At 69.3% G+C, this 55,868-nt stretch carries 52 protein-coding genes, 3 tRNA genes and 1 pseudogene (1 of these 56 running past the window's edge); 33 read left to right on the top strand and 23 right to left on the bottom strand.

Annotation, left to right across the window (positions count from 1 at the left end):
• From tuf to VFE82_RS14555, 18 genes and pseudogenes are all read left to right on the top strand, one after another.
• Positions 1 to 184: pseudogene (gene tuf / locus VFE82_RS14470) on the top strand (elongation factor Tu); the annotation flags it as partial.
• Between the two features lie 16 nt (positions 185 to 200).
• Positions 201 to 276 (top strand) — tRNA-Trp (locus VFE82_RS14475).
• 92 nt (positions 277 to 368) lie between these two features.
• Positions 369 to 752, top strand: coding sequence for a preprotein translocase subunit SecE (secE, locus tag VFE82_RS14480; RefSeq protein WP_325001026.1), 384 nt, complete (start codon positions 369 to 371; stop codon positions 750 to 752).
• On the top strand, positions 753 to 1,352 hold the full coding sequence (gene nusG / locus VFE82_RS14485) for a transcription termination/antitermination protein NusG (RefSeq protein WP_325001027.1): 600 nt from the start codon (positions 753 to 755) through the stop codon (positions 1,350 to 1,352).
• Between the two features lie 134 nt (positions 1,353 to 1,486).
• Complete coding sequence (gene rplK, locus VFE82_RS14490) at positions 1,487 to 1,918, top strand: 50S ribosomal protein L11 (protein WP_135262682.1); 432 nt, start codon at positions 1,487 to 1,489, stop codon at positions 1,916 to 1,918.
• A complete protein-coding gene (gene rplA / locus VFE82_RS14495) occupies positions 1,919 to 2,623 on the top strand; it encodes a 50S ribosomal protein L1 (RefSeq protein WP_325001028.1) in 705 nt (234 codons plus the stop codon).
• A gap of 253 nt (positions 2,624 to 2,876) precedes the next feature.
• Positions 2,877 to 3,386 carry a 50S ribosomal protein L10 gene (gene rplJ, locus VFE82_RS14500; protein ID WP_325001029.1) on the top strand — a complete coding sequence of 170 codons (510 nt, stop codon included), beginning with the start codon at positions 2,877 to 2,879 and terminating at the stop codon, positions 3,384 to 3,386.
• Between the two features lie 36 nt (positions 3,387 to 3,422).
• On the top strand, positions 3,423 to 3,803 hold the full coding sequence (gene rplL / locus VFE82_RS14505) for a 50S ribosomal protein L7/L12 (protein ID WP_325001030.1): 381 nt from the start codon (positions 3,423 to 3,425) through the stop codon (positions 3,801 to 3,803).
• A 282-nt stretch (positions 3,804 to 4,085) separates the two neighbouring features.
• On the top strand, positions 4,086 to 8,198 hold the full coding sequence (gene rpoB, locus VFE82_RS14510) for a DNA-directed RNA polymerase subunit beta (protein WP_325001031.1): 4,113 nt from the start codon (positions 4,086 to 4,088) through the stop codon (positions 8,196 to 8,198).
• Positions 8,199 to 8,216: 18 nt separating this feature from the next.
• Entirely contained in the window at positions 8,217 to 12,440 is a 4,224-nt protein-coding gene (gene rpoC / locus VFE82_RS14515; RefSeq protein WP_325001032.1) for a DNA-directed RNA polymerase subunit beta', read from the top strand.
• Between the two features lie 71 nt (positions 12,441 to 12,511).
• Positions 12,512 to 13,093: a LemA family protein gene (locus VFE82_RS14520; protein ID WP_325001033.1), complete on the top strand. Its 582-nt coding sequence runs from the start codon at positions 12,512 to 12,514 to the stop codon at positions 13,091 to 13,093.
• Between the two features lie 62 nt (positions 13,094 to 13,155).
• Entirely contained in the window at positions 13,156 to 13,812 is a 657-nt protein-coding gene (locus VFE82_RS14525; RefSeq protein ID WP_325001034.1) for a peroxiredoxin, read from the top strand.
• Positions 13,813 to 13,880: 68 nt separating this feature from the next.
• Positions 13,881 to 15,206 carry a 16S rRNA (cytosine(967)-C(5))-methyltransferase RsmB gene (gene rsmB / locus VFE82_RS14530; protein WP_325001492.1) on the top strand — a complete coding sequence of 442 codons (1,326 nt, stop codon included), beginning with the start codon at positions 13,881 to 13,883 and terminating at the stop codon, positions 15,204 to 15,206.
• Positions 15,154 to 15,789, top strand: coding sequence for a DUF4390 domain-containing protein (locus VFE82_RS14535; protein ID WP_325001035.1), 636 nt, complete (start codon positions 15,154 to 15,156; stop codon positions 15,787 to 15,789). The genes rsmB and VFE82_RS14535 overlap by 53 nt, the downstream gene beginning before the upstream one ends.
• Complete coding sequence (locus VFE82_RS14540) at positions 15,786 to 18,074, top strand: sensor histidine kinase (protein WP_325001036.1); 2,289 nt, start codon at positions 15,786 to 15,788, stop codon at positions 18,072 to 18,074. The genes VFE82_RS14535 and VFE82_RS14540 overlap by 4 nt, the downstream gene beginning before the upstream one ends.
• 42 nt (positions 18,075 to 18,116) lie before the next feature.
• A complete protein-coding gene (locus tag VFE82_RS14545; RefSeq protein WP_325001037.1) occupies positions 18,117 to 18,839 on the top strand; it encodes a response regulator in 723 nt (240 codons plus the stop codon).
• 19 nt (positions 18,840 to 18,858) lie between these two features.
• A tRNA-Phe gene (locus VFE82_RS14550) sits at positions 18,859 to 18,934 on the top strand.
• A 44-nt stretch (positions 18,935 to 18,978) separates the two neighbouring features.
• Positions 18,979 to 19,054 (top strand) — tRNA-Gly (locus VFE82_RS14555).
• Between the two features lie 428 nt (positions 19,055 to 19,482).
• Here VFE82_RS14555 and VFE82_RS14560 read toward each other — a convergent pair.
• The 6 genes from VFE82_RS14560 to VFE82_RS14585 all read right to left on the bottom strand — a co-directional run bounded on the left by VFE82_RS14560 (position 19,483) and on the right by VFE82_RS14585 (position 24,983).
• Positions 19,483 to 20,019, bottom strand: a complete 537-nt coding sequence (locus VFE82_RS14560) for a hypothetical protein (RefSeq protein ID WP_325001038.1) — start codon at positions 20,017 to 20,019, stop codon at positions 19,483 to 19,485.
• Between the two features lie 119 nt (positions 20,020 to 20,138).
• Positions 20,139 to 21,299, bottom strand: a complete 1,161-nt coding sequence (locus VFE82_RS14565) for an MFS transporter (RefSeq protein WP_325001039.1) — start codon at positions 21,297 to 21,299, stop codon at positions 20,139 to 20,141.
• A gap of 258 nt (positions 21,300 to 21,557) precedes the next feature.
• Positions 21,558 to 22,160 (bottom strand): porin family protein, encoded by a 603-nt coding sequence (locus tag VFE82_RS14570; protein ID WP_325001040.1) that lies wholly within the window; start codon positions 22,158 to 22,160, stop codon positions 21,558 to 21,560.
• Between the two features lie 318 nt (positions 22,161 to 22,478).
• Positions 22,479 to 23,087, bottom strand: a complete 609-nt coding sequence (locus VFE82_RS14575) for a DJ-1/PfpI family protein (protein WP_325001041.1) — start codon at positions 23,085 to 23,087, stop codon at positions 22,479 to 22,481.
• A 249-nt stretch (positions 23,088 to 23,336) separates the two neighbouring features.
• Positions 23,337 to 23,924, bottom strand: coding sequence for an outer membrane beta-barrel protein (locus VFE82_RS14580; RefSeq protein WP_325001042.1), 588 nt, complete (start codon positions 23,922 to 23,924; stop codon positions 23,337 to 23,339).
• Positions 23,925 to 24,101: 177 nt separating this feature from the next.
• Positions 24,102 to 24,983, bottom strand: a complete 882-nt coding sequence (locus tag VFE82_RS14585) for an EamA family transporter (RefSeq protein ID WP_325001493.1) — start codon at positions 24,981 to 24,983, stop codon at positions 24,102 to 24,104.
• Positions 24,984 to 25,179: 196 nt separating this feature from the next.
• On the opposite strand from VFE82_RS14585, the gene VFE82_RS14590 reads away from it, so the two are divergent.
• Together VFE82_RS14590 and VFE82_RS14595 are read left to right on the top strand one after the other, a co-directional pair.
• Complete coding sequence (locus VFE82_RS14590; RefSeq protein ID WP_325001043.1) at positions 25,180 to 25,428, top strand: hypothetical protein; 249 nt, start codon at positions 25,180 to 25,182, stop codon at positions 25,426 to 25,428.
• Entirely contained in the window at positions 25,425 to 25,604 is a 180-nt protein-coding gene (locus tag VFE82_RS14595) for a hypothetical protein (RefSeq protein WP_325001044.1), read from the top strand. The genes VFE82_RS14590 and VFE82_RS14595 overlap by 4 nt, the downstream gene beginning before the upstream one ends.
• Here the strand turns inward: VFE82_RS14595 and VFE82_RS14600 are convergent.
• From VFE82_RS14600 to gspG, 10 genes are read right to left on the bottom strand one after another with little or no spacing between them, the layout of a single operon-like run.
• Positions 25,601 to 26,989 (bottom strand): GspE/PulE family protein, encoded by a 1,389-nt coding sequence (locus VFE82_RS14600; protein ID WP_325001045.1) that lies wholly within the window; start codon positions 26,987 to 26,989, stop codon positions 25,601 to 25,603. The genes VFE82_RS14595 and VFE82_RS14600 overlap by 4 nt on opposite strands.
• 13 nt (positions 26,990 to 27,002) lie before the next feature.
• Positions 27,003 to 29,198: a type II secretion system secretin GspD gene (gene gspD / locus VFE82_RS14605; RefSeq protein WP_325001046.1), complete on the bottom strand. Its 2,196-nt coding sequence runs from the start codon at positions 29,196 to 29,198 to the stop codon at positions 27,003 to 27,005.
• A 5-nt stretch (positions 29,199 to 29,203) separates the two neighbouring features.
• Positions 29,204 to 29,998, bottom strand: coding sequence for a type II secretion system protein N (gspN, locus tag VFE82_RS14610; protein WP_325001047.1), 795 nt, complete (start codon positions 29,996 to 29,998; stop codon positions 29,204 to 29,206).
• A gap of 15 nt (positions 29,999 to 30,013) precedes the next feature.
• Positions 30,014 to 30,496 carry a type II secretion system protein GspM gene (gene gspM / locus VFE82_RS14615; RefSeq protein ID WP_325001048.1) on the bottom strand — a complete coding sequence of 161 codons (483 nt, stop codon included), beginning with the start codon at positions 30,494 to 30,496 and terminating at the stop codon, positions 30,014 to 30,016.
• Positions 30,493 to 31,695, bottom strand: coding sequence for a type II secretion system protein GspL (gene gspL / locus VFE82_RS14620; protein ID WP_325001049.1), 1,203 nt, complete (start codon positions 31,693 to 31,695; stop codon positions 30,493 to 30,495). Before gspL ends, gspM begins: the two co-directional genes overlap by 4 nt.
• A gap of 50 nt (positions 31,696 to 31,745) precedes the next feature.
• A complete protein-coding gene (gene gspK, locus VFE82_RS14625; RefSeq protein ID WP_325001050.1) occupies positions 31,746 to 32,720 on the bottom strand; it encodes a type II secretion system minor pseudopilin GspK in 975 nt (324 codons plus the stop codon).
• Positions 32,717 to 33,481: a PulJ/GspJ family protein gene (locus VFE82_RS14630; protein WP_325001051.1), complete on the bottom strand. Its 765-nt coding sequence runs from the start codon at positions 33,479 to 33,481 to the stop codon at positions 32,717 to 32,719. Before VFE82_RS14630 ends, gspK begins: the two co-directional genes overlap by 4 nt.
• Before the next feature lie 2 nt (positions 33,482 to 33,483).
• Positions 33,484 to 33,846 carry a type II secretion system minor pseudopilin GspI gene (gene gspI, locus VFE82_RS14635; protein ID WP_325001052.1) on the bottom strand — a complete coding sequence of 121 codons (363 nt, stop codon included), beginning with the start codon at positions 33,844 to 33,846 and terminating at the stop codon, positions 33,484 to 33,486.
• Complete coding sequence (locus tag VFE82_RS14640; RefSeq protein WP_325001053.1) at positions 33,843 to 34,325, bottom strand: prepilin-type N-terminal cleavage/methylation domain-containing protein; 483 nt, start codon at positions 34,323 to 34,325, stop codon at positions 33,843 to 33,845. Before VFE82_RS14640 ends, gspI begins: the two co-directional genes overlap by 4 nt.
• Positions 34,300 to 34,740 (bottom strand): type II secretion system major pseudopilin GspG, encoded by a 441-nt coding sequence (gene gspG / locus VFE82_RS14645; protein WP_325001054.1) that lies wholly within the window; start codon positions 34,738 to 34,740, stop codon positions 34,300 to 34,302. The genes VFE82_RS14640 and gspG overlap by 26 nt, the downstream gene beginning before the upstream one ends.
• A gap of 38 nt (positions 34,741 to 34,778) precedes the next feature.
• On the opposite strand from gspG, the gene VFE82_RS14650 reads away from it, so the two are divergent.
• Positions 34,779 to 35,234: a type II secretion system protein N gene (locus VFE82_RS14650; protein ID WP_325001055.1), complete on the top strand. Its 456-nt coding sequence runs from the start codon at positions 34,779 to 34,781 to the stop codon at positions 35,232 to 35,234.
• On the opposite strand, the gene VFE82_RS14655 is transcribed toward VFE82_RS14650, so the two are convergent.
• The 3 genes from VFE82_RS14655 to ilvA are packed head-to-tail and all read right to left on the bottom strand — an operon-like array spanning position 35,231 to position 38,144.
• Complete coding sequence (locus tag VFE82_RS14655) at positions 35,231 to 35,761, bottom strand: histidine phosphatase family protein (protein ID WP_325001056.1); 531 nt, start codon at positions 35,759 to 35,761, stop codon at positions 35,231 to 35,233. The genes VFE82_RS14650 and VFE82_RS14655 overlap by 4 nt on opposite strands.
• A gap of 11 nt (positions 35,762 to 35,772) precedes the next feature.
• Complete coding sequence (locus tag VFE82_RS14660) at positions 35,773 to 36,600, bottom strand: adenosylcobinamide-GDP ribazoletransferase (RefSeq protein WP_325001057.1); 828 nt, start codon at positions 36,598 to 36,600, stop codon at positions 35,773 to 35,775.
• Complete coding sequence (gene ilvA, locus VFE82_RS14665; protein ID WP_325001058.1) at positions 36,600 to 38,144, bottom strand: threonine ammonia-lyase, biosynthetic; 1,545 nt, start codon at positions 38,142 to 38,144, stop codon at positions 36,600 to 36,602. The genes VFE82_RS14660 and ilvA overlap by 1 nt, the downstream gene beginning before the upstream one ends.
• A gap of 250 nt (positions 38,145 to 38,394) precedes the next feature.
• On the opposite strand from ilvA, the gene VFE82_RS14670 reads away from it, so the two are divergent.
• Positions 38,395 to 38,844, top strand: a complete 450-nt coding sequence (locus VFE82_RS14670; RefSeq protein ID WP_325001059.1) for an OsmC family protein — start codon at positions 38,395 to 38,397, stop codon at positions 38,842 to 38,844.
• Between the two features lie 10 nt (positions 38,845 to 38,854).
• On the opposite strand, the gene coq7 is transcribed toward VFE82_RS14670, so the two are convergent.
• Positions 38,855 to 39,472 (bottom strand): 2-polyprenyl-3-methyl-6-methoxy-1,4-benzoquinone monooxygenase, encoded by a 618-nt coding sequence (gene coq7, locus VFE82_RS14675; protein ID WP_325001060.1) that lies wholly within the window; start codon positions 39,470 to 39,472, stop codon positions 38,855 to 38,857.
• A gap of 299 nt (positions 39,473 to 39,771) precedes the next feature.
• Here coq7 and VFE82_RS14680 point away from each other — a divergent pair, with 299 nt between their 5' ends.
• The 8 genes from VFE82_RS14680 to VFE82_RS14715 all read left to right on the top strand — a co-directional run bounded on the left by VFE82_RS14680 (position 39,772) and on the right by VFE82_RS14715 (position 48,839).
• On the top strand, positions 39,772 to 40,962 hold the full coding sequence (locus VFE82_RS14680; protein ID WP_325001061.1) for a porin: 1,191 nt from the start codon (positions 39,772 to 39,774) through the stop codon (positions 40,960 to 40,962).
• A 126-nt stretch (positions 40,963 to 41,088) separates the two neighbouring features.
• Positions 41,089 to 41,832, top strand: a complete 744-nt coding sequence (locus tag VFE82_RS14685; RefSeq protein ID WP_325001062.1) for a DUF3047 domain-containing protein — start codon at positions 41,089 to 41,091, stop codon at positions 41,830 to 41,832.
• A gap of 171 nt (positions 41,833 to 42,003) precedes the next feature.
• On the top strand, positions 42,004 to 42,984 hold the full coding sequence (locus tag VFE82_RS14690; RefSeq protein WP_325001063.1) for an ABC transporter permease: 981 nt from the start codon (positions 42,004 to 42,006) through the stop codon (positions 42,982 to 42,984).
• Positions 42,984 to 44,231 (top strand): M20 aminoacylase family protein, encoded by a 1,248-nt coding sequence (locus VFE82_RS14695; protein ID WP_325001064.1) that lies wholly within the window; start codon positions 42,984 to 42,986, stop codon positions 44,229 to 44,231. The genes VFE82_RS14690 and VFE82_RS14695 overlap by 1 nt, the downstream gene beginning before the upstream one ends.
• A gap of 10 nt (positions 44,232 to 44,241) precedes the next feature.
• Positions 44,242 to 45,816 (top strand): ABC transporter substrate-binding protein, encoded by a 1,575-nt coding sequence (locus VFE82_RS14700; RefSeq protein ID WP_325001065.1) that lies wholly within the window; start codon positions 44,242 to 44,244, stop codon positions 45,814 to 45,816.
• Between the two features lie 59 nt (positions 45,817 to 45,875).
• Positions 45,876 to 46,787 carry an ABC transporter permease gene (locus VFE82_RS14705; RefSeq protein WP_325001066.1) on the top strand — a complete coding sequence of 304 codons (912 nt, stop codon included), beginning with the start codon at positions 45,876 to 45,878 and terminating at the stop codon, positions 46,785 to 46,787.
• 13 nt (positions 46,788 to 46,800) lie between these two features.
• Positions 46,801 to 47,778 (top strand): ABC transporter ATP-binding protein, encoded by a 978-nt coding sequence (locus VFE82_RS14710; RefSeq protein ID WP_325001067.1) that lies wholly within the window; start codon positions 46,801 to 46,803, stop codon positions 47,776 to 47,778.
• The gene (locus VFE82_RS14715) at positions 47,775 to 48,839 is read left to right on the top strand and encodes a dipeptide ABC transporter ATP-binding protein (RefSeq protein WP_325001068.1); all 1,065 of its coding nucleotides are present in this window, start codon (positions 47,775 to 47,777) and stop codon (positions 48,837 to 48,839) included. Before VFE82_RS14710 ends, VFE82_RS14715 begins: the two co-directional genes overlap by 4 nt.
• A 156-nt stretch (positions 48,840 to 48,995) precedes the next feature.
• Here the strand turns inward: VFE82_RS14715 and VFE82_RS14720 are convergent, their stop codons facing one another.
• Together VFE82_RS14720 and zwf are read right to left on the bottom strand one after the other, a co-directional pair.
• A complete protein-coding gene (locus VFE82_RS14720) occupies positions 48,996 to 49,844 on the bottom strand; it encodes a MurR/RpiR family transcriptional regulator (RefSeq protein ID WP_325001494.1) in 849 nt (282 codons plus the stop codon).
• Between the two features lie 64 nt (positions 49,845 to 49,908).
• The gene (zwf, locus tag VFE82_RS14725; protein ID WP_325001069.1) at positions 49,909 to 51,363 is read right to left on the bottom strand and encodes a glucose-6-phosphate dehydrogenase; all 1,455 of its coding nucleotides are present in this window, start codon (positions 51,361 to 51,363) and stop codon (positions 49,909 to 49,911) included.
• A gap of 185 nt (positions 51,364 to 51,548) precedes the next feature.
• On the opposite strand from zwf, the gene tal reads away from it, so the two are divergent.
• The 3 genes from tal (at position 51,549) to VFE82_RS14740 (ending at position 54,611) form a co-directional block, all read left to right on the top strand.
• Positions 51,549 to 52,496, top strand: coding sequence for a transaldolase (gene tal, locus VFE82_RS14730; protein ID WP_325001070.1), 948 nt, complete (start codon positions 51,549 to 51,551; stop codon positions 52,494 to 52,496).
• A 3-nt stretch (positions 52,497 to 52,499) separates the two neighbouring features.
• Positions 52,500 to 54,056 (top strand): glucose-6-phosphate isomerase, encoded by a 1,557-nt coding sequence (gene pgi / locus VFE82_RS14735; protein ID WP_325001071.1) that lies wholly within the window; start codon positions 52,500 to 52,502, stop codon positions 54,054 to 54,056.
• 189 nt (positions 54,057 to 54,245) lie between these two features.
• Entirely contained in the window at positions 54,246 to 54,611 is a 366-nt protein-coding gene (locus VFE82_RS14740) for a DUF805 domain-containing protein (RefSeq protein ID WP_325001072.1), read from the top strand.
• 85 nt (positions 54,612 to 54,696) lie between these two features.
• On the opposite strand, the gene groL is transcribed toward VFE82_RS14740, so the two are convergent.
• On the bottom strand, positions 54,697 to 55,868 hold the 3' portion of the coding sequence (gene groL, locus VFE82_RS14745) for a chaperonin GroEL (RefSeq protein WP_325001073.1). 475 nt of this gene lie beyond the right edge of the window; 1,172 of the gene's 1,647 nt are visible here — the last part of the coding sequence; its start codon lies beyond the right edge, outside the window — the gene reads right to left on this strand; its stop codon occupies positions 54,697 to 54,699.

A 55,868-nucleotide genomic window follows, 5' to 3' on the forward strand; every position in this document is an offset into this window, starting at 1 on the left:
CACCACGGACGTGACCGGCGCGATCGAGCTGCCCAAGGACAAGGAAATGGTCATGCCCGGCGACAACGTGTCGATCACCGTCAAGCTGATCGCCCCGATCGCCATGGAAGAAGGCCTGCGCTTCGCCATCCGCGAAGGCGGCAAGACCGTCGGCTCGGGCGTCGTCGCCAAGATCATGGAATAAGGCCGCGGGGCCTCGGAGGGGTATAGCTCAATTGGCAGAGCGTCGGTCTCCAAAACCGAAGGTTGTAGGTTCGATTCCTACTGCCCCTGCCACCTGAGTGGCGCCCGTGAAAACCAAGCCCGTCCCAGTGACGGGCTTCACTGTCTTGTAGAGACAGGCAGCAAGCAAGCAGGAACACGCCTTCATGGCCACTTCGCAAGTTGAAACCGTCAGCACCGGCGCCGACAAGGCCAAGCTCGGTGGCGCGATCGCCCTGGTGATCGCGGCCATCGTGGGCTTCTACCTGCTCGGCCGCCAGGGGCCGGTGGCCCAGTGGGGCGCGTTGATCCTCGGATTGGCGGCGGCGTTCGTGGTGTTCATGACCTCCGAGTCCGGCAAGGAGCTTGCGGCCTTCGGTCGCGACGCCTGGAAGGAAGTCAAGAAGGTCGTCTGGCCCACGCGCAAGGAGGCCATCCAGATGACGGCCTACGTGTTCGCGTTCGTGGTCGTCATGGCCATCTTCCTGTTCCTGACCGACAAGACCCTCGAGTGGGTCTTCTACGACCTGATCCTGGGCTGGAAGCACTAAATGAGCGAAACCGAAACCTCGCAGACCGGCTCGCCCGAGCAGGCCACGCCCGCCAAGCCGGTCAACCCGGACCTGCGCTGGTACGTGGTGCATGCCTACTCGGGCATGGAGAAGGCCGTGGAGCGCAACATCCGCGAGCGCATCAACCGCGCCGGCATGCAGGACATGTTCGGCGAGATCCTGGTGCCCACCGAGGAGGTCGTCGAGATCAAGAACGGCCAGAAGCGCACGTCCGAGCGTCGCTTCTATCCGGGCTACGTGCTGGTCCAGATGATCATGAACGACGACACCTGGCACCTGGTCAAGCACACCAACAAGGTGACCGGTTTCGTCGGCGGCGCCAAGAACCGCCCCGCTCCGATCTCGGAAGACGAAGTCGCCAAGATCCTCGGCCAGATGGAAGAGGGCGTGGAGAAGCCGCGCCACAAGGTCGAATTCGTGGTGGGCGAGTACGTGCGCGTCAAGGAAGGCCCGTTCACCGACTTCAACGGCACGGTCGAGGAAGTCAACTACGAGAAGAGCAAGGTCCGGGTGTCCGTCACCATCTTCGGTCGCGCGACGCCGGTCGAGCTCGAATTCAGCCAGGTCGAGAAGACCTGATCCCCTTCCCGGCTCCGGCCGGCACGGCTTTCGCGCTCACCGGCTCGGCGCGCAAGTGACTCTCCAGAGCTGCCAACCCCGGGGAGCCAAGGCCGCATGGCCGAGGCGTTATCACCCGCAAGGAGTCTAGAACCATGGCGAAGAAAATCGTCGGTTTTGTCAAGCTGCAAGTGCCGGCTGGCAAGGCCAATCCGTCGCCCCCGATCGGCCCCGCGCTGGGCCAGCGCGGCCTGAACATCATGGAGTTCTGCAAGGCGTTCAACGCGCAGACCCAGGGTGTCGAGCCGGGCCTGCCGCTACCGGTGGTGATCACCGCCTACGCGGACAAGAGCTTCACCTTCATCATCAAGACGCCGCCGGCGACCACCTTGATCAAGAAGGCGATCAAGCTCGACAAGGGTTCGTCCAAGCCGCACAGCGACAAGGTCGGCAAGATCACCCGAGCCCAGCTCGAGGAGATCGCCAAGACCAAGCTGAAGGACATGAACGCGGCCAGCATCGATGCGGCCGTCAAGACCCTGGCGGGCTCGGCCCGTTCGATGGGCGTCACCGTGGAGGGCGTGTAAATGGCCAAGCTCACCAAGAAGCAGAAAGCCCTTGAGGGCAAGGTCGACAGCAACAAGCTGTACCCCCTGACCGAGGCGATCTCGATCGTCAAGGAAGCCGCCACCGCCAAGTTCGATGAATCGATCGACGTGGCCGTTCAGCTGGGCATCGACGCCAAGAAGTCCGACCAGGTCGTGCGCGGCGCGGTCGTGATGCCCAACGGCACCGGCAAGACCAAGCGCGTCGCCGTGTTCGCCCAGGGTGCCAAGGCCGAGGAAGCCAAGGCCGCTGGCGCCGACGTGGTCGGCATGGACGACCTGGCTGCGCGCGTGAAGGCCGGCGACATGCCGTTCGACGTGGTGATCGCTGCGCCCGACGCCATGCGCGTGGTCGGCACGCTGGGCCAGATCCTGGGCCCGCGCGGCCTGATGCCGAACCCGAAGGTCGGCACCGTCACGCCCGACGTGGCCACCGCGGTGAAGAACGCCAAGGCCGGCCAGGTGCAGTTCCGCGTCGACAAGGCCGGCATCGTGCACGGCACCATCGGCCGCCGCTCGTTCGACGCCGACAAGCTGCAGGGCAACCTGGCGGCGCTGATCGACGCGCTGAACAAGGCCAAGCCGGCGTCGAGCAAGGGCGTCTACCTGCGGAAGGTGGCGGTCTCGTCGACCATGGGCGTGGGTGTCCGCGTGGACATCCAGAGCCTGACGGCATCGGCATCGTGAATTCCGGCTCGCCGCAAGGCGGGCTGGTGTGGTGGGCTGCCGGAAGTGCTGCAGAGCAGGCCGGCAGGCCATCCAAGACCGCTGGCGCGCAGCAATGCGCTTAATCGAAGGACGACGGCAGCCGCTGCCGTCCTGGCCAGCGCAGATGGCGATCCCGCCGAGATGGAATCGTGATGTTTCCTCGAGGTTTGGTCGCTGCAACGTAGGCGTGCCGGAAGGTGAAAACCCGACGGCACATTGGAAGGAGTAGACCTTGAGTCTGAATCGCAGTGAGAAGCAAGCGGTCATTGAAGAAGTGACCGGCCTCGCCGCTAAAGCTCAAACGCTGGTGATGGCGGAATACCGCGGCATCACGGTCGCCGACATGACGAAACTGCGCAACGAGGCGCGCAGCAAGGGTGTGAGCCTGAGTGTTCTGAAGAACACGCTGGCCCGCCGTGCTGTGGCCGGCAGCCAGTTCGAGGTCGTGGGCGACCAGATGACCGGTCCGCTGATCTACGGCTTCTCCGTGGACGCTGTGGCCGCCGCCAAGGTGGTGGCCGACTTCGCGAAGACCAACGACAAGCTGGTCATTCGCGGTGGCGCGTTCGCGGGCAAGGCCCTGGACGTCAACGGCGTGAAGCAGCTGGCCAACATTCCGAGCAAGGAAGTGTTGCTGGCCCAGCTGTGTGGGCTGCTGAAGTCGCCGATCTCCCGCACCGCGGTGGTGCTGGGTGCCCTGGCGGCCAAAAAAGGCGAACCGACCGAAGCCGCCGCTGCTTGAGCGCCGGCCTTTCATCCCAACCTTAGGAAACACAAAATGGCATTCGACAAAGACGCATTCCTGACCGCGCTGGACAGCATGACGGTCATGGAACTCAACGACCTGGTCAAGGCGATCGAAGAGAAGTTCGGCGTGTCCGCCGCTGCGATGGCCGCCCCGGCCGCCGGCGGTGGCGGTGGCGGCGCCGCTCCGGCCGCCGAAGAGAAGACCGAATTCACCGTCGTGCTGCAGGAAGCCGGCGCGAACAAGGTGTCGGTCATCAAGGCCGTGCGCGAGATCACCGGCCTGGGCCTCAAGGAAGCCAAGGACCTGGTGGACGGCGCGCCGAAGCCCGTCAAGGAAGGCATCGCCAAGGCCGACGCCGACGCTGCCAAGAAGAAGCTGGAAGAAGCCGGCGCCAAGGTCGAACTCAAGTAATTCGCCCTCCGCACCGAGGCTGGAGCTGCCCGAAAGGGCCTCCAGCCTTTGGTGCTTCTAAAGGTGTGGACTGAACGCACCCGAAAAAACTGGCCCAATCGAGGGTTCACCAGTTTTTTCGAGTGTCTTCTGACCCCGACTGCAGGAGATACCTTGGTTCGGGCCGTGTGCAATGCACGGCCGTCCGCCATGGTTGGTAGTGGCCAACCCGCCAAGCAACGCCGAGCCCCGCCGAGGGCAAGGCGCGTCAGTTGCGCAAGAGCTCAATAGCCCGGAGATCTCATGGCCTACTCTTATACCGAACGCAAGCGCATCCGCAAAAGCTTCGGCAAACGCGACAGCGTGCTCGAAGTACCGTACCTGCTGCAGATGCAGAAGGACGCGTACACCGCCTTCCTGCAGGCGGACCGCGCACCCCAGAAACGCACCGTCGAAGGTCTCCAGGCTGCCTTCGATGCCGCCTTCCCGATCGTCTCGCACAACGGTTTTGTCGAGATGAAGTTCATCGAATACAACCTGGCCAAGCCGGCCTTCGACGTGCGCGAGTGCCAGACCCGTGGTCTGACCTTCGCCTCGGCCGTGCGGGCCAAGGTCCAGCTGATCATCTACGACCGCGAGTCCTCCACGCCGCAGTCCAAGGTGGTCAAGGAAGTGAAGGAGCAGGAGGTCTACATGGGCGAGGTGCCCCTGATGACCGACAAGGGCTCCTTCATCATCAACGGCACCGAGCGCGTGATCGTGTCGCAGCTGCACCGCTCCCCGGGCGTGTTCTTCGAGCACGACAAGGGCAAGACCCACAGCTCGGGCAAGCTGCTGTTCAGCGCCCGCATCATCCCGTACCGCGGCTCCTGGCTCGACTTCGAGTTCGATCCGAAGGACGTGCTGTACTTCCGCGTCGACCGTCGCCGCAAGATGCCGGTCACGATCCTGCTCAAGGCCATCGGCCTGACGCCCGAGTCGATCCTGGCGAACTTCTTCGTCAACGACAACTTCCGTCTGATGGACAGCGGCGCACAGATGGAGTTCGTGCCCGAACGCCTGCGCGGCGAGGTGGCCCGCTTCGACATCACCGACAAGTCCGGCAAGGTCGTGGTGGCCAAGGACAAGCGCGTCACCGCACGCCACACCCGTGAGCTCGAGCAGAGCGGCACCACCCACATCAGCGTCCCCGAGGACTACCTGATCGGGCGAGTGGTCGCGCGCAGCATCGTCGACCAGGACACCGGCGAGATCATCGCCAAGGCCAACGACGAGCTGACCGAAGCCCTGCTGAAGAAGCTGCGCGCCGCGGGCGTGCAGGACCTGCAGGTCATCTACACCAACGAGCTCGACCAGGGCCCGTACATCAGCCAGACCCTGCGCATCGACGAGACCGTCGACGAGTTCGCCGCGCGTGTGGCCATCTACCGCATGATGCGCCCCGGCGAGCCGCCGACCGAGGACGCGGTACAGGCCCTGTTCCAGCGCCTGTTCTACAACCCGGACACCTACGACCTGTCGCGCGTGGGCCGCATGAAGTTCAACGCCAAGGTCGGCCGCGACGAGAGCACCGGCCCGATGGTCCTGACCAACGAGGACATCCTCGCCGTGGTCAAGATCCTGGTGGACCTGCGCAACGGCCGCGGCGAAGTCGACGACATCGACCACCTGGGCAACCGCCGCGTGCGCTGCGTCGGCGAACTGGCCGAGAACCAGTACCGCACCGGCCTGGCCCGCATCGAGAAGGCCGTCAAGGAGCGCCTCGGTCAGGCCGAGCAGGAGCCCCTGATGCCGCACGACCTGATCAACTCCAAGCCCATCTCCGCGGCCCTCAAGGAGTTCTTCGGTGCGTCGCAGCTCTCGCAGTTCATGGACCAGACCAACCCGCTGTCCGAGATCACGCACAAGCGCCGCGTCTCGGCCCTCGGTCCGGGCGGCCTGACGCGCGAGCGCGCCGGTTTCGAAGTGCGTGACGTGCACGTCACGCACTACGGCCGGGTGTGCCCGATCGAGACGCCGGAAGGCCCGAACATCGGCCTGATCAACTCGCTGGCCCTGTACGCGCGCCTGAACGAGTACGGCTTCATCGAGACCCCGTACCGCCGCGTGCGCGACGGCAAGGTGACGATGGAGATCGACTACCTGTCGGCCATCGAGGAAGGCAAGTACGTGATCGCCCAGGCCAACGCGGCCCTGGATGACGAAGGCCGCCTCACCGGCGAGCTGGTGTCCGCCCGCGAGCGCGGCGAGTCGATCCTCGTGTCGGCCGACCGCATCCAGTACATGGACGTGTCGCCGGCGCAGATCGTGTCCGTGGCCGCCTCGCTGGTGCCGTTCCTGGAGCACGACGACGCGAACCGCGCGCTGATGGGCGCCAACATGCAGCGCCAGGCCGTGCCCGTGCTGCGTCCCGAGAAGGCCTTCGTCGGCACCGGCATCGAGCGCGTCTCCGCGGTCGACTCCGGCACCGTCGTCACCGCCAACCGCGGCGGCGTGGTCGACTACGTGGATGCGACCCGCATCGTGGTGCGTGTCAACGACGACGAGGCGCAAGCCGGCGAAGTCGGCGTCGACATCTACAACCTGATCAAGTACCAGCGTTCCAACCAGAACACCAACATCCACCAGCGTCCGATCGTCAAGCGCGGCGACAAGATCGCCAAGGGCGACGTGGTGGCCGACGGTGCGTCGACCGACCTGGGCGAACTCGCGCTCGGCCAGAACATGCTGGTCGCGTTCATGCCGTGGAACGGCTACAACTTCGAGGACTCGATCCTGATCAGCGAGCGGGTCGTCGCCGACGACCGCTACACCTCGATCCACATCGAGGAACTGGTCGTGATGGCCCGCGACACCAAGCTGGGCGCCGAGGAAATCACCCGCGACATCCCGAACCTGTCCGAGCAGCAGCTGAACCGCCTGGACGAGTCCGGCATCATCTACGTGGGCGCCGAAGTCATGCCCGGCGACACGCTGGTGGGCAAGGTCACGCCCAAGGGCGAGACCACGCTGACGCCGGAAGAGAAGCTGCTGCGCGCGATCTTCGGCGAGAAGGCTTCCGACGTGAAGGACACCTCGCTGCGTGTCGACCAGGGCTCGCAGGGCACCGTCATCGACGTGCAGGTCTTCACCCGCGAAGGCATCCAGCGCGACAAGCGTGCCCAGCAGATCATCGACGACGAGCTCAAGCGCTTCCGCCTGGACCTGAACGACCAGCTGCGCATCGTCGAGGCCGACGCGTTCGACCGGATCGAGAAGCTGCTGACCGGGCGCGTGGCCAACGGCGGCCCGCAGAAGCTGGCCAAGGGCACCAAGATCGACAAGGCCTACCTGCAGTCGATCGAGAAGTACCACTGGTTCGACGTCCGCCCTGCCGAGGACGATGTCGCGTCGCAGCTCGAGTCGATCAAGAACTCGATCGAGCAGCAGCGCCACAACTTCGACCTCGCGTTCGAGGAGAAGCGCAAGAAGCTGACGCAGGGTGACGAGCTGCCCGCCGGCGTGCTCAAGATGGTCAAGGTCTACCTGGCCGTCAAGCGCCGCCTGCAGCCCGGCGACAAGATGGCCGGCCGCCACGGCAACAAGGGCGTCGTGTCCAAGATCGTTCCGGTCGAGGACATGCCCTACATGGCCGACGGCACGCCGTGCGACATCGTGCTCAACCCGCTGGGCGTGCCCTCGCGCATGAACGTGGGCCAGGTGCTGGAAGTGCACCTGGGCTGGGCTGCCAAGGGCATCGGCCAGCGCATCGGCGACATGCTGCAGCAGCAGGCCCGCGCGGCCGACCTGCGCAAGTTCATGGACGAGCTGTACAACCGGTCCGGCCGCAAGGAAGAACTGGCGAACCTGTCCGACGAGGACGTGCTGGAGATGGCCGGCGAGCTCGCCAAGGGCGTGCCGTTCGCCACCCCGGTGTTCGACGGCGCCTCCGAGCAGGAGATCCGCAACATGCTGCAGCTGGCGTTCCCCGACGAGATCGCGCAGCGCAAGGGCCTGACCGCCACGCGGACCCAGGCGCACCTGTACGACGGCCGCACGGGCGACCAGTTCGAGCGCCCGGTGACCGTGGGCTACATGCACGTGCTGAAGCTGCACCACCTGGTCGACGACAAGATGCACGCCCGTTCCACCGGCCCGTACAGCCTGGTCACCCAGCAGCCGCTGGGCGGCAAGGCGCAGTTCGGCGGCCAGCGCTTCGGCGAGATGGAAGTGTGGGCGCTGGAAGCCTATGGCGCGGCCTACACGCTGCAGGAGATGCTGACCGTCAAGTCCGACGACGTGCAGGGCCGCACCAAGGTGTACGAGTCCATCGTCAAGGGCGAGCACGCCATCGACGCCGGCATGCCGGAGTCGTTCAACGTCCTGGTCAAGGAGATCCGCTCGCTTGGCCTCGACATGGAACTCGAGCGTTCGTAATCAGGAAGGATTGAGTCAATGAAATCGCTACTCGACCTGTTCAAGCAATTCACGCCGGACGAGCATTTCGATGCCATCCGCATCGGCATGGCCTCGCCGGAGAAGATCCGCTCGTGGTCCTTCGGTGAGGTGAAGAAGCCCGAGACGATCAACTACCGCACCTTCAAGCCGGAGCGCGATGGCCTGTTCTGCGCCAAGATCTTCGGCCCGATCAAGGACTACGAGTGCCTGTGCGGCAAGTACAAGCGCCTGAAGCACCGCGGCGTGATCTGCGAGAAGTGCGGCGTCGAAGTGACCCAGACCAAGGTGCGCCGCGAGCGCATGGGCCACATCGACCTGGCCGCGCCCTGCGCGCACATCTGGTTCCTGAAGTCGCTGCCGTCGCGCCTGGGCCTGGTGCTCGACATGACGCTGCGCGACATCGAGCGCGTGCTGTACTTCGAGGCCTACGTCGTCACCGACCCCGGCATGACCCCGCTGAAGAAGTTCAGCATCATGTCCGAGGACGACTACGACGCCAAGCGCAAGGAGTACGGTGACGAGTACACCGCCAAGATGGGCGCCGAGGGCATCAAGGACCTGCTCGAAGGCATCGACCTCGACATCGAGATCGAGAAGCTGCGCGGCGACCTGACCGGCTCGGAAGTGAAGGTCAAGAAGAACGCCAAGCGCCTGAAGGTGCTCGAGGCGTTCAAGAAGTCCGGCATCAAGCCCGAGTGGATGGTGATGGACGTGCTGCCCGTGCTGCCGCCGGACCTGCGTCCGCTGGTGCCGCTGGACGGCGGCCGCTTCGCGACCTCCGACCTGAACGACCTGTACCGCCGCGTCATCAACCGCAACTCGCGCCTGCGCCGCCTGCTGGAGCTGAAGGCTCCGGAGATCATCGCGCGCAACGAGAAGCGCATGCTGCAGGAAGCCGTCGACTCGCTGCTCGACAACGGCCGCCGCGGCAAGGCCATGACCGGCGCCAACAAGCGCGCGCTCAAGTCCCTGGCCGACATGATCAAGGGCAAGAGCGGCCGCTTCCGCCAGAACCTGCTGGGCAAGCGCGTCGACTACTCGGGCCGTTCGGTCATCACCGTGGGCCCGACCCTGAAGCTGCACCAGTGCGGCCTGCCCAAGCTGATGGCGCTGGAGCTGTTCAAGCCGTTCATCTTCTCGCGCCTGGAGGCGATGGGCATCGCCACCACGATCAAGGCGGCCAAGAAGGAAGTCGAATCCGGCACGCCGGTGGTGTGGGACATCCTGGAAGAGGTGATCAAGGAGCACCCGGTCCTGCTGAACCGCGCCCCGACGCTGCACCGCCTGGGCATCCAGGCGTTCGAGCCGATCCTGATCGAAGGCAAGGCGATCCAGCTGCACCCGCTGGTCTGCGCGGCCTTCAACGCCGACTTCGACGGCGACCAGATGGCCGTCCACGTGCCGCTGTCGGTGGAAGCCCAGATGGAAGCCCGCACCCTGATGCTGGCCTCCAACAACGTGCTGTTCCCGGCCAACGGCGAACCGTCCATCGTGCCGTCGCAGGACGTCGTGCTGGGCCTGTACTACACGACCCGCGAGCGCATCAACGCCAAGGGCGAGGGCATGGTCTTCGCCGACGTGGGCGAGGTGCTGCGTGCGCTGGACGCGGGCGAGGTCGAACTCACCGCGAAGATCAGCGTGCGCCTGACCGAGTGGAACAAGGATCGGGCCTCGGGCGAGTTCGTGCCGTCCACCAGCCTGGTCCAGACCACCGTGGGCCGCGCCCTGCTGTCCGAGATCCTGCCCAAGGGCCTGGCCTTCTCGAACATCAACAAGGCACTGAAGAAGAAGGAGATCAGCAAGCTGATCAACGTCTCGTTCCGCAAGTGCGGCCTGAAGGAGACCGTGGTCTTCGCCGACAAGCTGCTGCAGAACGGCTTCCGCCTCGCGACCAAGGCGGGCATCTCCATCGGCATCGACGACATGCTCGTGCCGCAGGAGAAGCACCGCATCATCGAGGACGCCGAGAAGGAAGTGAAGGACATCGAGCAGCAGTACGTCTCGGGCCTGGTCACCGCCGGCGAGCGCTACAACAAGGTCGTCGACATCTGGGGCAAGGCGGGTGATGCCGTGTCCAAGGTGATGATGGACCAGCTGCGCAAGGAAAAGACCACCGACCGTAACGGCAAGGAAGTGGAGCAGGAGTCGTTCAACTCCATCTACATGATGGCCGACTCCGGCGCCCGCGGCTCGGCCGCCCAGATCCGCCAGTTGGCGGGCATGCGCGGCCTGATGGCCAAGCCGGACGGCTCGATCATCGAGACCCCGATCACGGCCAACTTCCGCGAAGGCCTGAACGTGCTGCAGTACTTCATCTCCACCCACGGCGCCCGCAAGGGCCTGGCGGACACGGCGCTGAAGACCGCGAACTCGGGCTACCTGACGCGTCGCCTGGTCGACGTGACCCAGGACCTGGTCGTCACCGAGGACGACTGCGGCACCGCCGAGGGCTCGCTGATGCGCGCCATCGTCGAGGGCGGCGAGGTCATCGAATCGCTGCGCGACCGGATCCTGGGCCGCACCGCGGCCGAGGACGTCGTGCACCCGGAGACCCGCGCCACCATCGTGCCCGCCGGCAACATGCTGGACGAGGATGCGATCGAGGAGCTGGAAGGCGCCGGCGTCGACGAGGTGAAGGTTCGCACCGCACTGACCTGCGCCACGCGCTTCGGCCTGTGCGCGCGCTGCTACGGCCGTGACCTCGGCCGCGGCGGGCTGGTCAACGTCGGCGAGGCTGTCGGCGTCATTGCCGCCCAGTCGATCGGCGAGCCCGGCACGCAGCTGACGATGCGCACGTTCCACATCGGTGGCGCCGCCTCGCGCGCTGCCATCGCCTCGAGCGTGGAAGCCAAGTCCAACGGCGTGATCGGCTTCAACAGCACGATGCGCTACGTGACCAACGGCAAGGGCGAGCTGGTGGTGATCGCCCGCTCCGGCGAAGTCGTGATCCACGACGAGCACGGCCGCGAGCGCGAGCGCCACAAGGTGCCGTATGGCGCCACGCTGACTGTGAAGGCCGACCAGCAGGTCAAGGCCGGCACGATCCTGGCGAACTGGGACCCGCTGACCCGACCCATCATCACGGAGTTCGCCGGCACGGTGAAGTTCGAGAACGTGGAAGAGGGCCTGACGGTCGCCAAGCAGGTCGACGAGGTCACCGGCCTGTCGACGCTGGTCGTGATCGACCCGAAGCGCCGCGGCTCCGCCAAGGTGGTGCGTCCGCAGGTCAAGCTGATCGATGCCAGCGGCGCCGAGGTGAAGATCCCCGGCACCGACCACTCGGTGACGATCGGCTTCCAGGTCGGCGCGCTGATCCAGGTGCGCGACGGCCAGGACGTGGCGCCCGGCGAAGTGCTGGCCCGCATCCCGATCGAAGGCCAGAAGACCCGTGACATCACGGGCGGTCTGCCGCGCGTGGCCGAGCTGTTCGAAGCCCGTTCGCCCAAGGACAAGGGCGTGCTGGCCGAGATGACCGGCACCGTGTCGTTCGGCAAGGAGACCAAGGGCAAGATCCGCCTGCAGATCACCGATCCGGAAGGCGGCGTGCACGAGGAGCTGGTGCCCAAGGAGAAGAACATCCTGGTGCACGAAGGCCAGGTGGTCAACAAGGGCGAGTCGGTGGTCGACGGCCCGGCGGATCCGCAGGACATCCTGCGCCTGCTGGGCATGGAGGAGCTGGCCCGCTACATCGTCGACGAGGTGCAGGACGTCTACCGCCTCCAGGGCGTGAAGATCAACGACAAGCACATCGAGGTGATCGTTCGCCAGATGCTGCGCCGTGTCGTGGTCGAGAACCCGGGCGATTCCGGCTACATCGCCGGCGAGCAGGTCGAGCGTTCGGAGATGCTGGACACCAACGACGCGCTGCGTGCCGACGGCAAGATCCCCGCGACGTACAGCAACCTGCTGCTGGGCATCACGAAGGCCTCGCTGTCGACCGATTCGTTCATCTCCGCGGCCTCCTTCCAGGAGACCACCCGCGTGCTGACCGAAGCGGCGATCATGGGCAAGCGTGACGAGCTGCGCGGCCTCAAGGAGAACGTCATCGTCGGCCGCCTCATCCCCGCAGGCACCGGCATGGCGTACCACCAGGCCCGCAAGGCCAAGGATGCGATGGACGAGGCCGAGCGCCGCGCCATCGCCGAGTCCGAGGCCGCCGAGCTCGCGGGTGTGGCAGAAGAAGCCGCGCCGCAGGCCAGCGAAGGCGCCGCCGCCGAGTAAGCCTCAGCGGTTCATTACACTGGACGCCCCATCCCGGTTCGCCGGGGTGGGGCGTTCTGCCATCTGCACCCATGACTTCCTCCGTCGCCACCTGGATCGCCGCTGCCGTGCTCCTGTTCTGGGCCGTGGGCGCCTACAACCGCCTCGTGCGCCTGCGCGGCGACGCCAACGCGGCGTTTGCGGCGCTCGACATCGAGCTGGGCCGGCAGGTCGAGCTGGTGGACACGCTCGTGGGCGCCGACGAGCCGCCCGAATCGCTGTTCGACGGCACCCAACCCTCCTTCTGGGGTGGACTGCAGGGCGCCGCGTCGCAGTTGCGCGCCTCCCTGGCGGCCGCCCGCCACCGGCCGCTGGATCCCGAGCGCATCGAGGCCCTGGGCTCCGCCCAGGCTGTGCTGGCGGTGGCCTGGGACCGCGCCGAGCGCGACGACGCCCATGACCTGGCCGGTCCGCGCCTGCCCGAGACCTTGATGGCCCAGCGGGCACAGCTCGCGTTGCAGGGCGCCGCCACGGCCGAACGGTTCAGCCGGGCCGTCGAGCAGTACAACGCGGCCATCGCGCAGTTCCCGGCCCTGCTGCTCGCCTGGCTGTTCGGCTTCAAGCGCGGCGCCACGCTGCCGCCGCCGCCCGTTCCCAAAGCCCCCGCCGTTTGACAGTCGCGGCCGCGCGGCCGCATCATCACGCCCCCTCGTGCATCCCCGACAGGAGCGTGACCATGCTGCGCATCAATGACACGGCCCCCAACTTCACCGCCGAGACGACGCAAGGCCGGATCGACTTCCACCAGTGGATCGGCGACAGCTGGGCGATCCTCTTCTCGCATCCGAAGGACTTCACCCCCGTCTGCACCACCGAGCTCGGCTACATGGCCCGCATCGAGCCCGAGTTCACCCGCCGCGGCGCCAAGCTCATCGGCCTGTCGGTGGACCCGGTCGAGAGCCACGGCCGCTGGCTGGGCGACATCGAGGAGACGCAGGGCGCCAAGGTCAACTACCCGATCATCGCGGACGGCGACCTCACCGTGTCCAAGCTCTACAACATGCTGCCCGCCGAGGAAGCTGCCGCCGACGGGCGCACCGCCGCGACCAACCAGACCGTGCGCTCGGTGTTCATCGTTGGGCCGGACAAGAAGATCAAGCTGATGCTCACCTACCCGATGACGACGGGCCGCAACTTCGACGAGATCCTGCGCGTGCTGGACTCGATGCAGCTGACGTCGAAGTTCAAGGTGGCCACGCCGGCCAACTGGCAGCAGGGCGACGACGTCATCATCGCGGGCTCGGTGTCCGACGAGGACGCGCGCCAGCTGTTCCCCGACGGCTGGAAGGCCGTCAAGCCCTACCTGCGGGTCGTCAAGCAACCGGGCACCTGACCCGCACGGCCGTCCTGCCAGAATGGCGCGCGGTGCACCGTGCGCCGTTCCGAGAACCTCGTTTGTCCCTGCAACTCCCCCTCTGGCGGCAGCTTCAGGCTGCCGCTTCCGTTTTGGCGGCGGTGCGCACCGGCCAGTCGGCGACGGCTGCCATCGCGCAGGTGCCGGGCGACCTGCGCGCCGCGACCCAGGCGCTGGCCTACCAGGCGCTGCGCGAGCTGGGCCGCGCCGAGGCGCTGCGCAGGCAGCTGGCGCGGCGCCCGCCGCCACCCGAGGCCGACGCGCTGCTGTGCACGGCGCTGGCGCTGTGCTGGCGCGAGGCCGACGCGCCCTACACGCCGTTCACGCTGGTCGACCAGGCGGTGGAAGCAGCCAAGCGGCAGCCGGCCACGAAGGCACAGTCCGCGTTCGTCAACGCCTGCCTGCGACGCTTCCTGCGCGAGCGCGATGCCCTGGTCGCCGCCACCGACGGCGACCCGGTGGCGCAATGGAACCATCCGCGCTGGTGGATCGACCGGCTGCGGCAGGACCATCCGCAGCATTGGCAGGCCGTGCTGGACGCCAACAACACCGCTGCCCCGATGACGTTGCGGGTGAACGCGCGTCGCATCGATCGCGACCAGATGCTCGGGCGCCTGCGCGACGTGGGGATCGCGGGCGTTGCCAGCGGCGAGCACGGCATCGTGCTCGACCAGCCCCGCGCGGTGCACGACATCCCGGGCTTTGCCGGAGGTCTTGTCTCGGTGCAGGACGCCGCGGCGCAGCTGGCCGCCCCGCTGCTGCTGCAGGGGTTGCAGCGCACCACCGACGCGCCGCTGCGCATCCTCGATGCGTGCGCAGCGCCCGGGGGCAAGACCGCCCACCTGCTGGAGCTGTGCGATGCGCAGGTGACCGCGCTGGACATCGACCCGGCGCGTGGCCGGCGCATCCACGAGACCCTCGGGCGGCTCGGCCTGCAGGCCCAGGTGCTCGCCGCCGACGCCGGATCACCCGACGCCTGGTGGGATGGGCGTGCCTTCGACGCGGTGCTGCTCGACGCACCGTGCACCGCGTCCGGCATCGTGCGACGGCACCCCGACGTGCGCTGGCTGCGGCGGCCACAGGACATCGGGCAACTCGCGGCGCAGCAGGCCCGACTGCTGACGGCGCTGTGGCCGCTGGTGCGGCCCGGCGGCCAGCTGCTGTATTGCACCTGCTCGGTGTTCCGGGACGAGGGCATCCGCCGCGTCGAAGCGTTTGTTGCGCACAACAAAGGGGCGGTTTTGCGGCCCGGGCCCGGGCATTTGCTTCCGCAAACGGGCGGAAACGGCAACCCCGTCCGGGACAATCTCGCGGGTGACCATGACGGCTTTTTCTACGCGCTGCTGGAGAAGCGCGCGCCTGACCCTGCTTGAGCGACTGCGCCGGCCGCTGGCCGCGCTGCTGTTGCTCGTGGCCGGGGGCGCGGCGCTGGGCGCCGACCTGGCCGAGGTCACGCAGCTGCGGCTCGAGCGCACCGACGACGGCGTGCTGCTGAGCGCGACCGTGCGGTTCGACCTCCCGCCGGCGGTCGACGACGCGCTCCTGAAGGGGCTGCCGATGTTCTTCGTCGCCGAAGCCGTGCTGCTGCGCGACCGCTGGTACTGGTATGACAAGCAGGTGGCCGGCGAGCAGCGGCACATGCGCCTGTCGTACCAGCCGCTCACCCGGCGCTGGCGGCTCCAGGTCTCGCCCACGCCGATCGGCGGCGCGGGGCTGGCGCTGGGACAGAGCTTCGACACGCGCGAGGAGGCCCTGGCCGCAGTACGCCACATCGCCCGCTGGAAGATCGCCGAGCTCAGCGACCTGGAACCCGATGCGCGCTACAGCGTCGACTTCCGGTTCCGCCTCGACGTGTCGCAGCTGCCGCGCCCGTTCCAGATCGGCGCGGTCGGCCAGGCGGAATGGAACATCAGCGCCGTGCGCAACCAGCGCCTGGCCCTCGAGCACGGCCGGTGAGCACCCAGGTGGCCTCCACCGCCCAGCCCAAGCCCACGTTCGGCAGCACGCGCGCGATCCGCTGGGCCATCCTGGTCGGCGCGGCGGTCTCCGTGGGCATCGCCATCGTGCTGATGTTCCTGCTGACGCAGGCCACCGGCAACCGAGACCTGTACGAGCGCAACTACGGCCGACTGTTCGCGCTGAACATGGTGGTGGCAGGGCTGCTGCTGCTGGTGATCACCTGGTTCGCCGTGCGGCTGGCCAGCCGCTTGCGCCGTGGCAAGTTCGGCAGCCGGCTGCTGCTCAAGCTCGCAGCCATCTTCGCCGTGGTGGGCTTTCTGCCCGGGCTGCTGATCTACGTGGTGTCCTACCAGTTCGTCTCGCGGTCGATCGAGAGCTGGTTTGACGTGAAGGTCGAGGGCGCGCTGGACGCTGGCCTGAACCTGGGCCGCTCCACGCTGGACGCGCTGGCCAACGATCTGGCCAACAAGACCCGTTCGGCCGCCGCCACTCTGGCCGATACGCCCGACACCTCGGCCGGGCTGGCGCTCGAGCGCATGCGCGAGCAGCTCTCGGCCAACGACCTGGTCCTGTGGAGCGCCAATGGCCAGTTGATCGCCAGCGCCGGGCAGTCCCGTTTCCTGCTCAACCCCGAACGGCCCACCGCGCAGCAGATCCGCACGGCCCGCGCGCAGCGTTCGACCGCCGTGATCGAAGGCCTGGACGAGCCCAACGCGCTGGCAGCGAACCAGGCCCGCATCAAGACTTTGGCGGTCGTGCCGGGGCCGGGCCTCGGGTTGCTGGCAGAACCGCGCCTGCTGCAGGCGACCCAGGCGCTGCCGCCGACGCTGGTCGCCAATGCGATCGCGGTGCAGGAGGCGTACCGCGAGTACCAGGAGCGGGCGCTCGCACGCGAAGGCCTGCGGCGGATGTACATCGGCACGCTCACGCTCAGCCTGTTTCTGTCGGTGTTCGGCGCCATCTTCCTGGCCGTCCTGCTGGGCAACCAGCTCGCGCGGCCGCTGCTGCTGCTGGCCGCGGGCGTGCGGGAGGTCGCCGCCGGCGATTTGTCACCCAAGCCGGTGCTGCAGGGCAAGGACGAGCTGGGAGGCCTGACGCGCTCGTTCGCGGACATGACGCAGCAGCTGGCCGATGCGCGCGCGGCGGTCGAGCAGAGCATGGGGCAGGTCAATGCCGCCCGTGCGCACCTGCAGACCATCCTGGACAACCTCACCGCCGGCGTGATCGTGCTGGATGGGGACGGCCGCATCGAGACGGCCAACCCGGGCGCGACCCGCATCCTGCGCGTGCCGCTCGCGGCGCACGAGGGCGAGCGGCTGTCCGAGGTGCCGGGACTGGAGGCGTTCGGGGCAGCGGTGCAGACCCAGTTCGACGACTACATGAACGAGCGGCGCCAGCACGGGCTGGACCACTGGCAGCAATCGTTCGAGCTGAACCCCGGCCAGCCCGGCTCGCCGTCGCCCAGTGCCGCGATCACGCTGGTGGCACGCGGTGCCGAGATGCCCTCGGAACTGCCCGACACCTTCTCGCGCCTGCTGGTGTTCGACGACATCTCCGAAATTGTGTCGGCGCAGCGCGCCCAGGCCTGGGGCGAGGTGGCGCGGCGCCTGGCGCACGAGATCAAGAACCCGCTCACGCCGATCCAGCTGTCGGCCGAGCGCCTGCAGCACAAGCTGGGCGACAAGGTGGCCGAGCCCGAGCGCGCGGTGCTGCGCAAGTCGGTGCAGACCATCGTCGACCAGGTCGACGCGATGAAGCGGCTGGTCAACGAGTTCCGCGATTACGCGCGTCTGCCGGCCGCGGAACTCAAGCCGATCGAGCTCAATGGCCTGGTCCAGGACGTGCTGCACCTGTATGGCCGTGACGGCGAGCCGTCGGCGGGGCAGGTGCCCGTGCGGGCCGACCTCGACCCGGGCAGCCCGAAGATCCTGGGCGACCCGCAGCAGCTGCGCCAGGTGATCCACAACCTGCTGCAGAACGCGCAGGACGCCACCGAAGCCGCCGGCCGCAACGCCGACGTCGTGATCCGTACGCAGTGGAACGAAACCAACCGCCGCGTGCGCCTGGTGGTGCAGGATGCGGGCACCGGGTTCCCCGACCACATCCTCGCGCGGGCGTTCGAGCCCTACGTGACGACCAAGGACAAGGGCACCGGTCTCGGGCTCGCCGTGGTCAAGAAGATCGCCGACGAACACGGCGCCCGCATCGACGTGAAGAACCGCGTCGAGGACGGGCATGTGGTCGGCGCCCAAGTCTCGCTATCATTCGCAGTTGCGGGTTAACAACAGCTGCCCCGTCAACCAGCCCAAGCACTTCATTCGAACATGGCAAACATCCTGGTGGTCGACGACGAACTGGGCATCCGCGACCTGCTGTCGGAGATCCTCAACGACGAAGGGCACAACGTCGAGCTCGCCCAGAACGCAGCCCAGGCGCGTGCCGCGCGCCTGAAGGCACGGCCCGACCTCGTCCTGCTCGACATCTGGATGCCCGACACCGACGGCGTCACGCTCCTGAAGGAGTGGTCGGGCAGCGGCCTGCTCACCATGCCCGTCATCATGATGAGCGGGCACGCGACCATCGAGACCGCGGTGGAGGCCACCAAGATCGGGGCGCAGTCCTTCCTCGAGAAGCCGATCACGATGCAGAAGCTGCTCAAGGCCGTGGAGGCAGCGCTGCACCGCGAGAACCCGGCGGCTGCCTCTGCCGCCGTGCCGGCGGCACCTCGCAAGCCGGGGCCCGGTTACGTCATGGCACCGCCACCGCCGGTGGTGGAGCTCACGGTCGAAGCGGCCATGACCGGCGGCCAGACCATCCCCGCGCCGGTGGAAATGGGGCCGCAGGCGCGCCAGCTGTTCGAGCTGGACAAGCCGCTGCGCGATGCCCGCGACGAGTTCGAGAAGAGCTACTTCGAATTCCACCTCGCCAAGGAGGGCGGCTCCATGACGCGCGTGGCCGAGAAGACCGGTCTGGAGCGCACGCACCTGTACCGCAAGCTCAAGCAACTCGGCGTGGATCTCTCGCGCGGGAAACGGTCTGCCGGGTAGGCTATAATCACCGGCTCACGGCCCGGTAGCTCAGTTGGTAGAGCAGCGGATTGAAAATCCGCGTGTCGGTGGTTCGATTCCGCCCCAGGCCACCAGATTCGGAGCAAGCCCATCCCTCGGTGGGCTTTTTCACGGACCCGCGGGATTAGCTCAGTTGGTAGAGCGCAACCTTGCCAAGGTTGAGGTCGAGAGTTCGAGCCTCTTATCCCGCTCCATGATCTTCGGTCGCATCCGAACCAAGCCCGCCCAATGGTGTCGCGCTTCGGACCTCAGCGGCTCTCCGCAAGAGTCCGGCTGACCGGCATCGGGCACCGCGCACCCGCGTTCGTGCATTGGAGTCCCAACGCGAGCGGGGCTGCGCACGCGCTATCGGCGCCCTGCTGCAAGGGTCCAGACCAGCATGCCCGAGATCTGGAGAGGACCACACGTCAGCGCGTCGCATGTGCGTGGGGCGAGGCGTCGAGGGGCGGCCAGTCCAAAAGGGCCTCTCGCCGACCGCCGTGGCCTGGACGGCCAGGTCCTTGAACAGCGACTGTGAGGACACGAGCAGCGGAACGCGCGGACGCTCACGAGCCTGCTCAAGGGCCCAGACGGGCTGACCGATGGACATTCACCTTTTCCGCCGGCAGGCGACGTGGCTCGATCATCGACTCACGAGGACGCCTTCCTGGACAAGCGTCCGCACGATCGCTTCTGCCGCTTTGGTCGCCGTGTCTGCCGGCTTCGAGTAGGGGCCATGCGCCTCCACGTTGAAGATCCAGCGCCGGGCGTCGGGGGGTGCATCCTTGAAATGCGTCCACACTGTCAAGGTGATGCCCGCCTGCCCTCGGTGCACCGCCTCCTTGAAGTCGACGAACACCGTGAGATCATCCCCAGGAGGGATGTTCTTCTCCCGCATGGCGGCCTGGACAGCCGCCAGGGTCTGGGTGCGGGTCTCACGGATCAGTTCTCCGACCTCCCGCTGGGAGTGCTCGATGTCCTTCTGATTGATCGTGGGGCGGAAGCCGTAGCCTTCGCGCGTGATCTTGATCGGAAGGCCGCCTTGCTGCTGCGAAAACTCGAAGCGCAGGCTTTGCGCCACACGCTTGTAGCCTCCATTGTCGACCGTCCTGACCCCCGCGCAGCCGATCAGCAAGGCAAACGCAGCCACAGCTCCCACCAGCATGACGGCTCGGCGCATACGACCTCCTCGATTTTTCGATAATCTTATCGCCCGCTGCCTCCGGTCCCCAGGTGCAGTGGGCGAGCGGTTGCCGGTTCGATGCGGGGTGGCAGCGCACCGTCCGCGTCGACGACGCTTCACCTCGAGACGTGCAGCCCCGGCGTCCCGTCAAACGCGCGCCGGGCACAGGCCGCCACCACCACCGCGAAGACGATCACCACCAGCAGCCCCGCGCTGAGCGATCGTGCGTCCGCGATGAAGCCGATCAGCGGAGGGCCGGCCATGAGGCCCGCGTAGCCCACGGAGGACACTGATGCGATGCCGTGGGCGGGCGCAATGCCGGGCAACTGTCCGGCCACGCTGAACAGCACCGGGACGATGTTGGAGAAGCCCAGGCCGACCAGCGCGAAGCCCGCCAGCGCGGCGCCGGGGTGGGGAATCACCAGGGCCAGCGCCATCCCGAGCGCGCCCAGCGCGCCGCTGGTGCGCAGCAGCGCCACGGGCGACACGCGGGCGCGGACCCAGTCACCGCCGAAGCGGCCGGCCGCCATCGCCGCGCTGAAGCAGGCATAGCCCAGGCTCGCGATGCCGGCCGGCGAGCCGAGCTCCTGCCGCAGATAGAGCACGCTCCAGTCGTACATGGCGCCCTCGGCCACGAGGCCCATCCCGGCCATCAGCCCGAGCAGGAGGAGGGGGCCTCGGGGCAGGCTGAGTGGAGCGAGACCTTGAGGCCCGCCGCGGGACTGGCGCAGCATGAACGGGCTGGCCGCGATCGCCAGCGCACCGAGGATGGCCGCCGCGCCGACCGAGTGCGCCGTGGGGGACACGCCGGCGGGGGCCAGCAGGCTCCAGGCCGCGGCGCCGGCCATGCCGCCCAGGCTGAACATGCCATGGAAGCCGCTCATCAGCGGTCGCCCGGCCTGCCGCTCAAGGGCGGCCGCCTCATCGTTGATGGCCACGTCGAACAGCGCGGTGGCCGTGCCGTAGACCAGCATCAAGCCCAGCAGGAGGCCGTAGTGGGAGGGCGCCAGCAGGGAGCCGACCGCGCCGGCGCAAACCAGCGCGACGATGGGCGCGACGCGCTTCGGCGCATGCCGGGCGAGCACGCGGCCGGCCTGCAGCAGCGTGAGGACCGAACCGATCCCACTGGCCAGCAGCGCGATGACCAGCGCTTGCTCGCCCAACCCGTAGTGCGACTTGATGCTGGGCACGTGCACGCCCAGCGTCGCGAAGAGCGCGCCGGCGACGAAGAACTGGACGCGCAGCGCCCAGGTGGCGCCCTGCAGGGTGCGGGACATCTCGGGTGTTCCAGGTGTTCCAGGTGTTCCAGGTGTTCCAGTGTGCAGCCGGCCCGGCTGCGCCGAGGCGCGGCATGACACAGCGGGGGCAGGCATCGCGGCCGGCGGCCAGGCATCGGCGATCGACCTCTGCTGGCAACCAGGATGCCCGACTGCGCTGGCGGGCACAGTGGTGCCTCTGCCCCGCCTTCGCCTCGGCCGCGGCACCAAGAAAAATGCCCGCTGGCGGCGGGCATTCGAGTCAGCGGCGGCGGCCGTTCAGAAGCGGTAGCCGAGGCCGACGGTCACGCCGTCCACCTTCACGCCGTCCTTCTTGAAGTAGCGCATGTAGTCGATGCCGACCGACAGGTTCTGGGTGAAGCGGTAGTTCGCGCCCAGGCCGGTGGAGGCACCGCCTTCGGCGTCGGAGTCCTCCTCGGAGGCGCTGCCCAGGGTGGGCACCGAGACAGTCACGCGGGTCTTGAACTTGGCCCGGGTGTAGCCCAGGCGGCCGAACACTTCCAGGCTGTCGGTCACGTTGAACTTCGGCTTCACGTAGATGCCGTAGGCGTGGCGCAGCTTGACTTCGCCGGTCGCGGTGACGGGGCCGAAGGCGGTGGATTCGCTGGCGCGCACTTCGTCGTCACGGACGCCGAAGGCCAGCATGCCTTCCACGGCCACGTTCGGGTGCAGCTCGTAGCCGGCGATGCCGCGCAGGGCGCCCGGGCGCAGGTCGCCGCCGCCTTCGTCGCTGCTCAGCTTGAGCTGGGTGTAGCCGAGTTCGGCGTAGGCCCCGCCAGCGGTGGCACGCGCTTGTTGCGCTTGGGCGGCGGTGCCGAGCACCAGCAGGGTGGAAGCGGCAGCAATGGCGATCAGTTTCATTTGGATGTCCGTTCGTTGTGTTATCGGCCCGCAAGCGGGTCGCAGGCGAGTCTAAGAAACAGACTCATCCGCAGGCAAGCAACTCGGTGCAGGCAAGAACATTTTGTTGCAAACAGACCACGCATCGGGTCGCGCGCACTGGCTCGCAAGCGCGCCGGCCGCAGGCGCGCCAGAGGAAGGCGGTGCGAGGGCGCTGTGCACGTGTGTCACCGTGCCTGGCCGATCGGCAGAAATGGCTGCCATCGGGGCTGCCGCCGCCGGCCCCCGAAGAGCGAGGGCCGATGCGCAGCCGACGGGAGACCGCCGTGGCCGGCCAGCCTAGCCGTCCTCGCCAACCGCGCTGGGCGTGTCGTTGCCCGGCGAGACGGTGGCCAGCCGCCGGCGGGCCAGCAGCTGCTTGAGCGCGGCGTTGAATTCGTCGAGCGCTGCGGGCGAGGCCGCCGAGACGACGTTGCCGTCCGCGGCCAGGCCGCCGCCTTCCCGCACGGCGCCCGTGCGCTGCGCCACCGGGGCCAGGTGGTCGGGCGTGCTGACGCCGCGCGCCTGGGCCAGCCCTGCCGTCAGCAGCGGCAGCACGCCGTCGCCCAGCGCGCCGATCGGCTTGCCTTCCGCATCGAGCGCGGCGAGCAGCGCCTTGACTTCGGCTGCGGCCGCGAGTTGCTGCGCACCCGCGCTGCCGGCCAGGACCAGCAGGCCGTCGAGCGATGCCGGATCCACGGTTGCGATGCCCTGGCTGGCCTCCAGCGGCGTGGGGCCGGCGGCAGGCACCGGGCCGCGCCGCAGGCCCACCACGAGGACGGTCACGCCGAGCGTCTCCAGCGAGGTTCGGGCGGCGTCGAGCTGCGCGAGGTCGGCGCCAGCGCCCGCGAGGATGGCGACGTTCAGGCCGCCGAGCAGGTGCTGCGGGGGATCTTCCAGCGTGGGCATGGGGGGGATCGTCCCGACGGCCGGCGGCGGTGTCTGTAGGCGGCTCCTGATGGTTGCCGCCGCCAGCGGGTCGCCCACGCGGCATCGCGCGGGGAAGCAGCAGGTCGAGGCAGAAGGGCCGGCGGAAAGGCGTGCGGGGCAGCATCCTTGCGAGTGAGGCCGGCGCCAATCGCGGCCGCCAGGAGGGCGCCGGCCGGGAACGGAAAAGGCCCGCTTGCGCGGGCCTTTCGCTGCGTGGGCAGTGCCCGCTCAGAACCGGTAGCCGACGCTGACGGTCCAGCCGTCGATGGTGGTGCCGTTGTCCTTGTAGTAGCGCATGTAGTCGACGCCGGCGTAGGCGCGCGGCGAGAAGCGCCAGTTGGCACCCAGGCCGTACGACACGTCGCCGTCGGTGTCGGAGCCGGAGACGGAGACGCCGGCCAGGCTCACGTTGTTGCGGATCTTGAACCGCGAGTAACCGAGGCGGGCGAACGCTTCCACCGGGCCGAAGTCGGCCTTCGGCTTGATGAACACGCCGTACGCGTGGCGCACTTCCGTGTTGACGTTGGCCGGGCCCAGCAGTGTGGAAACGGAGGAGTCGTCGTCGGTGACGCCGAAGCCGACCATGCCTTCGACCGCGAAGTTGGGGTGCAGGTCGACGCCGACGATGCCGCGGATCATGCCGGGGTTGGCGTCGATGCCGCCCCCCTCGATCTGCAGGCCGGTGTAGCCCACCTCACCGTACAGGCCCGACCCCATGGTGCCGGACCCCATGCCCATCATCGGACGGGATTGTTGAGCCTGGGCGGTGCCCAGCAGGAGCAGGGCCGAGGCCGCTGCGATCACGATCTGTTTCATTGATTCCCCTGGATTGGTTGGATGACCCGCGTCGTTTGCGTGAGGTCGGATCCAGTCTAGTGACGCAGTTCCCGCGGCCGCAAGTTCAGCAGGCGTTTCAGGCCATGGTCGCGTCGCACCGTTGCCACGCTCGCGGCTGTCTGGGCGCTCCAGGCCAGAGCAGGGACACGAAGCCGCTCAAGCGGCGGTCGGCCAGCGGCGGCGCACGTGCGGCCACAGGACGTTGATCGCGAGGCCGCCCAGCACCAGCGCCGCGGCCAGCAGCTTCCATCCGGGCAGGGATTCGCCGAGCCAGAGCGCCGAGGCGCCCATGCCGAACACCGGCACGAGCAGGGCCATCGGTGTGACGGCGGCGGCGGCGTGCCGGGACAGCAGCCAGCTCCAGGCCGCGTAGCCGAACAGCGTGTTGGCCCAGGACTGCCAGCCGACGGCAGCCCAGGCCGCCACGCTGGCGTGCGCCAGGCTGTCCGCCACCCGGTCCCAGCCCTCAACCGCGAGCGACAACGCCGCCAGCACCGGGACCGCGAAGGCACTGGACCAGACCACGTACGACAGCATGTTGATGCTGCCGGCACGCTTGGTGAGGATGTTGCCGGCCGCCCAGGCGAGCGCCGCGCCGAGCACCAGCGCCAGCCCCAGCCAGGTGGTGCTGCCGTCCGTGTGCCAGCCCACGACCGCGAGGCCGCCCGCCGCGAGCGCGACGGCCACCCCCTGGAACGCGCGCAGCGGCTCGCGGGCCAGCCACATCGCCAGCCCGATGGTGAAGAACACCTGGGTCTGGATGACGAGCGACGCCAGTCCCGGCGAAATGTGGCCGTCGATCGCGATGTACAGCAGGCCGAACTGGCCAGCGCCGATCAGCAGGCCGTAGCCGGCCAGGTTGGCCAGCCGCACGGCGGGCCGCGGCAGGAAGAACGCCGCCGGCACGAAGGCCAGCAGGAAGCGCAGGGCGGCGAACAGCAGCGGCGGCAACTCGTGCAGCGCCGTCTTGATCACGACGAAGTTGGTGCCCCACACCGCCACGACGGCGATGGCGAGCAGCAGGTGGGAGAACGGCAGGGTGGGCATGCAGTGCGCGAGCATAAGCGGGGGCGTCCAGCCCGACTGCAAGAGGCCTGCTGCCGGGGACTGCCCGCATCGGCGCCGCCCCGCCTGAGCCTTGTCGGCCCGCACTGACAGCCGCCACCGGCCTTGGCCGGGTGCAAGCCCGGCACGCCCGGCCCAGCATGGCGCTCACAGACGAGAGGAGTTCCCCATGTGCCCGACCGACACCACGCCCGACCCGCGCGACATGGAGCGCATGCCCGAGTCGCAGGAGATCCCGCAAGCCGTTCCCGGCGCCAGCGCGGCCCACGACGAGGCGCGCCGGCCGCCCGACATCGCACGGCGGCCGCCGCTGCCCGAGCGGCCCGAGATCATGGCCGCCGACATCGAGGACGAGGAAGACGACCCGGTCGTCGAGAGCGGGCCCGGCGTGGTCGACCGCGAGGGCCGCGCAGGATGACCCTGCATCGCCTGCACGACGTGCCCGCGCCCGATTCGGTGCCGCCGGTGGGCAACCCCGATCCGCAGCCGGGGGACGGCAAGCCCGAGGCGCCGCCTTCCGAGGGGGGACGGCCCGCGCCGCCGGTGGAACTGCCCGGTCGACCGGGCGTGCCCGAGCACTTGGTTGCCCGCTAGTCGCGGGTGACGCGCAGCAGTTCCTCGCGCGAGGTGATGCCCTCGCGCACCAGCCGCTCGCCATCGTCGCGCATCAGGGTCATGCCGCCGGCCAGGGCGGTGTCGCGGATGTCGGCCTCCGAGGCGCGGTTGTGGATGAGGGTGCGCACCTTCTCGTCCGCCCGCATCAGCTCGAAGACCCCCGTGCGCCCCTGGTAGCCGGTGTGGCCGCATTCGCTGCAGCCCGGGCCGTGGCACTGGCTGCACAGCTTGCGCACCAGCCGCTGGGCCAGCACCCCGAGCAGCGAGGAACTGAGCAGGAACGGCTCCACCCCCATGTCGGTGAGGCGGGTGACGGCGCTGGCGGCGTCGTTGGTGTGCAGGGTGGCCAGCACCAGGTGGCCGGTGAGCGAGGCCTGGATGGCGATCTGCGCGGTCTCGTAGTCGCGGATCTCGCCGATCATGATGACGTCGGGGTCCTGCCGCAGGATGGCGCGCAGGGCCTTGGCGAAGTCGAGGTCGATCTTGGCGTTGACCTGGGTCTGCCCGATGCCCGGCAGCTCGTACTCGATCGGGTCTTCCACCGTCATGATGTTGCTCGTGGTCGCGTCCAGCCGTGACAGCGCCGCGTACAGCGTGGTGGTCTTGCCCGAGCCGGTCGGGCCGGTCACCAGGATGATGCCGTGCGGCTGCGCGATCAGCTGCAGGAAGCGGTGCAGCGTGTCGCCGGTCATGCCCACCGATTCCAGGCTGAGCTTGCTCTCGCTCTTGTCGAGCAGACGCAGCACGGCGCGCTCGCCATGCGCGCTGGGCAGGGTCGACACCCGCACGTCCACCGCGCGGGTGCCGATGCGCAGCGAAATGCGGCCGTCCTGCGGCAGGCGCTTCTCGGCGATGTCGAGGTCGGCCATGATCTTCAGGCGCGAGATCAGCGCCGCGTGCAGCGCGCGGTTGGGCTGCACCACTTCGCGCAGGGTGCCGTCGACACGGAACCGCACGGACGAGTGGCGCTCGTACGGTTCGATGTGGATGTCGCTCGCGCCATCGCGCGCCGCCTGGGTCAGCAGCGCGTTCAGCATCCGGATGATGGGCGCGTCGTCGCTGGTTTCCAGCAGGTCCTCGACGGCGGGCAGCTCCTGCATCATGCGCGAGAGGTCGGCGTCGTTCTGGACCTCGCTGACCACTGTGGCCGCGCTCGACTCGCCCTGCGCATAGGCCGCGCTGATCCGCTGGGCGAGTGCCGGCGGATCCAGCTGCTGCAGGGCCTGGATGCGGAACTTGCGCATCACCTCGCTCCAGGCGCTGGGCGCCGGCGCGCCGGCGTGCCAGAGGGTCACGGCCTGGCCGTCGTCCTCCAGCAGCAGCTGGTGGCCGCGGGCGAAGCTGTAGGGCAGGGGATAGCGCATGGGTCGGTGTCGTTCAGCGGGCAATCGGTGGCGAAATCGGCGGCAGGGCCGAGGGCGAGGCCTCGCCCGTCCCGGTCGGTGCAGGGGTGGCGGGCGTTGCCGGTGGCGTGGTCGCGGGCGGGGTGCGCGGCGTCGGGACCGGCAGCACCGGGCCCGAGTTGATCGGCACCACCACGCTGCTCTGCGGTTGTGCCGCCTCCTGCTTCAATCGCATGAGATCGTAGCGATCGAGAGAAAGTTCATCGGTCTGCGCCGCATCGCGCACGACCACGGGCCGCAGGAACACCATCAGGTTGGTCTTGCGGCGGCTGCGGGCCTCGCTGCGGAACAGATTGCCCAGCACCGGCACGTCGCCCAGGCCCGGCACCTTCTCCTGGTTGCCCGAGTACTCGTCCTGCAGCAGGCCGCCCAGCACCACCACGGCGCCGTCCTCGACCAGCACGTTCGACTCGATCGACCGCTTGTTGGTGATGAGCCCGGTGGCGGAGTTCACCGACGTGGCCTGCACGCTGGAGACCTCCTGGAAGATCTGCATCTTCACCGTGCCGTTCTCGCTGATCTGCGGCCGCACGCGCAGCGTGATGCCGACGTCCTTGCGCTCGATGGTCTGGAACGGGTTGACCGAGCCGTTGGTGGCGCCGGTGTTGGTGAACTGGCCCGTGACGAACGGCACGTTCTGGCCGATCACGATGCGGGCCTCCTCGTTGTCCAGCGTCAGCAGGTTGGGCGTGGACAGGATGTTGCCTTCGGCGTTCGACTCCAGGAACCGGGCCAGTGCCCCCAGGAAGTAGGTGCCGTTGACGTTGCGCACCAGGCCGAGGTTGATGCCGGTCGAGGGCAGCGTCTGCCCGCTGGCGATGCCTTGCTGCAGGTTGATGATGTTGGTGCCGCCCACGCTGAAGTTGGTGCCCAGCACGCCGATGTTGCGATCGCCCCGGTTGCCCAGGATGTTCTGCCACTGGACCCCGAACTCGGCCGCCTTGTCCGCGTTGACTTCGGCGATCAGGCTCTCGACGTAGACCTGGGCGCGGCGCGCGTCGAGCTTGTCGATCACCGCGCGCAGCTGCCGGTACTGCGGCTCGGGCGCGGTGATGATCAGCGAGTTGGTGGCCGGGTCGGCCTGGATCTGCCCGCCCGTGGAGGGCTGCGCGAGCGGCTGGGCCGCCGTGGCCGCCGGGCTGCCCGCGTTGGTGCCGGCCGCCGTGCCGGTGTTCGGCAGCCCGGCGGAGGTGGGAATTCCCTGGCTGGTGGCGATGCCGAGCCCGCCGATCCCTCCGGTGCTGCCGCCGCCGGCAGCGCCGCTGCCGGTGCTGGCCAGGGCGGCCCGCAGCGTGGTGGCCAGGCGGGTGGCCTCGGCGTTGCGCAGGTACACGACGTAGATGTTGCCGCTCGGGCTTTGCGACACCGGCTGGTCCAGGCGATCGACCAGGGTGCGCACGAGATTCAGGCGGGCGGGGTTGGCCGCGCGCACGATCAGGCTGTTGCTGCGCGACTCGGCGATCACGGTCGTGCGGAACGAGGTGTCCGCCTGGCCTTGCGCCGCCGCGGCCACCGGACCGCCGCCGCCCGCATCGACGAGCCGCTGCACGATCGGGGCGAGGTCGCTGGCCAGGCCGTGCCGCAGGGGCACCACCTCGACGTCGGTGGCGTTGGACACGTCGAGCGCCGAGATGATGCGACCCAGGCGCTGCAGGTTGTCCGCGTAGTCGGTGATCACCAGCGAGTTGTTGCCCGGGTTCACGTTGATCGTGTTGTTGGGCGTGATCAGCGGCCGCAGGATCGGCACGAGGTTGTTGGCCGTCTCGTGGTTCAGGCGGAAGATCTGCGTGACGACCTGCGCGCCGCCCGGGGGCGTGCCCACCGACACCGTGCCGCCCTGCAGCTTGGCCTCGGCTTCGGGCACCACCTTGAGCAGGCCGCCGGAATCCACCACGGTGAAGCCGGACAGCCGCAGGGTCGAGACGAACTGGTTGAAGGCCTGCTGCGGCGGCACCGGACGCTCCGTCGACAGCGTGATGGTGCCCTTGACGCGCGGATCGACCACGATGTTGCGTCCGGTGATCGCCGCCATCGTGCGGGCCACCGCCTCGATCTCGGCGTTGGCGAAGTTCAGCGTCACCGGCTCGCGCGCGCGCTGGGCGTGCGCGCCGGGGCCGACGGCGAGCACCGCGGCGGCGGCGAGGGAAACCAGGGCGGGACGGAGATTCATGACGTTCAGCCTATCGTGATGATGGAGCGGGCGCCGTTGCGCCGGCCAATGATGTTCAGGAGATTCGCCAGCGCTGCCTCCCGGTCCGGCGCGGAGGTCGCTTCCCCGGTGAAGCGAAGGTGGGAACCGACCCACTGCCCGCTGCCCGACAGCTGCAGAGCGCCCTCCAGGGTGGACAGGCGCACGCTCGGCACCGTGCCCCCGGAGAGGACGACGCGGTAGCTGCCCATCGGGCGCAGCGTCGACAACCGCGACGCCATGCGTTGCGCCGTCAGTTCCGCCGCGCCCTGCACGCTCAGCCGGCCGGCGGCCCATTCTAAGGACAGGCCCTGCGTGCGGACGGCCAGGTCGCCCTCGGGCTGGAGCGTGTTCCAGGGCGTGCCCAGCCCGGCCAGCAGCGTGGCCGGCCAGAGCGTCTGGCTGTCGGCGACACGCACCGTCGTGCTGCCCCATCCCAGGCGCACCTGCACGGCGACCGGCTGCGGCATGCAGCACGCACTCGACAGCATGATGGTGGCACCGGCCAGTGCCGGCCGCAGCCGCCACTCCAGGCGGGAGGGGAGCGCGGCGGCGTCGCTGCTGCCGCTGCCGCCGGTGAGCACCGGCTGGGCGGATCCGTTCCAGATCGTGCCGCGGGCGTCCTGCAGCAGGAGCTGGCCGGCGGTGGCCGTGGCGACGCGGTCGGCCAGCCATTGCGCCGGCACGAAGAAGACGAACGCCAGCAGCAGTCCGAGGACCGCTCCGGCGACGGCCCAGCGCCAGGGGGCGGTCGAGCGAACGGCGATGGTGGCGCGAGGCACCCGTTGCGCCTTTCGCTACCGGCTGGGCAGGGTGAGCACCAGGGTGCCGTCCCAGCCGCCGGTGGCGCCACGCGTCAGGCGGGCCTCGCTGGGCAGCGCGCGGGCGTTCACGCGGGCCTGGTTGAGCGAAGCCGCCAGGGCGTCGGCCGGCGCGCCGGACAGCGTGAGCGTCACCCGCTCGCCGGCCACCGCCATGCGTGCGCTGGTGCCCAGGCGCTGGCGTACCGTGGCTTCCAGGGCCCGCAGCGACTCGTCGTAGTTCTGCTTGGGCTGCGACTGCAGCGCCCGGGCCTGCTGCTGCAGGCTGCGCATGCGCGCCAGCTGGCCGTCGAGCGCGCGGTGCTGCTCGTCGGCCGACCGCAGCACGGCGAGTGCCGGCGCGACCAGCAGCCACCAGAACAGCGCGAAGGCGACCAGCGCGGCACCCGCGGCCAGCAGGAGCTTCTCGCGCGGTGCGAGTCGTTGCCAGGAGGCGGCGATCTGGGGCGGCAGCTTCATGGTTGCCCCTCCGCCCGGATCACCAGCACGTCGCCCTGCGCCTTCGCGCCGAAGCCTTGCGAGCGCAGCGACTGCGCGATCGGCTGCACCTGCGCGTCCGGACCGAGGCCGCGCACGCGCAATTCGGCACCGTTGAATTCCAGGCCGGTGGCCCGCGCCCCCGGTGCGGCCGTGGCCAGTGCGCCCAGCATGGTCTCGAGGTCGCGGCCCGAAGCGGCGCCGGTGGACTGGCGCAGCGCCGCCACCTCGCGCTCCATCTGCACCGGGGCGTCCACCACGGCGCGCACGTTCGGGAAGGTCTGGGTCAGGACCGAGCGGACGCCCTCGCGCTTGGCCGCCAGCGCCGAGCGCTCGCGCCACGCCCAGGCGTTCAGGCCGACCAGCTGGACGACCACCAGCACGATGGCCGCCCAGCGCGCCGCCCGCCACTGCGGTTCCCGCAGCGCACCGGCCCAGCCGTCGGACAGCTTCTTGAAGGCGCGGGTGCGGCCGGAGCTGGCGAATTCGAACTGCGCCAGGTCCCAGGCCGTCCGCGCCGACAGCAGCAAGCGGTCACCCGGCGCCTGCAGCTGCGGCGCGTGTTGCAGCACCTGCTCGGCCAGCGCGGCGACGGCGGGTTCGGCCACGATCGGCGTGGCCTCGGGCAGGGACGGCAGCAGCGGCAGCGACGACGCCGCCAGCGGCAGCGCGTAGATGCCCTCGGCGCCGGCGCAGACCAGGCGGGCGTCGGCCGGTTCGCCCAGCGCATACAGCACGGCGTCGCCCTCGGGCGCGAACTCCGGGACCACGCGCGCCGCGGGACGGCCGGCCGCCTCGAGCACCTGAAGGCACGAGCGCAACCAGGCCCGGTCGCACACCGCGACCCAGGCCGGAGCTTCGGCGACCGCGCGCGGCTGCAAGGCGAAGTGGACGTGGTCGGGGTCGTCGAGCAGCCGGTCCTCCAGCAGGCCCTCCAGGATCGCGCGCAGCCGGGGCGAGCGGGCCGTGGTGCCCTTGGGCAGCTCGACCTTGTGCCAGGACAGGGCCTCGGCAGGAGCGATGGCCACCAGTTCGCTGCCGGCGCCGGCGGGTGCCGGCAGCAGCGCCGCCACCGTGGACGCCTGCGTGGTGACGCTGCGGCCGTCGGGCGAGACGAGGTGGTGGAACTCCGTCTGCGCCGTGGCGGGCGAGGCGGGGAGCAGGACGAAGAGCGAACTCATGGGACCGGGCATTGTAGAAAGGCCACAGCTCAGCCGTGGAGGCGGTCCGCCTAGCGGCGCGAGAGGCCCTGGGCGAGGGTGGCCGGATCGACCACGCCGCGCTCGCGTGCCAGGGTGCGCACGTTCAGCCCGTCACGCTGCACCAGGGACCGTTCCTCCACGACCACCCGATCGAGCCGCAGGCGACCGCGCACCTCGAAGAACCGGGAGGAGACGCCCACGCCGCCCTCGGTCATCGCGCTGGCGTGCTGGGGCAGCATCTGGGTCGCATCGGAGACGCTGCGAAAGGGCGACTGGGCACGCCGCGCGGCCAGTTCCTGGGCCTCGGACATCGCGAGTCCGTTGACCGCGGCGTAGATCACTTCGGGCGCGGCCGTGTTCAGGTTGACCGGCGTGCGCGAGGGCAGCAGGGTGACGTAGGGGCGCAAGGCCTCGACCGTCGAGGCCGACACGCCCAGCCAGACGAGCTGCTCGATGCGTTGGGGAGCGAGTGGCGCCTGCGTCGCGGACTGGTTGTCGGTGCTGATCTCGGTGGCCAGACGCAGGTTCTCGGCCAGCGTTCCCAGTTGCCCCTGCGGCAGCCCGAGCAGTTCGAACAGGCGCTGGAAACTGCGCAGCCCGGTCGGCGACACCCGCCCGCTCTCGACCAGGTTGTTCACGTTCAGCAGTGACTGCTGGTCGATGATCTGGCCGGACAGGAACACGTTCTCCGTGTCGGTGCCGGCATCGGTCGCGCCACTCGAGCCGGCCGCCAGGAACGTCGACAGCCGCGCCTCCTGCAGCGGCACCGCCCAGGGTTCGGCCAGGTGGTCGGCGCCACCCGAGCGCGCGTCCTCGCGCAGGATCAGCCGCGCCCAGTCCAGCGCCCCGGTGAGCACCCAGGTGGACTGCATCCGGGAACGCTCGGCGCCCTCGACCTCGACGCTGCGCCACTGCTGCCACAGGGCCGTGGCCGCGAACGTGGCCACCAGGGTCACGGTGAGCATCGCCGCCAGGATGGCCGCGCCCCGCTGCCCGCGCCTCATGACTTGTTGCCCCCCACGGTGGGGCGCACCCAGTCACGCGTGAGTTCGCCGGTGATCGCCTGCCCCGGTGGCAGCAGCAGCACGATGCGCACGCCGTCGGGGATGGCCGCGGTCCGGGTGGTGGGGGGCGCAGTGCCGGCGGCCCCGGGCGCGCCGGCGGTCGGCGCGCTGGCGGCCGGGGTGCTCGGGGTGGCCTGGGTCGCCTGCGCGGCCTGTGCGGCCTGCCCGGCCTGGGTGGTGTCGCTGGACAGCGGGTTGGTCCAGGCGTCGCTGCGGAAATAGAAGACCTGCCAGTCGAGCAGGCCGGTGATGGCGACTTCGTTGGCCGAGGCGTCGGCGGCGTTGTTCTGGGCCCAGGCATCGGCGCGCTGCCACGCATCCTCCACGGCGCCCCGGGTGGCGAGCGGCGGCGACTGCCAGCGCATCCAGCGGCTGGCGCCGGCACTCGTGCGGCGGCTCCAGCCGACCACCACCACGCCGTCGGCGGGCCGGCCGGGCGCCGCCCGCGTGAGGCGCAACACGCGGCCGTTCCAGTCCAGCGCGGTGGTCTGCGGCAGCTGCACCAGGCCATCGAGGTCGGCCGTCCACTGGGCCAGGCCCACCTGCAGCGCCTGCACCTCGTCGGCCCGCGTCCGGGTCTGCTCCTGCGTCCGGATCATGCCGTCGAGGCCGCGCCAGCTGAGCAGCGCGAGCAGTGCCATCACGAACAGCGCCACCAGCAGCTCGACCAGCGTGAAGCCGCGGGCAGTCCGGCGGACCATCTTCAGAACCTCCCCAGCACGGTGGACAGGCGCAGCACCGGAGCCGCCGCTTCGAACACCTGCGCATCGACGCGCAGGAAGTTCGGGTTGGGCGTGGGTGCGACCACGACGGCCACCTCGAAGTCGACCTCGCCCTGCCGGCAGCCCACGCGGCGCTCGCCCACCCCGGGCATCTGCCGGGCCAGCCGCACGCGGGCGAGCTCGTTCTCCGCGCACAGCTGGGCCAGCAGCACGCTCGACTGGCGCAGGGCGTTGTTGGTGAGCGAAGCCGTGGCCTGCAATCCCGCGGCCAGGGCGATCGCGACGATGCCCAGGGCGACCAGCACCTCGATCAGCGTGAAGCCACGCGGGGAGCGGCGCGTCATGGGCCGAACGAATCCGTGACCACGAACGGCCTGAGGCCGTCGGTGGCGATGCGCAGCGCCCGCTGCGGCGCGTTGGCCGAGACCAGCAGCACGGCTTGGGGTCCGATGACAGGCTCGGGGCCGAGCACCACCTGGCCGGTGCCCTGCACCGTGGTTCCATCGCTCAGCCAGCGATCGGGCAGCGTGCCGGGGGGCAGTCCCTCGAAACGGAAACCGCCCTCGACCACGTGCCAGACCACCGGGACGCCGCTGCTGCGGGATTGGGCGCGCGCCGATTCGAACAGCGCGGACAGGCGCTGCGCTTCGCGATCGAGCTGGTTCGCGCCGCTGTCGCGCAGCGCGAAGCTGATGCCGGCGCTGGCGATCGCGATGATCGCCACGACCACCAGCAGCTCGATCAGGGTGAAGCCGCCGTGCGGGCGCGGCAGGGCGGTGACGCGGCGGCCTGGCGCGTCACTGCCAGGAGCCGACGTCCGCATTCTTGCCCTCGCCGCCGGGCTGGCCGTCGGCGCCGTACGACATCACGTCGATCTCGCCTTGGACCCCGGGATTGAGGTACTGGTAGGGGCGCCCCCACGGATCGGAAGGCAGCCGCTCGAGGTAGGGCTTCCAGTTCATCGGCGCGGGCGCCGCGCTGGGGCGCGCCACCAGGGCCTGCAGGCCCTGCTCGGCGGTCGGGTAGCGCTGGTTGTCCAGGCGGTACAGCTTGAGCGCCTGCATCAGGTTGTTCACGTCGGTGCGCGCGGCGGTGACGCGCGCGTCGTCCGCACGGTCGAGCACGTTGGGCACGATCAGGGCGGCCAGCACGCCGATGATGACCAGCACCACCATCAGTTCGATGAGGGTGAAGCCGGCTCGCCGCGTGCGGCGAAGGGCGCTGTGGATGAGCTTCATCGGTCGATGGGGCATAGTCGATCAATGATAATCGTCGCATGGTGAGCACGAGGGGCAGCAACTGGACCGTGCGCGGCGTGACCTTCCTCTTGTGGGCGGGCGCCGCGGCCAGCATCGGCTATTGGGGCTTGAAGCTGGGCGCGGATGCATCGCGCGGGCCGTCTGTCGCGGCCGCGGTCCGCCCGCCGCCGGTGGCCGATCCGGCGGCCGTCGCCCGGCTGCTCGGCCACACGACCGGGAGCGCGCCCGTCGCGGCCGCGCCCAGCGCCGCCAGCCGGTTCGCGCTGCTGGGCGTGGTGGCCGATCGCTCGCAGCACGGCGCGGCGCTCATCGCGGTCGATGGCCGGCCCCCCAAGCCGTATCGCGTCGGCAGCGCGGTCGACGAAGGCCTCGTGCTCAAGTCGGTGCAACCGCGCCGCGCCGTCCTGGCCGAAACGCCGGACGGGCCGGATGCGGTGACGCTCGATCTGCCCGTACAGCCCGGCGGGCACTAGAGCGCCAGCGTCTCGATCGCGCCGAACGGCACCGGGGCGTCGGGCCAGTCCGCCGCGCGTTCGATCCGTCGCACGCCATGGGCCAGCAGTCGCGCGGCCCGGATCACGCCGGCATGCGTGATCCAGACCGTGTCGCGTCCGGTGTCGCGCACGTCCTCGAGCGCCAGACCCACCCGGTCCAGCAGCGACTGCAGGGCTTCGCCGCCGCCGGGCCGGTGGTCGGCGAAGGCGGCCGTCCACGCGGATAGCGCCGCTTCGCCGATCGCCTCCCACGTGCGTCCTTCCCAGCACCCGAAATCCAGCTCTTGCAAGCGGACGTCGACCGAGGCCCGGAGGTCGGGCCGCTGCCCCTGCAGCGCCCGCGCGAGTTCCTGGCAGCGCCGGGCAGGCGAGGTGCGGACGATCAGACCCGGCGCGAGCACCGTGGCGAGGTGCTGAGCGCACGTGCGCGTGTCCGCGGGATCCGCCGGGACGTCCAGCCTGCCGTAGCAGAGGCCCGGCGCGGCGACCGTGCGGGCATGCCGCACCAGGCAAAGCTTCATCGGCTGCCGAGCGCGAGCGCTGCGCCCAGGTGGAATGCGATCTCGGTGACCTGCTGGGTCGCGCCGAGCGCGTCGCCCGTGAAGCCTTGCAGCCGCCGTTGCAGCAGCCGCCACATCCAGAGGCAGCCCAGCGCCGCAGCGGCGAGCGCTGCGGCCAGGCACCACGGGCCCTGCGTGTGGCCCAGCCATGCGCCCGCAGGCAGGCACCATGCCGCCGCGGCGAGCAGGGCGCCCGCCGCGATGCGGTCGGCCAGCGGCTTGCTCTTGGAGCCGGCCGCTTCGCGGACGTAGGGCAACCCGCGGATCAGCAGCAGCGGCCAGAAGCGCGAGACCACGTGGCCGGCCAGCAGCACCGCGAGCACCGTTCCCAGCGACACGCCGTCGAGCACGGCGAGCAGGGCCACCTTGGCCGACAGCGCCAGCACCAGGGCGACCGCGCCGAACGCGCCGATGCGCGAGTCCTTCATGATCTCCAGCGCGCGTGCACGGTCGTGACTGCCGCCCAGGCCGTCGGCCAGGTCCGCCAGGCCGTCCTCGTGGAAGGCCCCGGTGAGCAGCACGCTGCAGATGGTGGCACCCAGGGCGGCGGCGAGTCCGCTGAAAGGAGTCGGCGGCAGCGCGAGGCGCAGTGCCGCGAAGACCGCGCACGCCGCGAGCCCCACCAGCCAGCCGACGCCCGGGAAATGGGCCGCGCTGGCCCGCAGCAACGGCTGGCTGAAGCCGACCCAGTCGGCCAGCCGCCCCGTCACGGGCACGCGGGTGAAGAACTGCACTGCGAGCAGCACGTGCCGCAGGAACGCCGTCACGCGTGCCGCGGGGCGCATCAGCTGCGCAGGAACAACCGGTAGACCGGGTTCGCCGTTTCCTCGATGCAGGGGTAGCCGATGGTTTCGAGGAACGACTGGAAGGCCTGGGCCTCGGCAGCCGGGACCTGCAGCCCGACGAGGATGCGGCCGTAGTCGGCGCCCTGGTTGCGGTAGTGGAACAGCGTGATGTTCCAGCTCGGGCGCATGTGCGACAGGAACTTCAGGAGTGCGCCGGGGCGCTCCGGGAAGACGAAGCGCAGCAGCCGTTCGTCCTGGGCGAGCGCCGAGTGCCCGCCCACCATGTGGCGCACGTGCTCCTTGGCCAGCTCGTCGTGGGTGAGGTCCAGCGCCTCGAAACCGTGGCGCGTGAAGTTGGCGGCGATCCGCGCCGACTCGCCCTTGCCGTGCGTGGTGAGGCCCACGAACACGTGCGCGCGCTGCGCGTCGCTGATGCGGTAGTTGAACTCGGTCACGTTGCGCGGGCCGCCGGGGAGGGCGCCGACCAGTTCGCAGAACCGCCGGAAGCTGCCGCGCTCCTCCGGGATGGTCACGGCGAAGAGCGCCTCGCGTTCCTCGCCGACCTCCGCGCGTTCGGCCACGAAGCGCAGCCGGTCGAAGTTCATGTTGGCGCCGCACAGGATGGCCGCGTAGGTCTCGCCCCGCGGCTTGTTGCGGGCGACGTACTGCTTGATCGCCGCAACCGCCATGGCTCCCGCCGGCTCCACGATGCTGCGCGTGTCCACGAACACGTCCTTGATCGCGGCGCACACGGCGTCGGTGTCGACCGTGATGAATTCGTCGACGAGTTCGCGCGCGATGCGGAACGTCTCCTCGCCGACCAGCTTCACGGCGGTGCCGTCCGCGAAGAGGCCGACGTCGGGCAGGGTCACGCGCTCGCGCGCATCGACGGATCGCAGCATCGCGTCCGAGTCGTTCATCTGCACGCCGATGATGCGGATCTCGGGACGCACCGCCTTGATGTAGTTGGCCACGCCCGAGACCAGCCCGCCGCCGCCGATGGCGACGAACACTGCGTCCAGCGGACCCTGGTGCTGGCGCAGGATCTCCATCGCGATGGTTCCCTGGCCGGCGATGACTTCGGGGTCGTCGAACGGATGGATGAAGGTCATGCCTTCGCGGTCGCGCAGCGCAACGGCGTGGCCGTAGGCGTCCGAGTAGCTGTCGCCGTGCAGCACCACCTGGCCGCCCAGCGCCTTGACGGCTTCGATCTTCACGCCCGGGGTGGTGACCGGCATCACGATCACGGCCCGCGTGCCCAGCCGGTGGGCCGCCATGGCGACCCCCTGGGCGTGGTTGCCGGCGGACGCGCAGATCACGCCGCGCTCGAGCTCCCGCGGCGTGAGCTGGACCATGCGGTTGTAGGCGCCGCGCAGCTTGAAGCTGAACACCGGCTGCTGGTCCTCGCGCTTGAGCAGCACCTTGTTGTGCAGGCGCCGGCTGAGTGCCCTGGCCGGCTCCAGCGCCGACTCGACCGCCACGTCGTACACGCGCGCCGTCAGGATCTTCTTGAGGTAGTCGGCCGGCTTCAGGTGCTTGGTCATCGGGCGAACATCATACGTGGCGGTCCCGCCACGCTCGGGTTGCGTCGCCGCGGCAAGAAAAAAGCCCCCGGGCCTTGCGATCCGGGGGCTAAATCCACCAAAGGAGAAGGTGGAGGAGACAATCGGTAGCACAACCTTGGTTATGCTGCGGGTCCAGTATATCCGGCGCTTGCTGCGACGCAACATCGTGCGCCGGGATCCACGCAACTTGTTCACGGCCAACTCAGCCGTGTGTGGCAGGAACAACACCATGGAATGCACAGTCAGCTGGACCGGCGGCGCCGGCACCCGCTCCGGCATGGGCTTCGTCGCCGAGACCGGAAGTGGGCACATCCTTGCAATGGACGGCGCGCCCGACGAGGCGCGACCTGAAAACGGCGGCCGTAACCTCGCGCCGCGGCCGATGGAGACCGTGCTCGCCGGCACGGGTGGTTGCACGGCTTACGACGTGGTCTTGATCCTCAAGCGCGGGCGCCATGCGGTGACCGGCTGCACCGTCAAGCTCACCTCGGAACGGGCCCCCGCCGATCCCAAGGTGTTCACCAAGATCCACATGCACTTCACGGTGACCGGCAAGGCGGTCCCGGCGGTGGCGGTGGAGCGCGCCGTGCAGATGAGCCACGACAAGTACTGCTCGGCCACCATCATGCTGGCCAAGACGGCCGAGATCACGACCAGCTTCGAGGTCGTCGAGGCCTGATCGGTTCTGCTCAGATGTAGTGCGCGGTGGTCGTCATGACCTTGGCCGCCGCCCGCATCAAGCCCTTGGCCGCTGCCGGCAGTTCCACTGCGCCGCGTGCCAGCGCCTGGGCGGCGTGCGCCGCCTCGTCGTCCTTCATCTGGGCGACGATCGCCCGGGAGGCGTGGTCCGCGGCGGGCAGCCGCTCCAGGTGGCCTTCCAGGTGCGTCTCGACCTGGCGCTCGGTCTCGACCACGAAGCCCAGGCTCACCCGGTCGCCCAGCCGGCCCGCCGCCAGGCCGAGTGCGAACGCGCCGGCGTACCAGAGCGGGTTCAGCAGCGACGGCCGCGATCCGAGTTCGTCGAGCCTCGACTGCGTCCAGGCCAGGTGGTCGGTCTCTTCCCGGGATGCCTGCTCGAAATGGCGGCGCAGGACCGGGTCGCGGGTGGCGGCGGCCTGCGCCGTGTAGAGGGCCTGGGCACAGATCTCCCCGACGTGGTTGACCCGCATCAGGGCGGCGGCCTCGCGACGCTCCTGTGGCGTGAGCACCGTCTCGTCGGCCGCCACGACGGGGCACGAGCGCTGGGCGCGGTGGCGGGCGAAAAGGGTTCTGAGCGCGCTGTCGGCGGCTCCAAGCAGGCGGTCCATGCCGCAAGTTTAGGGATCCCGGCGACCTGCTGCCGGAACCCTGCCTGCCGCGGGGCGAAAAGGACCCCGGCCCAGGGTCGTTGTTTGGCTCCTACTCAGCCGTAAAACCCATGTTGCCGGCTTGCAACGAAACACCGCGAGACAGGCTAAATACTTTGCTTAAGAAAAGCCGCTCTGGTGCAATAGCGCCAACTTCCCAAAAGGAGGTTGGCCCGGGGATCCGGCGGGAGCACAAGAGTGCCTGCATGACGTGACCCCATCCGCACCGGAGCCCTATGTTTAACCTTGGAGAAACTTGCATGAAAAAGTCCCTGATTGCTCTGGCTGTGCTGGCCGCCGCCGGCGCCGCCTCCGCTCAATCCTCGGTCACCCTGTTCGGTATCGTCGACGTGTCCGTCGGCCACCTGACCGCTGACGGCACCACGGGCAAGCAGAAGCTGACCCGCGTCGCCTCCGGCACCGAGAGCACCTCCCGTCTGGGCCTGCGTGGCACGGAAGACCTGGGTGGTGGCCTGTCCGCCTCCTTCTGGCTGGAAGCCGAGCTGCGCGCCGACTCCGGCGAAGGCGCTGCTTCCTCCAGCAACAACCGCGCGATCCCCGGCTTCGTGACCACCAGCGGCGCCAACGCTGCCGTCCGTGGCGGCACCCAAGGCCTGGTGTTCAACCGTCGCAGCACGGTCAGCCTGGCCGGTGGATTCGGTGAACTGCGCCTGGGCCGTGACTACGTCCCGGCGTTCTGGAACCACACCGTGTTCGATCCGTTCGGCACCGTGGGTGTCGGCTCCGCCTCGAACATCAGCCTGGCCCTGGGCACCGCCCTGTCCGTGCCGACGACCGTGCGCGCTTCCAACACCGTTGGCTACTTCCTGCCGGGCAACCTGGGCGGCTTCTACGGCCAGGCCATGGTCGGCACGGGTGAAAACACCCGCGTTTCCGGCACCACCGGTGGCAACGACGGCAACGTCTGGGGCGGTCGCCTCGGCTACGCCGCCGGCCCGCTGAACGTGGCTGTCGCGACGACCAAGACCAAGAACGTCGCTTCGTTCGCTGCTGGCGCCATCCCGGCCGCCACCGCGACCGCCCTGGCCATCCCGGCCGGTATCACCAGCTCCGACTACACGAACACCAACGTCGGTGCTTCGTACAACTTCGGTTTCCTGACGGTTTCGGCTGTCATCAACCGCGAGAAGCTGGACACCAACCTGGGTGACCTCGAGCACAAGACCTGGATGGTCGGCGGTACCGTGCCGGTTGGCGCTGGCCTGATCAAGGCTTCCTACGGCCGTGGCAAGACGGACGACGACGAGGCCCGTGGCAACCAGATCGCCATCGGCTACGTCCACAACCTGTCCAAGCGCACCGCGGTGTACACCACCCTGTCGCGCATCGCCAACAAGGGCACCGCTGTGAACTACAGCCAAGGCCTGGCCCCGACCGGTCTGAACGCCGACTCGCGCGGCTTCGACATCGGCCTGCGCCACAGCTTCTAATCTCCTGGGCTGGGCAACCAGCCTTCGAGAAAAAAGAAACTTGAAAGCCGCCTTCGGGCGGCTTTTTTTATGAGGAGTTGCAAAGTGGCATGGACTTTCTGGCGGCGAGCGACTGCTGCCGCATGCATGGGGGCGGTCGCCATCTGGCTGGCCGGATGCGCCTCCACGCCGGGCGCCGTGCTGCCCCTGTCGAACTCCCCCTGGGCGCAAGCATCGCTGTTCGCGAGCGAGACGCCCAGCGCGCCCGAACTGTGGGAGCACCAGAAGCTGCCGGGCAAGACGCCCGTCCAGTTCCACTCGGCGCGGGTCGACGGCCGGGACGCGCTGGCGGCCACCGCCGTGGCCGCAGCCAGCGTGGTGCGGCACCGCGTGCGCATCGAGCCCGACGAACTGGGCAGCCTGCGCTTTTCCTGGAAGGTGCCCCAGCTGATCGCCTCCGCCGACATGGCGTTGCGTGATGCCGACGACTCGCCCGTGCGCGTCATCCTTGCCTTCGAAGGCGACCGCCGCCGTCTCTCGGCCCGCGACACCATGCTCTCTGACCTGATGCGCACGCTCACGGGCGAGGAGATGCCGTACGCGACCCTGATGTACGTCTGGTGCAACAAGCGCGAGCCAGGCAGCGTCATCCACAACCCGCGCACCGACCGCATCCGCAAGCTCGTCGTCGAGTCGGGCAGCACCCGGCTCGACCGCTGGCTCGACTACGAGCGCGATGTGCGGGCCGACTACGAACGCGTGTTCGGCGAGCCGCCCGGCGCGCTGGTCGGCATTGCGCTGATGACCGACAGCGACAACACCCGCACCACCACCAGGGCCTGGTACGGCCCCTTGCGGATGCAATCCGCCAGCGCCGACCCGCTGCCCTGACCCCTCGCGCGGTGCGCGGCAAGCCGAACATGGAACTGGCCGGCTGGCCCGCTCTGCCCCATCCCCGTGCCGGGCGGCGCTGGACAGCGCTCCGCACGCCGGCCCGCTCGTTTTCACCGTGGCTGGCCCGCAGCTTGCTCTGCTAGCATCGCCACGCCCTTCTCCCTCCCGATGTTTGCATTCGTCATTCGCCGCCTGTTGCAGGCCGTCATCGTCATGGTCACGGTGGCCTTCATCGCCTTCCTGCTGTTCCAGTTCGTCGGCGATCCGGTCGTGTTCCTGCTGGGCCAGGACGCGAGCCCCGACCAGATCCGCCAGCTGCGCGCCGACCTGGGGCTGGACAAGCCCTTCTTCGTGCAGTTCTGGCATTTCCTGCTCAATGCGGTGCAAGGCGAGTTCGGCCTCAGCCTGCGCCAGGGCGCCAAGGTGTCACGCCTGCTCGCCGAGCGGTTCCCGGCCACGCTCGAGCTTGCCCTGGTGGCCGCGGTGCTGGCGCTCGTGATCGGCATCCCGATGGGCGTGTACGCGGCCCTGCGGCGTGGCAGCTTCCTCAGCCAGGTGTTCATGACGCTGTCGCTGCTGGGCGTGTCGCTGCCGACGTTCCTCATCGGCATCCTGCTGATCCTGGTGTTCGCCGTCACGCTCGGCTGGCTGCCCAGCTTCGGCCGGGGCGAGACCGTGCAACTGGGCTGGTGGTCGACCGGCCTGCTCAGCCGCGACGGGTGGCTCCACCTGGTGTTGCCGGCGCTCACGCTGGCGGTGTTCCAGCTCACGCTCATCATGCGGCTGGTGCGTGCCGAGATGCTGGAGGTGCTGCGCACCGACTACATCAAGTTCGCCCGCGCCCGCGGCCTGTCCGACCGGGCCATCCATTTCGGCCACGCCCTGAAGAACACGCTGGTGCCGGTGATGACCATCACCGGCCTGCAGCTGGGCGGCCTGATCGCCTTCGCCATCATCACCGAGACCGTCTTCCAGTGGCCCGGCATGGGGCTGCTGTTCATCCAGGCGGTGACGTTCGCCGACATCCCGGTGATGGCCGCCTACCTGTGCCTGATCGCGCTGATCTTCGTGGTGATCAACCTGGTGGTGGACATGCTGTACGTGGCCGTCGATCCGCGCCTGCGCGTGGGCGGCGCCAAGGGGCACTGATGCTGGCCTCCACCACCGCGCCCCGCCTGAAAGCCAACGGCCGGGCCTTTGCGCACATCGCGCGCTACCACCCGGAGCTCACCGCCTTGCGGCGCGACCTGCACGCGCATCCGGAACTCGGATTCGAGGAGGTCTACACCGCGCGCCGCGTCCACGAGGCGCTGCGGCTGTGCGGTGTCGACGAGATCCACACCGGCATCGGCAAGACCGGGCTGGTGGGCGTCATCCGCGGCCGTCGGACCGACAGCGGACGCATGATCGGGCTGCGGGCCGACATGGACGCGCTCACCATGACCGAGAGCAACGAGTTCGCCTGGAAGTCCTCGCGCCCCGGGATGATGCACGGCTGCGGCCACGACGGCCACACCGCGATGCTGGTGGGCGCCGCGCGCTACCTGGCCGAGACCCGCAACTTCGACGGCACGGCGGTGGTCATCTTCCAGCCCGGCGAAGAAGGCTTCGCCGGCGCCAAGGCCATGATCGAGGACGGGTTGTTCGAGCGGTTTCCGGTCGAGGCGGTGTACGGCATGCACAACTGGCCGGGGCTGCGTCCCGGCAGCATCGGGCTCAGTCCCGGGCCGATGATGGCGGCGGCCGACAAGGTCACGATCGAGATCACCGGCAAGGGCGGACACGGGGCCCACGCCTACCTGGCGGTCGATCCCGTGCTGGTGGCGGCCCACATCATCACGGCCGTGCAATCGATCGTGTCGCGCAACGTGCGGCCGGTCGACGGCGCGGTGGTCAGCCTGTGCGCGATGCAGGCCGGCGACGTGCACGCGATGAGCGTGATCCCGGGCAAGGCGGTGCTGGTCGGGACGGTGCGCACCTTCACCTCCGACGTCCAGGAACTGGTCGAGCGCCGCCTCACCGAGCTGTGCAGCGCCGTGGCGCTGGGTTTCGGCGCCACCGCCACCGTCAAGTACGAACGCGTGTACCCGGCCACCACCAACTCGACGCGCGAGGCGATCTTCGCGGCCGACGTGGCCGAATCGCTGGTCGGCGAGGACCACGTGGTGCGCGACCTCGAGCCCAGCATGGGCGCCGAGGACTTCTCCTTCATGCTGCAGGTGCGCCCTGGCGCGTACATGCGCATCGGCCAGGGCGGCGAGGGCAGCTGCATGCTGCACAACAGCCGCTACGACTTCAACGACGAGATTCTCCCGCTGGGCTCGGCCCTGCATGCCAGCCTGATCGAACAGGGCCTGCCGCTCACGGCCAGGCCCGAATCCGCCGCTCACCCCTAGGAGCCTTCCCATGAAAACCAAGACCCATCTGCTCTGCGCGGCCCTGCTGTGCGCCTTCGCCTCGGCGGCCTCCGCCCAGTCGGTGCGCATCGCCAACCAGGGCGACGCCCTCTCGATGGACCCGCACTCGCTCAACGAGTCGCTGCAGCTGTCGGTGACCGGCAATGTCTACGAGCCGCTGGTCGGCCGCGCGAAGGACCTGAGCCTGGCGCCCAGCCTGGCCACGTCGTGGAAGCAGGTGTCGCCGACCGTGTGGCGCTTCGAGCTGCGCAAGAACGTGCAGTTCCACGACGGCACGCCCTTCACCGCGGACGACGTCCTGTTCTCCTTCCAGCGCGCGGCTGGCGAGGGTTCCGACCTCAAGAGCAACGTCAACGACATCAAGGAAGTGCGCAAGGTCAACGACCACACGGTCGACATTGAGACCAAGGCGCCGTTCCCGATCCTGCCGAACCAGCTGACCACCACCTACATCCTCAGCAAGAAGTGGTGCGAGACCAACCAGGCCACCCGCCCGGTGGACCGCCGCAAGGGCATCGAGAACGCCGCGTCGTTCCGTGCCAACGGCACCGGCCCGTTCCGCCTGCGCGAGCGCCAGCCGAACGTGCGCACGACCTTCGTGCGCAACGGCAACTACTGGGGCCCCATCGACGGCAACATCCAGGAAGTGATCTACACGCCGATCGGCAACGACGCCACCCGCGTGGCCGCGCTGCTGTCCGGCGAGATCGACGTGATGGAGCCGGTGCCGGTGCAGGACATCGACCGCATCAACGCGTCGGCCAACGCCCGCGTGCTGACCGGCCCCGAACTGCGCACCATCTTCCTCGGCATGGACCAGAAGCGCGACGAGCTGCTCTACTCCAGCGTCAAGGGCAAGAACCCGTTCAAGGACAAGCGCGTGCGCCAGGCCTTCTACCAGGCCATCGACGTCGACGGCATCCAGAAGACCGTCATGCGCGGCGCCTCCAAGCCCACGGCGCTGATGATCGGGCCAGGCGTGAACGGCTTCGACGCCTCGATGAACAAGCGCCTGCCGTACGACCCCGAAGCGGCCAAGAAGCTGCTGGCCGAGGCCGGCTACCCGAACGGTTTCGAGGTCACGATGAACTGCCCGAACGACCGTTACGTCAACGACGCGCGGATCTGCCAGACCGTTTCTGCCAACCTTGCGCGCATCGGCGTCAAGATCAACCTGGCCGCCGAGACCAAGGGCACCTACTTCCCCAAGATCCTGCGCCGCGACACCAGCTTCTACCTGCTCGGCTGGACCCCGAGCACCTACGACGCGCATGACTCGCTCAACGCGCTGATGGCCTGCCCCGACGAGAGCGGCGCCGGCCAGTTCAACCTGGGCGCGTACTGCAACCCGGCGCAGACCAAGCTGACCAAGGCCATCCAGTCCGAGACCGACAAGGCCAAGCGCGACGCCATGATCAAGGAGGCCATGAAGATCCACCTGGACGACATCGGCCACCTGCCGCTGCACCAGCAGGCGCTGGCCTGGGGCACGAGCAAGAAGGTCGAGCTCACCCAGCGCGCCGACAACTACATGCCCTTCAAGTGGATCTCGGTCAAGAAGTGACCTGCTGATCCCGCCTTCGCCACGGGCACCCGCCCGTGGCGCTCCCCCTCCGGATCCCCATGAGACAGACCCTCGCTCGCTGGTTCGACAGCGACATCGGCTACAGCTTTCGCACTTCGCCGGTGGCCATCGCGGCCGCGGTCATCGCGTTCGTCTGCGTGTTCTGCGCAGCCTTCGCCGATGTCGTCGCACCGCACAACCCGTTCGACCTGACCACGCTCGTGCTGTCCGACGCCCGCCTGCCGCCGGCCTGGCGCGCCGAGGGCAGCGCCAAGTACCTGCTCGGCACCGACGACCAGGGCCGCGACATCCTCTCGGTCCTGATGTACGGCGCGCGCGTCTCGCTGGTGGTCGGCATCGCCTCGGTCGTGCTGTCGGTCATCGTCGGCGTCTCGCTCGGCCTGCTGGCGGGCTTCCGCGGCGGCTGGGTCGACGCCTTCCTGATGCGGCTGTGCGACGTGATGCTCAGCTTCCCGCCGATCCTGGTCGCCTTGCTCATCGCCGGCGTGGGCCGGGCCCTCTTTCCCAACGCGCAGAACTCGGTCGCCTTCGGCGTCCTCATCCTGGCGATCACGCTCACCGGCTGGGTGCAGTACGCGCGCACCGTGCGCGGCTCGACGCTGGTCGAGCGCAACAAGGAATACGTGCAGGCGGCCCGGGTCACCGGCGTGGCGCCGCTGCGCATCATGGTGCGCCACGTGCTGCCCAACGTGATGGGGCCGGTGCTGGTGCTGGCCACCATCCACGTGGCCACCGCGATCATCACCGAGGCGACGCTCTCGTTCCTCGGGGTGGGCGTGCCGCCGACGCAGCCGTCGCTGGGCACGCTGATCCGCGTGGGCAACGACTATCTCTTTTCCGGGGAGTGGTGGATCACCGTCTTTCCCGGCCTGATGCTCATCCTGATCGCGCTGTCGGTGAACCTGCTCGGTGACTGGCTGCGCGACGCGCTCAACCCCCGGCTGCGCTGACAGCCCAGAACCGATGAGCCTCCTCGAAGTCAAGAACCTGGTCGTCGAATTCCCGGGACGCCGCGGCACGCTGCGCGCCCTGGACGACATCTCCTTTGCGATCGCCCCCGGCGAGATCCTCGGCGTGGTGGGCGAGTCGGGCGCTGGCAAGAGCCTGACCGGCGCCTCCATCATCGGGCTGCTCGAGCCGCCCGGCCGGGTGGCCTCGGGACAGATCCTGCTGGAAGGCCAGCGCATCGACAACCTGTCGCACCAGCAGATGCGGCACGTGCGCGGGCGCAAGATCGGCGCGATCTTCCAGGACCCGCTGACGTCGCTCAATCCGCTCTACACCATCGGCCGCCAGCTGACCGAGACCATCCAGGCCCACCTGCCGGTGGACGCGGCCGAGGCGCGCCGGCGCGCCATCGGGCTGCTGGAGGACACCGGCATCCCTGCGGCGGCCGAGCGCATCGACCACTTCCCGCACCAGTTCTCGGGCGGCATGCGCCAGCGGGTGGTGATCGCCCTGGCCCTGGCCGCCGAGCCGAAGCTGATCGTCGCCGACGAGCCGACCACGGCGCTCGACGTGTCGATCCAGGCGCAGATCATCCAGCTGCTCAAGCGCGTCTGCCGCGACCGCGGCGCCGCGGTCATGCTGATCACCCACGACATGGGCGTGATCGCCGAGACCTGCGACCGCGTGGCCGTGCTGTATGCCGGCCGCGTCGCCGAGATCGGCCCGGTGCACGAGGTGATCAACCAGCCGGCGCACCCCTACACGATGGGCCTGATGGCCTCGATCCCCGACATGGAAAGCGACCGCGAGCGCCTGAACCAGATCGACGGCGCGATGCCGCGCCTCAACGCGATCCCGCCCGGCTGTCCGTACAACCCGCGCTGCCCGCGGGCCTTCGACCGCTGCACGCGCGAGCGGCCCGACCTGCTCGCCGCCGGCGCCACGCAGGCCGCGTGCTGGCTGCACGACGCGCACGCAGGAGCACCCGCATGAGCGCCAGCGCACTGGATTCCGCCGTCCTGCACGGCACCGGCGCGGCCAGCGCCGGCACGACCGCGGCGCCGGGGCCGCTGGTGCAGGCGCGTGACCTGGCCAAGACCTTCGACGTGTCCGCGCCGTGGCTCAACCGGGTGCTGGAGCGCAAGCCGCGCCAGCTGCTGCACGCGGTTGACGGCGTGAGCTTCGAGATCGAGCGCGGCCAGACGCTGGCGCTGGTCGGCGAGTCGGGCTGCGGCAAGAGCACCGTGGCGCGGCTGCTGGTGGGCCTGTACGAGCCCACGCGCGGCGGCCTGACCTTCGACGGTGCGGATGCCCACGCGGCGTTCAAGGGACGCAACGCCCGCGCGATGCGCCGCCGCATCCAGATGATCTTCCAGGATCCGTATGCCAGCCTGAATCCGCGCTGGACGGTGGAGAACATCATCGGCGAGCCGTTGCGCGAGCACGGCGTCGTGAGCGGCGCCGCGCCGCTGCGCGAGCGGGTGGGCCAACTGCTGCAGAGCGTCGGGCTGTCGCCGCTGGACATGCCCAAGTATCCCCACCAGTTCTCGGGCGGGCAGCGCCAGCGCATCTCGATCGCGCGGGCGCTGGCCACCGAGCCCGAATTCCTGGTGTGCGACGAGCCGACCAGTGCGCTCGACGTGAGCGTGCAGGCGCAGGTGCTCAACATCATGAAGGACCTGCAGCGCAAGCAGGGCCTGACCTACCTGTTCATCTCGCACAACCTCGCGGTGGTGCGGCACGTCAGCGACCAGGTCGGCGTGATGTACCTGGGGCGCCTGGTGGAACTGGCGGGCAAGCACCAGCTGTTCGGCAGCCCGCGGCATCCCTACACGCGGATGCTGCTGGACGCGATTCCCAAGATGCACGACACCGGGCGTGCGCGCACGCCGGTGCAGGGCGAGGTGCCGAACCCGCTGAACCCGCCCACCGGCTGCGCGTTCAACCCGCGCTGTCCGCATGCCAACGCGCGGTGCCGGGCCGAGCGGCCGCAGCTGCTGTCGATCGGGGGCATCCGCGTGGCCTGCCATGCCGTGGAGGAAGGCCGGATCTGACCGGCAGCCGGCGGGCCGGTTCCGCCACCAAGGCGCAGCGCCGTGTCACCCGTTCTGGCAGCGCCGGCCCGGTGCTGGCCGCTCGCCGCCGCCCGGGGTGCGGTGGCATGCCCACTGGCGGCCGCCGCGCGTCGAACGCGTCGAACGTGTCGCGAATCAGGCGTACCGCTTGGAGCGCAGGTTGTTCTTCATCTCGCGCAACAGCGGTTGCAGCCGCGTGCCGCCGATGCGCAGGGCGACGCAGGTCGCCAGCACGTCGATCACCATCAGGTGCAGCAGGCGCGACACCATGGGGCTGTAGCGGTCGTAGCCCTCGGGATGGTCCGCCGCCAGGTGGATGTGGCCGGCCGCGGCGAGCGGCGAGCCGCTGGCGGTGATGATGATGGTGGTCGCGCCGTTCTTGCGCGCGATGTCGCAGGCATCCATCAGGTCGCGCGTGCGGCCGGAATTCGAGATGATCACGACGCAGTCGCCGGGCCCCAGCAGCGAGGCGCTCATCACCTGCAGGTGGCCGTCGATGTGGGCGATGGTGTTGACGCCGAGGCGGAAGAACTTGTGCTGCCCGTCCTGCGCCACGATGCCCGAGTTGCCCGCCCCGTAGAACTCGATGCGCCGGCCGGTCTGGCAGGTCGCGGTCAGGGCTTCGCAGGCCCGCTCGATGGCGTAGGTCGAGGCGTCGTTGCGGTACTTGAGGAATGCCGCCACCGTGTTGTCGATCACCTTGACGAGGACGTCGCTGGTCTTGTCGTCGGCATCCACGCTGCGATGGATGAACGGCACGCCTTCGCTCACGGTGCCGGCCAGCTTGAGCTTGAAGTCGGACAGCCCGTCGTAGCCCATGCTCCGGCAGAACCGCACCACCGTCGGCTTGCTCACGTGCGCGCGCTCGGCCAGCTCGCTGACCGGCAGGTTGGCGAAGGCGCGCGGGTCGCTCAGCACCAGGCGGGCGACGCGCTGCTCGGCGGCCGCCAGCGAGGGCAGCGACGCCTTGATGCGATCGAGCATCGTGCCGCCGGCGCTCACGGGAGCACCGGAGCGTGCGTCGACTGGGATCGGCAACCCGCCCGGCTCAGCACTCCTCGCTCCAGCAGAAGCCGTCGCGGGCGATCATCGCGCTGGCGGCGCTCGGGCCCCAGCTGCCCGCGGCATAGCCGCGCAGGTCGCCGTCGGTGCCGCGCCAGGCGTCCAGCAGCGGCTCCACCCAGCGCCAGGCCGCTTCCTGCTCGTCGCTGCGCACGAAGAGGTTCAGGCGGCCGTCGATCACGTCCAGCAGCAGCCGCTCGTAGGCACCCACGCGCTCGGAGCCGAAGCGGCTGTCGAAGTCCAGGTCCAGGTGCACCGGTGTGAGCGACTGCGCGTGCCGGCGGTTGTCCTGGCCCTGCGCGAGCAGGTGCAACTGCAGGCCGTCGCGCGGCTGCAGGTTGATCACCAACCGGTTGGCCGCGCCCAGCGGCGTGCGGAAGATCGCGTGCGGCGCGGCGCGGAAGTTCACGACGATGTGCGCGTCGCGGGCGGCCAGGCGCTTGCCCGTGCGCACGTAGAAGGGCACGCCGGCCCAGCGCCAGTTGGCGATCACGGCGCGCAGCGCGACGAAGGTCTCGGTCGTGCTCTCGGGCGACACTCCGGCTTCATCGCGGTAGCCCGGCACGTGCTCGCCAGCGACGGTGCCGGCGCCGTACTGCCCGCGGATCGCGAACTGGTTGATCGCCTCCGGCGTCCACGGCCGCAGCGAGCGCAGCACCTTCAGCTTCTCGTCGCGGATCGCGTCGGCGTCGGCGCTGATCGGCGGCTCCATGGCCAGCGCGCACAGCAGCTGCAGGGCGTGGTTCTGCACCATGTCGCGCAGCGCTCCGGTGCTGTCGTAGAACGCGCCGCGCTTTTCCACGCCCAGGTCTTCGGCGATCGTGATCTGGATGTTGGAGATGTTCTCGCGGCGCCAGAGCGGCTCGAACAGCGCGTTACCGAACCGCAGCGCGAACAGGTTCTGCACCGACGGCTTGCCCAGGTAGTGGTCAATGCGGAACACCTGCTGCTCGGCGAAGGAGCGGCGCACCGCCTCGTTGATCTCGCGGTTGCTGGCCAAGTCGTGGCCGAGCGGCTTCTCGAGCACGATGCGCGTGTTGGGCGTGTTCAGGCCGGCGGCGGCCAGCTGCTGGCAGGTCACGGTGAACAGGTTGGGCGCGGTGGCCAGGTACATGACCACCACATCGGCCTTGCGCTGCTGCAGGCGGTCCTTCAGCCGGCCGTAGTCCTCCGCCCGCGACAGGTCCATGCGCTGGAACTGCAGCATCTGGGCGAACCGGTCGAACTCCTCCGGGGTCGGGCGCTTGGACAGGTCGACGTGCGCGAAGCGCTGCTGGATGAGCTCGCGATACTGCTCATTGCCCAGGTCGTCCCGGGCGATGCCGATGATCCGGCCGTCTGCCGGCAGGGTGCCGTGGCGAAACGCCTGGAAGAGGGCTGGCATCAGCTTGCGCCAGGCAAGGTCGCCGGTGCCGCCGAACAGGACGAGATCGAAGCTCATGGGACAGCGCAGTCGGGGTGGAGAGGTGCGGCTACTGTAACTGCGTTTCAGCCTGGGCCGTCGGCGCGCCACTGCTGACGGATGAGCTGCCGGTGGGTGGCGCCTCCTTCGATGTAACCCGATTACGCTGAGCTGGAGGTCGCCACGGCTCCGGATGGGCAGTGGCAACAACCATAATCGAGCCCATGAACCAACTCGATGCGCTCAAGCAGTTCACGACGGTGGTCGCCGACACGGGCGACTTCCGCCAGCTCGCCCAGTTCCAGCCGCAGGACGCGACCACCAACCCGTCGCTCATCCTGAAGGCGGTGCAGAAAGCCGACTACGCACCGCTGCTGGCGGACACGATGGGGCGCTTCCGCGGCAAGCCGCTGGACGAGACCATGGACCGGCTGCTGGTGCGCTTCGGCCGCGAGATCCTGTCGATCATCCCGGGCCGCGTCTCGACCGAGGTGGATGCCCGGCTGAGCTTCGACACCGCCGCGACGGTCACCCGCGCCGAGCGCATCGTGGAGATGTACCAGGCCGAGGGCGTGCCGATCGAGCGCGTGCTGATCAAGATCGCCTCGACCTGGGAAGGCATCCAGGCGGCGGCGCAGCTCGAGCGGCGCGGCATCCACACCAACCTGACCCTGCTGTTCTCGTTCTGCCAGGCGGTGGCGTGCGGCCAGGCCAAGGTGCAGCTGATCTCGCCCTTCGTCGGGCGGATCTACGACTGGTACAAGAAGTCGGCTGGTGCGTCGTGGGACGAGGCGGGCAGCGCCGGCGCCAACGATCCGGGCGTGAAGTCGGTGCGCCAGATCTACCTGCACTACAAGCACTTCGGCATCCGCACCGAGGTGATGGGCGCGAGCTTCCGCAACGTCGGACAGATCCTGGCCCTGGCGGGCTGCGATCTCCTGACCATCAGCCCCGAGCTGCTGGCCCAGCTGGCCGCCGCCGATGCGCCGGTGCGCCGCGCACTCGACCCGCAGGAGGCACGCACCCTGGCGCTCGAGCCCGTGAACTACGACGAGGCCGGCTTCCGCTACGCGCTGAACGAGGATGCGATGGCCACCGAGAAGCTGGCCGAAGGCATCCGCGCGTTCGCCGCCGACGCCGTCAAGCTCGAGCAACTGATGAAGGAGGCCTGATCGATGCCGGGCCAGTCCATGCGTTGCGACGAAACGGTCGCCTGGAAGGAACTGCAACACCGCTTCGGCGCCGAAGGCGCGTCGTTCGACGTGCGCGAGGCCCTGCGCCAGGACCCGGGCCGCGTGGCTGCGCTGAGCCAGGAGGCGCCGCATGTCTTCGCCGACCTGTCCAAGAACCTGATCGACCCGGGAACCGAGAGCCTGCTGCTGCAGCTGGCGCGCGAATGCGGCCTGGAGGCGCAGCGCGACGCCATGTTCCGGGGCGAGGCCATCAACAGCACCGAAGGCCGTGCAGTCATGCATTTCCTGCTGCGCCATCCTGGCGGCGGCGAGGTCGAGCGACGCCTGGGCGGTCCGCTGGCCGAGGTGCACGAGACGCTCGACGCGATGCTCGCGTTCGCCGAGCAGGTACGCTCCGACGCGCGGATCACCGACGTGGTCAACATCGGAATCGGCGGCTCCGACCTCGGCCCGCAGATGGCCGTGCTGGCCCTGGAGACCCTGGCGCTGCCGGGCAAGCGCTTCCACTTCGTCTCCAACATCGACGGGCATGAGCTGGCCGGCGTGCTGCGCGGGCTGCGGGCGGAGAACACCCTGTTCCTGGTCGCCTCCAAGACGTTCACGACGCTGGAGACGATGACCAACGCCCGCTCGGCGCGCCAGTGGTTCACGCAGCAGGGCGGCACCGACGTGGCCCGGCACTTCGCCGCGCTGACCACCAACGTCAAGGCGGCCGCGGAATTCGGTATCTCGCGCACCTTCGGCTTCTGGGACTGGGTGGGCGGCCGCTATTCGATGTGGTCGGCCATCGGCCTGCCCATCGCGATCGCGGTCGGCGCCGAGAACTTCCGCTCGCTGCTCGCGGGTGCGCACGCGATGGACCGGCATTTCGCGTTCGAGCCGCTCGAGCGCAACCTGCCGGTGCGGCTGGCGATGCTGGACGTCTGGTACCGCAACTTCCACCGGTTCGGCAGCCGCAGCGTGGCGCCCTACCACAGTGGCTTGCGCCGGCTGCCGGCGTACCTGCAGCAGCTGGAGATGGAGAGCAACGGCAAGCGCGTCGACCGGCAGGGCCGCACGGTGCCGTTCTCGACCTCCCCGGTGGTCTGGGGCGAGCCCGGCACCAACGGCCAGCATGCCTATTTCCAGATGCTGCACCAGGGCACCGACGTCGTGCCGGTCGAGTTCATCGCGGTGCGTCAACCGGCGCACGCACTGGCCGATCACCATCCGCAACTGCTGGCGAACGTGCTGGCGCAGGCGCAGGCCCTGATGCTGGGCAAGGAGGATCCGGGCGGGCACAAGCACTTCCCGGGCAACCGGCCGAGCACGATGCTGGTGCTGGAGCGGCTCGACGCCGCCAGCCTCGGCGCGTTGATCGCGCTGTACGAGCACCGCGTGTTCTGCGCCGGCGCGTTGTGGGGCATCAACAGCTTCGACCAGTGGGGCGTGGAACTGGGCAAGGTGCTGGCCAGGGACATCGCGCCCCGGCTGGCCAGCGGCGACACCTCGGGCCTGGACGCGTCGACCGCCGCCCTGGTGCGCCGGCTGGCCGGCTGAGCCGGGCGGCGCGCGGGCCACTCGGGCTCGCGGCCCGTGGGGCGGGCCGGCCGGCATCGCCGACTGCGCGAACCCGTCGACCGGCGCCGTCGCGCCCGCCGTCTCGCGCCGGCGCGCGCGGCGCTTGGACCAACTCTTCAATGGACCTATGATTCCGCCCGGGTCAACGACGGCCCGTGAGGAGAATCAATGGACGAGTTTCAACAAGCGGCCAAGACCTGCTTTCGCAAATACACCGACTTCACGGGCCGTGCGGCCCGGCCGGAGTTCTGGTGGTTCTTCCTGCTGCAGCTGGCGGTGTACATCGTGGCGAGCATGGTCCACGGCCTGGTCTACCTGGTCGCCGTGCTGGCCCTGCTCCTGCCGGCGATCGCGGTCGGCGTGCGGCGCCTGCATGACACCGGCAAGAGCGGCTGGTTCATGCTGATCGGCCTGATCCCGCTGGTCGGCCTGATCCTGCTGTACTTCTTCGCGCAGCCCAGCCAGCAGGGCGACAACGCCTGGGGCAGCGCACCGACCGGCCCTGCCGGCGAACTGGCGCCCGGGCAGCAGTAAGCCTGCCGCCAACGAAAAAAGGCCGGGGAGAACCCCGGCCTTTTTGTTTGGCAGGACGGAAGGGATCTGCGTCCCTTCCGCGGCATCACATGTCCATGCCGCCCATGCCGCCCATGCCACCCATGCCGCCACCAGGCATCGCGGGCGCATCTTCCTTGGGCGCCTCGGCGACCATCGCTTCGGTCGTCAGCATCAGCGACGCGACCGACGCGGCGTTCTGCAGCGCGGTGCGGGTGACCTTGGTGGGATCCAGGATGCCCATCTCGATCATGTCGCCGTAGGTGTCGTTGGCGGCGTTGAAGCCGTAGTTGCCCTTGCCGCTCAGCACGGCGTTGACCACCACGGACGCTTCGCCACCGGCGTTGAAGACGATCTCGCGCAGGGGCGCTTCGATGGCCTTGAGCACCAGCTTGATGCCGGCGTCCTGGTCGGCGTTGTCGCCCTTGATCTCGCCGGCAGCCTGCTTGGCGCGCAGCAGCGCGACGCCACCACCAGCCACGATGCCCTCTTCCACGGCAGCGCGGGTGGCGTGCAGCGCGTCTTCCACGCGGGCCTTCTTTTCCTTCATTTCCACTTCGGTCGCGGCGCCGACCTTGATCACCGCCACGCCGCCGGCCAGCTTGGCCACGCGCTCCTGCAGCTTCTCGCGGTCGTAGTCGCTGGTGGCTTCCTCGATCTGCACGCGGATCTGCTTGACGCGCGCCTCGATGTCGCCCGCTGCGCCGGCGCCGTCGATGATGGTGGTGTTTTCCTTGCCCACTTCGATGCGCTTGGCCTGGCCCAGGTCGGCCAGGGTCACCTTCTCGAGCGTCAGGCCCACTTCCTCGGCGATCACCTTGCCACCGGTCAGGATGGCGATGTCTTCCAGCATGGCCTTGCGACGGTCGCCGAAGCCCGGGGCCTTGACGGCCACGACCTTCAGGATGCCGCGGATGGTGTTGACCACCAGCGTCGCCAGGGCTTCGCCTTCGACTTCTTCCGCGATGATCAGCAGCGGACGGCCGGCCTTGGCGACCTGCTCCAGCGTGGGCAGCAGGTCACGGATGTTGCTGATCTTCTTGTCGAACAGCAGCACGAACGGGTTCTCGAGGAGCGCCGACTGCTTTTCCGGGTTGTTGATGAAGTAGGGCGACAGGTAGCCGCGGTCGAACTGCATGCCCTCGACGACGTCCAGCTCGTTGTTCAGCGACTTGCCGTCTTCGACGGTGATCACGCCTTCCTTGCCGACCTTGTCCATCGCGTCGGCGATGATCTTGC

The sequence above is a fragment of the Ramlibacter sp. genome (assembly GCF_035655895.1).
In the GTDB taxonomy this organism is placed as follows: domain Bacteria; phylum Pseudomonadota; class Gammaproteobacteria; order Burkholderiales; family Burkholderiaceae_C; genus Ramlibacter.

Excerpts from the sequence above, each read along its gene's own strand:
- secE (WP_325001026.1), top strand. The coding sequence starts at position 369 with ATGGCCACTTCGCAAGTTGAAACCGTCAGCACCGGCGCCGACAAGGCC.
- nusG (WP_325001027.1), top strand. The coding sequence starts at position 753 with ATGAGCGAAACCGAAACCTCGCAGACCGGCTCGCCCGAGCAGGCCACG.
- rplK (WP_135262682.1), top strand. The coding sequence starts at position 1,487 with ATGGCGAAGAAAATCGTCGGTTTTGTCAAGCTGCAAGTGCCGGCTGGC.
- rplA (WP_325001028.1), top strand. The coding sequence starts at position 1,919 with ATGGCCAAGCTCACCAAGAAGCAGAAAGCCCTTGAGGGCAAGGTCGAC.
- rplL (WP_325001030.1), top strand. The coding sequence starts at position 3,423 with ATGGCATTCGACAAAGACGCATTCCTGACCGCGCTGGACAGCATGACG.
- rpoB (WP_325001031.1), top strand. The coding sequence starts at position 4,086 with ATGGCCTACTCTTATACCGAACGCAAGCGCATCCGCAAAAGCTTCGGC.
- rpoC (WP_325001032.1), top strand. The coding sequence starts at position 8,217 with ATGAAATCGCTACTCGACCTGTTCAAGCAATTCACGCCGGACGAGCAT.
- VFE82_RS14520 (WP_325001033.1), top strand. The coding sequence starts at position 12,512 with ATGACTTCCTCCGTCGCCACCTGGATCGCCGCTGCCGTGCTCCTGTTC.
- VFE82_RS14525 (WP_325001034.1), top strand. The coding sequence starts at position 13,156 with ATGCTGCGCATCAATGACACGGCCCCCAACTTCACCGCCGAGACGACG.
- VFE82_RS14535 (WP_325001035.1), top strand. The coding sequence starts at position 15,154 with ATGACGGCTTTTTCTACGCGCTGCTGGAGAAGCGCGCGCCTGACCCTG.
- VFE82_RS14545 (WP_325001037.1), top strand. The coding sequence starts at position 18,117 with ATGGCAAACATCCTGGTGGTCGACGACGAACTGGGCATCCGCGACCTG.
- VFE82_RS14560 (WP_325001038.1), bottom strand. The coding sequence starts at position 20,019 with ATGCGCCGAGCCGTCATGCTGGTGGGAGCTGTGGCTGCGTTTGCCTTG.
- VFE82_RS14565 (WP_325001039.1), bottom strand. The coding sequence starts at position 21,299 with ATGTCCCGCACCCTGCAGGGCGCCACCTGGGCGCTGCGCGTCCAGTTC.
- VFE82_RS14570 (WP_325001040.1), bottom strand. The coding sequence starts at position 22,160 with ATGAAACTGATCGCCATTGCTGCCGCTTCCACCCTGCTGGTGCTCGGC.
- VFE82_RS14575 (WP_325001041.1), bottom strand. The coding sequence starts at position 23,087 with ATGCCCACGCTGGAAGATCCCCCGCAGCACCTGCTCGGCGGCCTGAAC.
- VFE82_RS14580 (WP_325001042.1), bottom strand. The coding sequence starts at position 23,924 with ATGAAACAGATCGTGATCGCAGCGGCCTCGGCCCTGCTCCTGCTGGGC.
- VFE82_RS14590 (WP_325001043.1), top strand. The coding sequence starts at position 25,180 with ATGTGCCCGACCGACACCACGCCCGACCCGCGCGACATGGAGCGCATG.
- VFE82_RS14595 (WP_325001044.1), top strand. The coding sequence starts at position 25,425 with ATGACCCTGCATCGCCTGCACGACGTGCCCGCGCCCGATTCGGTGCCG.
- VFE82_RS14600 (WP_325001045.1), bottom strand. The coding sequence starts at position 26,989 with ATGCGCTATCCCCTGCCCTACAGCTTCGCCCGCGGCCACCAGCTGCTG.
- gspD (WP_325001046.1), bottom strand. The coding sequence starts at position 29,198 with ATGAATCTCCGTCCCGCCCTGGTTTCCCTCGCCGCCGCCGCGGTGCTC.
- gspM (WP_325001048.1), bottom strand. The coding sequence starts at position 30,496 with ATGAAGCTGCCGCCCCAGATCGCCGCCTCCTGGCAACGACTCGCACCG.
- gspL (WP_325001049.1), bottom strand. The coding sequence starts at position 31,695 with ATGAGTTCGCTCTTCGTCCTGCTCCCCGCCTCGCCCGCCACGGCGCAG.
- gspK (WP_325001050.1), bottom strand. The coding sequence starts at position 32,720 with ATGAGGCGCGGGCAGCGGGGCGCGGCCATCCTGGCGGCGATGCTCACC.
- VFE82_RS14630 (WP_325001051.1), bottom strand. The coding sequence starts at position 33,481 with ATGGTCCGCCGGACTGCCCGCGGCTTCACGCTGGTCGAGCTGCTGGTG.
- gspI (WP_325001052.1), bottom strand. The coding sequence starts at position 33,846 with ATGACGCGCCGCTCCCCGCGTGGCTTCACGCTGATCGAGGTGCTGGTC.
- VFE82_RS14640 (WP_325001053.1), bottom strand. The coding sequence starts at position 34,325 with ATGCGGACGTCGGCTCCTGGCAGTGACGCGCCAGGCCGCCGCGTCACC.
- gspG (WP_325001054.1), bottom strand. The coding sequence starts at position 34,740 with ATGAAGCTCATCCACAGCGCCCTTCGCCGCACGCGGCGAGCCGGCTTC.
- VFE82_RS14650 (WP_325001055.1), top strand. The coding sequence starts at position 34,779 with ATGGTGAGCACGAGGGGCAGCAACTGGACCGTGCGCGGCGTGACCTTC.
- VFE82_RS14660 (WP_325001057.1), bottom strand. The coding sequence starts at position 36,600 with ATGCGCCCCGCGGCACGCGTGACGGCGTTCCTGCGGCACGTGCTGCTC.
- ilvA (WP_325001058.1), bottom strand. The coding sequence starts at position 38,144 with ATGACCAAGCACCTGAAGCCGGCCGACTACCTCAAGAAGATCCTGACG.
- VFE82_RS14670 (WP_325001059.1), top strand. The coding sequence starts at position 38,395 with ATGGAATGCACAGTCAGCTGGACCGGCGGCGCCGGCACCCGCTCCGGC.
- coq7 (WP_325001060.1), bottom strand. The coding sequence starts at position 39,472 with ATGGACCGCCTGCTTGGAGCCGCCGACAGCGCGCTCAGAACCCTTTTC.
- VFE82_RS14680 (WP_325001061.1), top strand. The coding sequence starts at position 39,772 with ATGAAAAAGTCCCTGATTGCTCTGGCTGTGCTGGCCGCCGCCGGCGCC.
- VFE82_RS14685 (WP_325001062.1), top strand. The coding sequence starts at position 41,089 with ATGGGGGCGGTCGCCATCTGGCTGGCCGGATGCGCCTCCACGCCGGGC.
- VFE82_RS14690 (WP_325001063.1), top strand. The coding sequence starts at position 42,004 with ATGTTTGCATTCGTCATTCGCCGCCTGTTGCAGGCCGTCATCGTCATG.
- VFE82_RS14695 (WP_325001064.1), top strand. The coding sequence starts at position 42,984 with ATGCTGGCCTCCACCACCGCGCCCCGCCTGAAAGCCAACGGCCGGGCC.
- VFE82_RS14700 (WP_325001065.1), top strand. The coding sequence starts at position 44,242 with ATGAAAACCAAGACCCATCTGCTCTGCGCGGCCCTGCTGTGCGCCTTC.
- VFE82_RS14705 (WP_325001066.1), top strand. The coding sequence starts at position 45,876 with ATGAGACAGACCCTCGCTCGCTGGTTCGACAGCGACATCGGCTACAGC.
- VFE82_RS14710 (WP_325001067.1), top strand. The coding sequence starts at position 46,801 with ATGAGCCTCCTCGAAGTCAAGAACCTGGTCGTCGAATTCCCGGGACGC.
- VFE82_RS14715 (WP_325001068.1), top strand. The coding sequence starts at position 47,775 with ATGAGCGCCAGCGCACTGGATTCCGCCGTCCTGCACGGCACCGGCGCG.
- VFE82_RS14720 (WP_325001494.1), bottom strand. The coding sequence starts at position 49,844 with ATGCTCGATCGCATCAAGGCGTCGCTGCCCTCGCTGGCGGCCGCCGAG.
- zwf (WP_325001069.1), bottom strand. The coding sequence starts at position 51,363 with ATGAGCTTCGATCTCGTCCTGTTCGGCGGCACCGGCGACCTTGCCTGG.
- tal (WP_325001070.1), top strand. The coding sequence starts at position 51,549 with ATGAACCAACTCGATGCGCTCAAGCAGTTCACGACGGTGGTCGCCGAC.
- pgi (WP_325001071.1), top strand. The coding sequence starts at position 52,500 with ATGCCGGGCCAGTCCATGCGTTGCGACGAAACGGTCGCCTGGAAGGAA.
- VFE82_RS14740 (WP_325001072.1), top strand. The coding sequence starts at position 54,246 with ATGGACGAGTTTCAACAAGCGGCCAAGACCTGCTTTCGCAAATACACC.